This is a genomic window from Candidatus Limimorpha sp. (assembly GCF_056203535.1).
Genome location: NZ_JBADWU010000101.1, coordinates 1 through 57671, shown reverse-complemented (window position 1 = coordinate 57671; position 57671 = coordinate 1). Strand labels below are relative to the sequence as shown.

The following is a 57671-nucleotide window of genomic DNA, read 5'->3' as shown; positions in this document are numbered from 1 at the left end:
AGGTCAGGCTGTCGTTCGGGTAGCGCGTGTAGGAGCCTCGGCAAACAAAATCAGTCAAGCCCTTATCCAAACCCAAGTCGAAAGTGCCATGACCATGAATCACGCCACGATGGTTTATATTTAAATAGGTGTCGTAATTTGTTTCATCGGAAATGACAAAACGCACGCTGTCAGCATCATACCACAACATTCCGCTGGCCGGATCAACTTCATCCATATCCACACGGCGCGTATTTGGCGTTAAGAATGATGCGAAATAACCGCCGTCTATGGCCTGTTCGTAATACAAGCCGTTGCACATATCGGGATTATCCTTTCGGATGGTGTCCATCGCAATCGGAATCTGAATCGCATTCGGATTGATGCGTGTTGACGATGCAAACCAATATTTTTCAGGGAAAACGGGTTCCATTAAATCATCGCTTAAAGTCGGGATGATTAAACTACTGTCAGCCAACATCAAGGTGCCATCCATTTCCGATGAAGGATTATCGTTTGTACCAAAATCGAGCAATGCGAAATGACCATCAAAATAACCGAACTCCTCCCCTGCTTCCAAAGTCAAATCACCGTTAAAGGCAAACTGCGGACTCAACTGAAATTCCGAGGAATCAGCCAAATGCGCGAAGCCATGCGTCACGCCACCAACGGGAACGATGGAATCGAAATAGATTGGCGTGTGGCTGCCATCTAAAGCGGCATAATCCCAAGTGCCTTGTGCCTTGTAATTTCTTCTGCTCTTGATGTTTACGATTGCATCCTTATACAAATGGAAGCCGTTCAACGTGTCGGCAAGCAATTCGCCGCTAATCGGTTCCATTTGCGAATCGGAGTCGATGTCGATGTCGTGTTCGTAAGGGAAAACCGCCGCATCGGCCACACGGATAATCTTCACATCGTGGGCGTGAATCACATAGTTGGTCATGTCGTATTCTGCGCTCGTACTGTAAAATTCCAGTGAATCCTGCTCTGGAATCATGGATATGAATTTCGAGGCATTGTCGTGGACAGCGAGCAGTTCTTCGTGCGTATTGGCCTGACTGTAAGCATCATTGCCATCGACAGGATTGTAAACGTGCAGGTTGTTTGTGGTCATATCCCATTCAGCTTCCTTCAAGGTGCAGACGAACTGGTTCATCGGGAAGTCAAGGTTACTTGTATTGTCGAGATAATCATATTGCACTTTCTGGTTGTCGAAATTCACATCAGCGCGATAATTGGTTGCAGCAAATGCAACAGTCGTACTATCAGACGAATACAGGACGAAATTGGCCGAATCCGCCACAAAAGTACGCGCATCTAAAGCGAAGTCATCGGAATCAAATTCCGTCAGGCCGAAACGCATCTTGCCATCGGCTTTGTAGCCATCGGCATTCAAGGTTGTTTTGCCCGAGAAATACGTGTCGCCGTACATACAAATCGGATTATCAATGGTTTCCGTCGTCAGTTCTGGCTTAAACACATCCCATTTCATTTTCAAGGCATTGGCCGAAGCCACCGGGAATTTCGTGCCATCGGCAAGGGGCTGCATCTTGAATTGATTCGTGATGGCTGTTACGGAATCGAGATAGAACATGAAACGGTCGGAATTGAACGCAGCCGTCTGATAATCAAGATTTCCAACGCCATAAAAACCGCCTTCGGAAAGGTGGATATGCTGGTGGAAACGCCCCGAACCGTCATACATCGGATAGGAATCGTTATCATCCGTTCCAATGCGGTGGTCGAAGCCCAAGGAATAATCGTCCATCACCACAAGCGGTTCCTCGATGCGTTGGAAAATGCCGCCCGAAACGAGTTCGCCATTGAACGACACATGCTCCATGGTGAGGTCGGTAAGGCTGTCTATTTCAAAGGGATACAAGTAATAATAAAACTTGCCTTCCAAATCATCGACAGTCGCAAGACTATCTACATTGCCCGGATTGAACACACCGCTATTAATATGACGGTAGAATTTGTAAGCGTTGGATTCACTGAAAAACTTCGGGAAATCAGGCGTTTCGTAACGACTCGACTTGTTGTCGCCGTGGTCAATCAGAAGGTGGCCTTTCAGTTTTTCCAGCGTGCCGTTGACAGGAATGATTTCATTGTTGTCGCGGGCATAGAAACGCAAGGAATCGATTTTCGCCATTTCAATCGTAAATTCATCATAATTGAAAAGGCAGTCCTTGGTGAAGAACTCAAACATGCCAGCGATGATGCCGCCCGAAAAGCGGAAATCGCGGTCTTTTTTGAAAACGAGACGACCATTGTCTGGCACGATGACCACGCGCTTGCGGTCGCTCAACGAAATGGCAGAACCGTCAAGGCCTTCGATAGTGCTTGTTATGCCAAAGACAATCAGCTCATTAGTATTCAAATCAAGACGAATGTTCGGTTCACGGTTGTGAGTCACCGTATGGAACTTAATGACATCATAATCAATGTTTTCGCGATACGACTCAATGACATCATAGAAACGCTGCAAGACCACGGCGGTCTTGGTTTCTGGGTCATATTCCAAATAAGCCTCCGACTGCAAACGCAGCAAAAGCGAAACGACCTGTTCGACAGGGAAACTCAGATAGTTGCATAAATCACCGACATAGAAGAAGTTAGGATTATCAGGATTGCGGTATTCATTCAAGAATTTTTCGATACGAATCATTGGATTTGTGCCGTCCAAGCCACGAAGTTTGGCAAAATCGTCGAAACTGAAATAATTCACCGAAACCACATCGCCTTCGCTGACCGAACCAATGCCTTCCATTCGGCTGAATTCCACAATATTGTTATCCATAACCCAACTCATCGACTCCAGATAGAGGTCCAAATCATGGAAATTGTCGTGGAAAGGCGCATCGGGATAACCCTTTTGCGAGCGAAGCATGGTCATCTTGCGTTTCTGGTTTTCATACCTGAATTCCAGACCGTTATGATAGATGGAATCCACATCCATTTTGCCACTGACCGTGTCATTCAAATAGAAGCGCACGGCAGCCTTATCGGAAGCAAGAACCTCATCCGTCGACATCAGGAAACGTTGCGCCTGAACCGAAACCACCTTTTTCCTGTTCTTATAAAAAATGAAAGATGCCTTCTTTTCCAAGCCGCCAAACACATCCACCTGATTGCCCATCATGCCCAAGCCGCCGCTAAAATCGACGTCCTTCATAATATCCTTAATGTAATAATCAGAACGATAAGACTTTACACGCGGATACATTGTCCTTTCATTCGGTGCATTGACCAAAACCTTATCCTCAAACTGGCAAAGAATGGCATCCTGATAATACTGCTTGTCGTGGAAAACGACCGAATCGATGACATAATCGGAATGGGTCAGATTCAGCACGTAATGATCCGGCAAATCGGCGTAAACCATATCAGATGGAATGTCGAAACGCGACCAGTCGACACGGCCACCATTACCCGTAAAGGTCTTATCGTCAACGGAATAGTAGCCATTCGTATTGTGAATTACCGACTCATCCTTATTCGATTTCACGACCAAAGTGGAATTGGTAACCGTCAACTTGAAGTTTTCCTTGTCAGGGAAACTGAAATGCACATCGCGCACTTCCCATTTGCTGTTGCCTTTTTCAAGCAAAATCTTGTCGACAAAAGCCAAACGGCAAGCCTCAATGTACTTGTCGAAACCATTTGCTGATTTTTCATATCGTGTCTTTGTGTATGACAGCCAATTGTTTACATCGGTGTGCGGCATACCTGAAACCGGCAAATGATGCAGCACGTCTACAAAAGTGAAAATGTTGGAATAAGCCTTTTGACCACTGCGTTTGTGTAAAGTTTCGCAGATTTCGGCAACCGCCTTGGCATCGGTGGAACTGTAATATTCGTTCCACACATCCGCAAAGCCCGTCATCATGGCGGCGGCTTCATCACGGTCAGTCTTCGACGAAGATGAGCCAAGGTAGGCCGTCATTTCCTCAAGGAAAGCGGTTTTATCGGTCGAAAAAGTCTGTTGCGCAAAGCCCGAAAGACTTAAAGCCAACAGGAAAATAATCAGCAAATGTTTGTTTCTCATAATTATTTAACTGTCAATAAATTAAACTACAATATGAATCTGTATGCATGGTTATGAGTTAATGGTTATCAGTTTTCAGTTGTTTGTTATTTGTTATTTGTTAAGTAACTGTTCATAATTAAACTTCAATTTGGATTTCGAGGTCTCGAGGCTTCGGGATTTCGAGATGTCTCGTATTCCCGCGACCTCGATGCCTCGTTTTCAATATGTAAACTAATATTTCTCACCTATTTACAGTAATCCACCCGTCACCATTAACCCATCACCTTTTCTCAAACTCAGCAGCCACCCAGTTGTTGCGCGACACGTGACGGCAATAAGTCAAGCCAAGACGATTTGCCTCAGCTTTGATGCTTTCCAGGTCTTCTGTATAGAACCCGCTGAAGAAAATGTGGGCATCCAGTTTCATCGCATCGAAATAGAAGTGCATGTCGCGCAAAAGGATATTGCGGTTGATGTTGGCCAAAATCACGTCGAACTTGCCACTGATGGCGTGCGCATCGCCCAAAATGATTTCGATGTCATCGATGCCATTCAAGGCAATGTTGGTAAAGGCATTGTTGAAAGCCCACTCGTCATTGTCGATGGCAACGGTCTTTGCAGCACCCAGTTTTTTAGCAAGAATGGCCAGAACCGCCGTACCACTGCCCATGTCAAGCACCTCTTTATCAACGAAATCCGTTTCCAGCATCAAGGAAATGATTTGCGAAGTGGTTTCGTGATTGGCCGTGCCAAACGACATCTTTGGCTCAATGACAAGATCAAATTCAAAGTTCGGGTCAGTTTCATGGAAAGGAGCCCTCACGCGGCAACGCTCGTTGACCACCACCGGCTGATACGATGCCTCCCAGACCTCGTTCCAGTCCTTATCAGGCATTTCCTCGACATTCAAAAGCGAAATGTCGCTGAAAGCCTCAAGGCCAAGCAACTCATTGACAGCCTCGTCATCGCGGAAATCGCCCTGGCAATAGGCCTTCAAACCCGTGACGTCATCCATGAAGGAATCGAAGCCCAAATCGCCCAGCAGCGTCGTCAGCATATCGTGCTGGATGTCGGAACTCGGCTGCGTGAAAGTGTATTCGTATGTCTTCATTCCTTGCCGATTTGTGAAGCCTGAACACAAATTGAAACGAAATCATCGGCCTTGAGCGAAGCACCGCCAATGAGACCGCCATCGACATCAGGCTGCGAGAACAACTCCGTGGCATTCTTTGCGTTACAGCTTCCACCGTAAAGGATGCGGATGTCATCAGCTGCTGCCTGGTCATAGTGTTCCTTCACGAGGCCACGGATGAAAGCATGCATTTCCTGAGCCTGTTCAGGCGTGGCAGTCTTGCCCGTTCCGATAGCCCAAACCGGTTCGTAAGCAATGATTGTATCATAAATGGCGTCGCCATCCAAATGGAAGAGACCTTTTTCCAACTGTTCGCGCACCACGTCGAAATGGCGGCCAGCTTCACGTTCTTCCAAAACTTCGCCTACGCAAAAAATGGGCGACATATTGTTTTCAATCAGGCGGTTTACCTTTTCGGCAAGCATTTCATTGCTTTCGGCAAAATATTTCCTTCTCTCGCTGTGACCCACAATGCAATAGTCCACATCAATGGATTTCAGCATTTTAGCCGACACTTCGCCCGTATAGGCACCCTTTTCGTAAGCGCTGCAATTCTGAGCGCCGACATTAAACTGCTGTTCCTCATACTCCATATCGGTAAGCATTTCCAAATATGGGAAAGGCGGGCAAATGATGACCTCGCAATCCAATTCTTCCTGTTCTTCAAGGCGGTCCAAAATACCGTCGACCAATTCTTCAGCCTCACCAAAAGTGAGGTTCATTTTCCAGTTTCCTGCTACGATTTTACTACGCATAAGTATTTAATTTTTAATATTTTATTATAGATTCTATTATGATGCAAATTCTTTGCTTCGGGTTTCCATAACAGATGAAAACAAATCTAATTCTGATGATTTAGGTGGAAGCATTTTTGAAGCAATTGAGTTTGCCGTTTCAAAATTTGTCACATCGCTATTGACGGCATTAATACCATTAAACAATCGAATCAAAGAACGGCCAATGGCGTATGATAGATTAACAGGAACCGCATTACCAATTTGCTTGTACTGATCAGTCATACTGCCAGCAAATTGCCAATCATCAGGGAAGGTCTGTATTCTTGCATATTCCCGGACTGTCAAAGGACGAGTTTCCAAAGGATGACATCTTTCCGTTTGTTTTTGCGCCGGTGCGCAGGTCAAGGTCAATGATGGTTCATCCATTGACAGGCGCCTTGCCATTCCAGTTTTACCACCTTCCAAATAATAGCTTCCTCCCATATATTCTTTTGCCACGGATTCGGGCAAATTTCGCCAATCGCCACCTTCAGGTACCAAAGACAGCACACGACGCTTCTTTTCAGGATATTTTTGTCCATCAGAAACAGGCACATCAACAGGATATAAAATTCCTTTATAAAAAGCGTCACGCAAAGTCATAATACGTTTGTACGGACTTGGCCAACGGAAACATATCTGTTTGACTATATCGTTCCGTATAGCAATGATTATCAAACGTTCACGTTTCTGAGGAACCTGATACATAATGGCTTTCAACACCCGTGGTTCTATCAATGTATAGCCTAATTCGGCAATTGATTCCCTAATAACATTAAGTGTACGCCCATTTTCATGAGAAAGTAATCCTTTAACATTCTCTCCCATAAAGACTTTAGGCTGTATTTCGCGCACGGCTCTTGCTAATTCAAAAAACAATGTACCGCGTGCATCATTAAGACCGCCTTTTTTACCCGCATACGAAAAAGCCTGACACGGGAAACCTCCAGATAGGAAATCAACTTGACCTTTCAACGTAGAAAAATCAACAGCATGAATATCACTTTCCAACACATTCCATTTGGGACGGTTTCTGCGCAGTGTCTCACAAGCCTTTCCATCAATTTCATTCAGCAAAACATGTTTGAAACCAGCCTGCTCCATACCGATAGCCAACCCGCCAGCTCCAGCAAACAATTCTACCGATGTGAAATCACGTGCTGGTGTCACCTTCATTTCCTCATCCCAACAAGTATTCAGCATAAGTTGTATTTCCGGAATGTCTTTCAAGTCTTCCATAAAAAAACCACTACGGCCTTTTTCATTCACACGCCCAGGATAAGTGCCGTTTTTTCTCCACTTTTGCACCGTCGCCACTGAAGTGCCGAGTATATCCGCTAAATTATTATCCGTAATAAATGTTGCCATTACAAACCACCTTTTGCTTCAATTTCTCTTGCAATTTCTTCTATTTTATTTAATATCAACGTGCTGCCATCAATTGAATCTTCTTCAACAACTTCACCAAAAGCCTTTGCCAACCTATTGTAGAAAAGTTTATCGCCTGTTAAATGCTCCCAAAAATTCACTCCACAATAAACAGGATACGTCGTGTTTATAGTCTTATAAAACGATGTCAATTCTCCATCGCCATACAACACGCCAACTACGAGGTCATCAATCTGAATAGAAAGCTTATCAATTCGAGCCTTGGCAATAATATGTTTGAAATGGCTTAGAATAGTATCAACATCATCTTTATTTATTGTCTGAAGACCAGCCTTACACTGACAATATTTTTTTCTTCCATCAATTGCATCAAAGAACTCAATATCAATACCATCCATTCCCGAACCACATCCAGCAACAGCAGCAACCTCCGAAATGAACTTCTGTATGTTCTGTCCGAAGCTTGTATTTATACTTGTGCCCAAAACACGAGGGTAAACCAAAGCCTTAGCCAATGAAATGGGATTTGTGTTACCACACAAAAAAGCCGCAAGATAATTTATCGTAAAAGGATTAATCTTAAAACTGTCTAACTTCAATTTGTTTAGATTATTCAAATGATTCGGAATGATTTTCGTGCGAAAATAGTCTTTCCCGCTTTCAATAATTTCTAATTTAAGGTTTTCATTCATAATTGTCACTTTTTTTCATATTTACAATTTATTGTATCCTCACTCTCGGGTCAATGATTCCATAAATGATGTCGACAACGATATTCACGACAATCAGCATGGTGGCAATGAGCAGCACGGCACCCATGATGACGGGGAAATCGTATTTATCCAAAGCATCGACGACGACAACGCCAATGCCTTTCCAGTCGAAGACATACTCCACAAAAACGGCACCTGCCAAAAGCGAGGCAAACCAACCCGAAATGGCCGTCACGACAGGGTTCAGCGCATTGCGTAAGGCATGAACGCAGATGACGCGCCAAGGCTTCAGGCCTTTGGCCTTTGCCGTGCGCACATAATCCATCGACATGGCTTCCAGCAGCGAAGTGCGCGTCAACTCCGTGACGACAGCCAATGGACGCATGCCCAAAGTCAAGGCGGGCAAAATGAGGTTAGCAAGGGTCAGATACTCTCCCCGACCGTATTCATCGACGGTGTAAAGGCTGCCCGTCATGCTCAAACCCGTAACGTTTTCAAGCAGGAAGCCGAAAACCCAAGCCATCAGGATAGCGGCAAAAAACGATGGCAACGACATGCCTATCGTCGTGATGAAAAGCGTCAACTTGTTCCAGAACTGCGTATTGACGACTGCCGCCAAAATGCCGATTAACAGACCTAAAATCAAGGCGATGGAAATGGAGACCGCCGCCAAGAGCAAAGTGTTCGGGAAAGCCTCGCCCAAGACATCGGAAACAGGCCGCTTGCTTTGATACGACATACGCAAATACGGCGCTTTCAGCACAATAGCCGTTGTGCCAATGGTAGCAATGCGGGCATATTTCCCAATCTTATCCAGTTTTTGCGTGCCTTGCGACACATCGTAAAACGAAATCGGAACCAAGTCATTCAGATAATCAACATACTGTTTCCCAAGACTTTGATTCAGTCCCAATTCCTCACGAATGGCATCAACCGATTCCTTGTCGGCCCTTTGACCAAGCATCATTTGCGCAGGGTCGCCCGGCAAGATGTTGAACAGGAAAAACACCAAGGTCGCGACACCCCAAAGCACCGCGATTCCGTAAAGCAGTTTTCTTGTTATGTAAGCCGACATTGTTGTTTAATTGTTGGTTGTTTATTTGTTGAATTGTTTTCGCCCGTTGAGCTTGCCGAAACGAAATTTGTTTGTCGTTTATCTTTTTCTTTGTTGAATTGATTATTGACTTTTAGACTATTTGACGTTTTTTTTAGGCCGTCATTTCCGCGCAGGCGGAAATCTCATTATGGTAAACGGAATATTTGACTTTTATACTTTTTTGAACGACTTTAAACTTTTATTAAAATCCGCCTTGATAATAAGCTCTCGTAATATAATAGGAAGGCTCATAATAGGCGCTACTATTGTAATTATCAATGATTTCGCACAATGGGTCGTTGTAGACTCTCAACACGGCATCGGCGAGGTTTTCATCATCTTTCAATGTGGATCGTATCAAGCGCGAATAGACTTTTCCCATCTGCAAATCGGTTGGAATTTTCGTCACCAAATTTGCATCGACATCTGTCACATCAACATTTCCATTGGCAAGAGAATAATCCACAATCCATTGATTTGCAACGGCATCTGGATTTTCGGCATGTTGCACATTTGCAAGTGAAAGCCTTTCCTCAATCTCTCGTTTGCCCATAGTATTCACCACATATTTGTTCGGCTGCTTCAACAGGCGTGCAACACGTTCCACCATATAACAAACGAAATACAAGTCGTTGGCTGTTATTTCTTCATCAGGGAAAAACACGTTTTTCATACTTCGTAACTCAATTATTTAAATAGCAAACATCTTCTCCATTTTTTTCCCCGTTGGAAAATCAATGGCACTCCACTTGTTTTTCACAAGACCGTTATCCAACAACATCAATCCTGGATTGAAACGCACCAAAGTCTTGATTTCCAACTCATCGCCGTAATAGACTTCATAAATGAAATCGTATTTTTCCTGCCATTCGGCCATTGCTTCCGGTGTTTCGGCCACAGCCCAAACCACATAATAGCCGTGCTGGTCGGCAGCTTCGGTAATGGCCTTAATCTTCTCCCATTCCTCATCCGTGATGCCATTGATGTCGTGTGTCGTGAACATCAGCAGATTTTCGGTACTGAGCAACATATCCGTCATGTCGTTGCCTTCTTCATCGTTGGCCGTAAAGCCTAAATAATCGGCACCACCCTCAACACGCTGGTCGACAAACTCCCATTGACTCATCCAGACGGAATCGTTCCAAGGATAATCCGGCGAGAGGTATTCCTCAATGCGACCATCGGCTTTATTCCTGAATGTCAAGTAAATCTGCTGTTCAGGCGCATCTTCCTGTTTCATCTGTTTGCCGACTTTCCAATTCATAAAGTCGATGACTGGCAAATGACGGTAATTGTAAATTTCAAAGCCGAGGAACAACAAGGCGTAAACTGCGCCAATAACAAACTGTCCGCGCCAAGTCAAACGGTTTTTAAGCTGTTTGTTATTGAAAATCAACGGTAAAAGCACCGCATTGATGACCAGATTCTTATCGAAAGTTTGCCAGTTCGTCATCTTGATGGCCGTACCGAAACAGCCGCAATCGGGCACCAAATCGTACAAGGCATCGAAAAGCGTTGTCGTGGTGAAGAAAATCATCAGCAAGGTTGCGCCAAGCACAGCCAAACGCGGAAACACATTGGTAAACAAGCAGATGCCGACCAAAAACTCAGCCAAAATCAAGCAGCAAGCCAAAATCATGGCGATGTCGTTGAGCCAAGTGAGATTGTAAACCGCCAGATAATCAAGCATTTTGTATTTCGTTCCCAACGGGTCGACGCCTTTCACGAAACTGCTGAAAATGAACAGTCCGCCAACCAAGAGTCTACAAACCGTCAAAGCAGGTTTGCCGTAACCTTTGTGGAAAATGATGGGCAGCAGCAAATTCAGCAACAAAATGCCAAGGAAAACAGGCTGAAAAGCAGGAATATACACGATGCCGACAGCACATGCCAAGGCCAAAATGATGCTAAACCATGAAATTATGTTTTTTGCTTTCATCACTTCGTTTCTTTTTGTTCGGAGAGCAGAATCATGGCAAACACGGCATAATTGATCATGTCGTAATAGTTGGCGTCAAGTCCCTCTGAAACAATGGTTTTGCCGTTGTTATCCTCAATGGATTTCACCCTCAGGATCTTCATCAGAATCAGATCGGTGATGGAACTCACACGCATACTGCGCCATGCCTCATCATAGTCGTGGTTCTTGCGCGTCATCAGTTCGTAGGCTTCGTTCAAGACACGGTCGTAATGCTGCGTGGCTTCTTCTGACGAAAGGTCAGGCTGGTCGACCACGCCAAGCTGCAACTGAATCACGCCCATAGCCGCATAATTGATGATGCCGATGAATTCAGGTTCAATGCCTTCGTCAACTAGATGTTCAGCCGTTGTCTGCAAAGTTCTGATTCTGTTTGCCTTAATAAAAATCTGATCCGTTAATGATGGTGTTCTCATGATGCGCCATGCCGGACCGTAATCCTTCATTTTATCGATGAACAGGCTGCGGCATTGTGCCACAACCGCATGAAATTGAGCTTTCGTATCTTTCATATTCCAAAAAAGTATAATTTTGCAAAGATAATATTTTTATGCTGACACTCAGAACACAAAATAAAAATTTCAGCAGTCCCCGTCCCGTGATGATGGGCATACTGAACGTGACGCCCGATTCGTTTTCCGATGGCGGTCATTACAATCAGATTGACAGTGCTTTACAGCATTGCGAAGAAATGCTTTGCGATGGTGCGGAAATCATCGACATCGGTGGCTGCTCAACCCGTCCGAACAACGAAATCGCGACAGAAGCCGAAGAACTGCAAAGGGTTGTTCCCATTGTAAAAGCCATTCGCAAACGTTTCCCTGATGCCTTGCTTTCCATCGACACGTTCAGAAAATCCGTTGCCGAAAGCTGCCTTGGCGAAGGCGCCGACATCATCAACGACATTTCAGGCGGTTTGTTCGATGAAAAAATGCTGCCTTACATCGGTGAAAATCATGTACCTTACATCATGATGCATTGTGTCGGCACGCCCGAAACCATGCACCAATACGCTTTGGACGGCAACATTCACCAGACGGTTTACGATTTCTTTGCCGGACAATGCGGAAAACTTGATTCTTTCGGTCAGCAGCAAATCATTCTCGATCCAGGCATCGGTTTCGGCAAAAGCCTGAAAGCCAACTACGCCCTACTCCACGACTTAAACCGTTATCGTTTCAACAGCCTCCCTATCCTCATCGGAATTTCAAGGAAATCAATGATTTGGAAAGTGTTAGGAACGGATTACAAAAACGACCCCGAAGCCATCGAAAACGGCACAACGGTACTGAACACCATCGCCTTGATGAATGGCGCGGACATTATCAGGGTTCATGATGTGAAAAAAGCGGTAAATGCCGTGAATTTGGTTGATTTTACCAATCAACCATTATTCTAACGGCTTCACAAGACGCACACTATGTCCATAGTGCCATTCAGTAATATTATTTGCGATCACAGTTTCATATCCAAAATAGAACCCGTAAGAACTATATTGGCTACTACTGCCTTGATAACATGTTGAAGTCCAATAATCGCATGAGCCCATCACATGGTAAATCAAATTGCCATTGCGCATACCTGACGCGGGAAGGAACACCGCCCCCGCCGCTTCCATTTTCGACCATTGTTTCATAGTATAACAATTCTCCCATTGCGAAACTCCAGGTTTAAAAGAAATCCCGGAAGGAAACATCCAATCATCCGGCAAAAGAATCAAACCATTCGTACCATTCACTTGGCCTTGACCGAAAAGAATACCATAATTTGGACGCTCAAACAGAAGATAATTCCACTCATCTTTGGTTAATGTGCGCCAACCAAAATTCTCAACATTGCCTCCATTGCTGATGGCATTATAACCCCAATCAGCCTTACCTGTATAATCATACAAATTGCTATTATTTTGTCCGTAGGCGTTATAACTCATTGAATTTGTACTATTTTCCCATGGCTGATAACAAGCTGCGCCATGATTATAGCCAGAAGTGCCCCAACCGAAAAGGTCAATCCATGCTGAGCTTTCCTCAGCATAATCGGTAGTGTAGTGTTCGCTCGCGTTAGCATCACAAATGTCCCATTGGTTTTCAGCAAAGCGCCATGTGCCAGTGGAGGCTTGATATTGCAAATTACCTTTCGAGAACCAGACTTTGCCACCATTGCCGTTGATGGAGAAAAGCGCATTTACGCCTCCTTCGGGAACAATGCTTCCATACGATTGGGTGGTGAAACTCACCTCATTTCCATACGCAGTCCCATTACTATTCGTAGCATACGCGCGTGCATAATACTGGGTATTGGCTGCCAATCCCGGTATTTTAACGTTGTAGCTTCCCAAGCCATCATCCGAATCTTTTGCGAAATAAAAATCGCTATTAATAAAATCGTCACTTACGGTTGGATTGTGATTTATGCCCCAGCAAATTCCTCTAACATTTATAAAAGTTTTACCGTGTTCGGTCACAGTGCCACTACACATGGCAGAATGGATTCCTATCTCTGTCACTTCATCTGTCGAAACAACAGGATAAATTGAATTGTTTTTCTGTTCTTTTTTACAATTGCTGAAAAGTGCTAACATCAGCATTGTCACCATAATAGGAAGATGTTTTTTCATTGCAAATAAGTTTTATTCTGATGATTTCTATTATTTTACTTCACCACATTGATTTGATGCACTTCGCAACTTGTCTCTGTCTCAACGCGAATCAGGTACAAGCCAGCCTTCATTTGCGACAAATCGACTGATGTTTCATCGCCTTCGGCAGGAATTGTGCTGACGACCTGTCCCAAAGCGTTTATCACCATGATTTGCCTCATATCGGCGGCAACGACTTTCAGCAGACCATTGGTCGGATTTGGATAGACCTTTGCTTCGACAGCATTTTCGGCGACTGATGTCAGCGAAACCATCGTTGAAGCAGGTTCGGTTTCGCCTTGGTTGGCGTAAACAGCAGTCACCTGATAGAAGTAAGTACCTTGTTCAACGTTGTCAAGATATTCATACTGAGCCTGGTACTCAACGGCTGGAATATTGGCAATCAGCTGATAATCGCTATCCGTTGTGGAACGGTAAAGGTTGAAACTTTCAAGGTCATTCGGTTCAGCATTGTATGTGAAACGGACATCATCAATAGCCAAAGCATACTGATTAGTACAACCGAAATGGCGGAAAGCGACATAAACTTCCTGACCTGCGTATGCACTGAGGTCAACGGAGTACTCTTTCCAAGGTGTCTGATTCAACTTGTCGGGGGCAACGGTCCATTCCGCAACAGTTGTGAAATCGGCGGCACTGGTATTGCCTGCTGTAGAGACGGCAACGCCAAAATGTTCAGCATAACTCACAGCATCGGCAGCGCAAGCCATAAACGAAAGTTCCGTTCCGTCCAAAATCAAGATTTTGTTCGTAACAATGTAATTATCAGGTGTGTAAGGAATACCGCCGTATGTGCCATAGCAGTCTTTCGATTCCGAAACCAAGCAAATGTAACCGCTTGGACATTCCAAACCCTGAACATGCATCCAGCAATGATTGTCGCCATCGGCATCAATCAAAGTCCAGTCGACCATGGTTTCCAAATCCCAATAAAGGTCTTCCGGGACAACGGAAACCGGTGCTTCCGATTTCCACGAAAGGTTTACGCCCGTCGGAGTAAATTCTCCATTAAAGTCATACGGAGCCATGAATCTTGATTGTGCGTGAACGCAAGTGCCTGCCAAACCTAAAGCACAGGCAAAGAACAATGATAAAAATCCTTTTTTCATACTGATAGATTTAATTTATTAAATAATTGATTAATTGCTTGTTAAAATTTAGTTTACAATTTGAATTTAGGGTTATGAGTGATTTGGACATTTGGACGTTTGGACATTTGGACATTTAGACATTTAGACGTTTGGACATTTGGACGTTTGGACATTTAGACATTTAGACGTTTAGACGTTTTGAGTATTTGAACAATTTATGACTGACAACTGATAACTGACAACTGATAACTGACAACTGACAACTGATAACTGACAACTGACAACTGATAACCGATAACTGACAACTGATAACCGACAACTGATAACTGACAACTGATAACCGACAACTGATAACCGATAACCGATAACCCATCTATGTTGTAGTATAATTTTGAACCCTACTTATTAACGAATTTATTTCTGATTTGACAAAGCAAAACGTTCCGCCAAAACCTTGAATTTCCGACCTCTCTCCTCAAAATTCCTGTATTGATCGTAACTTGATGCCGCAGGCGAAAGCAGACACACATCACCCGATTCTGCGTGAGCGGAAAGATAAGCAAACGCCTCATCCATAGACGCATACGGAACAAGAGCAACCGCCACTCCCCTATCCTTCAAGGCCTGCATCAAACGTTCGCCGGCTTTGCCCGTGAACAGCAGATTTGGCACAATGCCTTGCGAAAGGAAATCAATCAAAGGCGTGTAATCGATGTCGCGGTCGAAACCGCCAAGCAGCAGGAAATCAACCTTTTTCAAAGTCTTGCAAGCCGCAATGGCCGCCTGCGGTATGGTTGAAATACTATCGTTGAAGAAAGTCACGCCGCCAAAAGTGCCGACACGCTCCAGACGATGTTCCAAAGGCTTGAACGTATATAAATAAGGAATCAGTTCCCGCTCATCGATGCCGAAAGCCGAACAAGCACACAAGGCCGCCTTCACATTCAGCAGGTTGTGTTCGCCCAAAATAGGCAAACGGCTTTCATCGACATCAAAATTCATGGTCGAGAACACCGCCTGATTGACAAACAACGGCAGCACATCGTCCAGCAAACTATCGTGAATAATGGCGAAATCATCTTCCTGCATGAAACGCAAAAGATTGAGTTTCGCGTTTTTATACCTTTCAAAAGTGCCGAAATGGTCAAGATGTTCCTCAAACACGTTCAGCAGCACACCGACTTTCGGTCCGTTGTGAACATACTCCAACTGATGCGCCGAGAGTTCGTAAACCACTATGGAATCGGGCTTTATACCCTCCATCACATCAAAGCATGGAATACCGATATTGCCCGTGAGAATGGCATCTTTTCCAGCCGATTTCAGCAGATGATAAATCAAGCTCGTCGTCGTGCTCTTGCCTTTCGTGCCGCTGATGCCTATGGTCTGGCGGTGAAATTCACCCAAAAACAAGTCTGTCTGAGATGTGATTTCAATGCCTTTCATGTCGAAATCCTTCAGTGAGATGCCCGGTGTTTTGATGACAATGTCGTAATCGTAAATGTTTTGCAGATAATCATCGCCGGAATGAAAGTGCAATCGTCTTGCTTCGCTCCCCTTCGACATGCTCAGGGAGCGTTCAGCAAGCTGCAGATTTTGAAATTCCGCAAAAGCGGCTGCATTTTTATCGGCGACACCCATTTTATTATGAGGAAGATATTTCTGCAAGAAACGCAAGGTCGACTTACCCTCGCGGCCAAAGCCAAGGATAAGGACACGCTTGCCTTGCAACCTGTTTAAAATACTGTCAAACATAGAGTTTTGATTTTAGGATTGCGGCAATTTTTTCAGGCAAAAAGTTTTCTTCATTATAGCGTTTCAGCATTTCCACCACGTTGGTCTCCGCCTTTGGCGAAATGGCAGCAATCGTGCCTTCGCGGTTTTGCATGGCATCGACGCAAGCCCTCACTTCTTCCACCGTGCCGACACATTCAAAAGGCTTCACCGCCGAAGTCCCATTAAGTTCTTCAAAGATTGGTCTTAAACTCATGTCAGCCATCAAGTCCTTGCCGAAAATTTCGGTCAGCTTTTCACGCGAAATGAACGGCGAGAGAATCAGCCATGTGAAGAGGCATTTCGGGCAATTGCCGCACCACGAATCGGTCTTGCTGCCAGCATTGCAACTGCGGAAGACCTTGTGATAGGCCTCGAACTGCGCAAAGAAATAAGCAATCTGCATCTCGCTCAGCGGACGCAGGAAACTGAAATACTGAATGTCAGCATTGATGTTTTCCGCCACATATTCACGGAAATCACGCTCAAACTCAACGGATTTGCTGTATTGGTGATTGATGTTCGTACCAGGCACCGTCGACTCATTGGCACTCGACTCATTGGAAAGGGCGATATAGCGGCTACCGCTGCCAAACCCGACCAGCAAAGTCACAAAAGCCAACATCGCCGAGAATGGCGTGTGACCGTTCAGATAGCCTTCCTTGTTAAGTTGCAGCATGACGGGGTCAAGCGTGCGATTGGCCACCATGAAAGCACCGTCGGCGTAGCCAGCAGTCTCGACACAACCCAAAGTCGCGCCACGCGGATTGACTATCAAAGGCGTGCAGGGCAGTTCGTTGCGAAGCAATTCCAAAGTGACGACAGAATCCTTGCCGCCGCCAACGGGAATGATTGCCTTTTCCTGCAAAGGCAAATTGACTTTGGCGAAAGGCTTGCCTTCGGGTGTTTCGATGATCATGAAATCAGCCTCGGAACAAGTAATGGTATTAAGGTAGAAAAACTCACCCAAACCATTGTAATACAGTTTCTTCCAAAAAGATTTTTGACTTTCCGTCAAGGAGAATGGCTTGACAATCACTTTTTTCGGGCAGGCGATTTTCCAATAACTGACAAGCTCTATCATGCCGATATGGAAAGCTAAAGTCTGCAACTGTTCCTCTGGAAACATGTCCCAATGATAGAAAGGACGTGCCGGAATGGTCAGCGTGGGCGTGAAATGATATTTCCCGTCAAGACTGAAGGAAAACGCCAGATGCAATGCGCCGTCTTTCAACTCAATCTCCTGACTTTCAAACGTAAAAGTGGAAAATTGCTGACGCAAGGCATCGAATTCATATTGGTTGTCTGAACGTTTCAAAACCGTTTTTTTATTAAAAATGAACTATTTTTCAAAATTTTATGTATTTTTGCCAAGTCAAAAGACTTAAATCCGTAAACAGATCTGCATGCAAATAAGTCGGGTTAACTGTTTTCGGATTTTTTTATTTCCATTAGTTCCACACTATATTGCACATATTTTTTTATCTCCTTTTTCCAAAACTTTTTCCCCCACGACAAGCTCTACAGTAAAATTCAAATACGACTTCTTCGGATGTTTGAATTCATAATACAATGGTACCACGTATGAAAAACCACTTTCCTGTTGCATTCCGTGTTTCGATGGCAAATGTATGATTTCATCAGCACTCGCATATTTTACTACATCAAGCACCTTCAAAATCGCATACGTAGATTGCCATTTTCTGACCGAGTTGTTGGACGCTTTTTTCCTGCTGATTTTTCGAGTAATCTCCACATTTGCCCCAATAAAATCATTGAAAACGCTAATATTTCCTCCATTTCTTTGCAGAAGAATATCGTAGGCATCCAGAATAATCTTTCGTCTTACCGAATAATCAATTTTATCATCAGTCGGTATTTCAAAATAGACTCTGGTACCTATCAGATTCGTCTTTATGATATCAGGAACATCCGTTTCCTTCATTTTTTACTCAACTCATTATTTTTGCAAAAATAGTAATCATTTCGCATTCGGCAAACACAAAATAAATGTTTTGCATGAGTTTGGCTGATTTCACCCATTTTTGCAGTGTCAATTTCCGAAAAGTCCTTAAAAACAACCAAGATATCCAAAACCTATAAAATTTCAATTTCATCTACAATATATATCCAATTTAACACTATTTTTGTGTCAAGTGAGAATTAAAAAATAACCTGTAACGATAATAGTTGTTTTTTCGCTTCGCAAAACGCAAAATCGAAGATTACCTCACTTCATGTCGGTGAAATCTTTTAGATTCGACGTAGTCAATATTCATTTCGACGTAGTCAATTATCGTAAATGAATCATAAATGAATAAAAGCTACAATTAGATGTATATCAGTTAATTCACACTGATTTTTGGATAATTTATGGAAATTTGCGTTTTTACAGGAAAGCAATGGTAAACGTTGAAATGTGTTACAACTTATTTTTTATCGTTACATAATGAAACAAAAAATGCGGCCTTTCAGCCGCATCCCCCTTGAAGTGAATCAAGTCCCATGAGCGAATAACGGGATTCGAACCCGCGACCCTCAGCTTGGGAAGCTGATGTTCTACCAACTGAACTACATTCGCATTGCGCTGCAAAAATACCACATTTTTACAAACGAAATTCAATTTTTCGCATTTTTTGATATTATTTTGCTTTTGACCGCAGACCGCTGGCTTTTGGCTTGGCTTCGCCGAGTGAACACATGGCGGCAGCCAAACTCGCTGCGAAGCCAAGCTGATGGCTAAAAGCTAAAGGCCAACAGGCCAATTCTTTTTCCATATCACAGTGTTTATAATTGCTTTTTTTCTAAATTTGCAGCATAAATTAAAACTCAAACACTATGGCAATCACAAAAAGAGAAGAAGAAATCATCAAATGCTGTTTCAAGCAAAAGACTTGGAGCGATATAAAGAGCCACGATTCATGGTCGGTTTTCAAAATCATGTCGGAATTTGTCGATGGCATGGACCGTCTGTCGAACATCGGTCCCTGTGTGGCCATTTTCGGTTCGGCACGCACAAAACCTGACGACCCTTATTACAAACTCACTACCGAAATTGCCATTGAGCTGACAAAATTGGGGTTCGGAATCATCACTGGCGGCGGTCCGGGTATCATGGAGGCTGCCAACAAGGGAGCTTGCGAATGCAATGCGACAAGCGTCGGACTCAACATCAGACTTCCTTTCGAAAAGCATGGCAATCAATACATTGACAAGGAGATTGACTTCAATTATTTCTTTGTACGCAAGACCTTATTCATGCGCTATGCACAAGGTTATATCGTCATGCCTGGCGGCTTAGGCACCTTGGACGAATTATTCGAAGCCCTGACTTTAATCCAAACTGACAAGATGGTCGATTTTCCAGTCGTACTTGTCGGAAAGGAATATTGGAGCGGCTTAATCCAATGGATGAGAGAAGTTTTGTTGACCCGACAAATGATCAAGGAAGAGGACTTTGACATTTTCCATCTTGTAGACACTAAGGAAGAGGCCGTAACCGTCATCAAGGAATTCTATGAGAAATTTGATGTAAAGCCAAACTTCTGATTGGTGAATGGTGATGGATGATTTTCCCACAACTCATAACCCACGAAAAACATGAGGCGTTACATTGAAATACCGATACGCATACTCGACATCGAAGGAGATGGCTTCCATATCATGATTCAAGGCCGAATCAATGGTAAGGAAGCCAACTTCCTCGTCGACACGGGGGCTTCGCGTTCCGTTTTCGACCCGAAAAACATCGCCAATTTCATTGACAATCCGCAATTTGAGAAAAAGGAAGGCATCACGGCAGGCGTGGGCGGCAACGAATTGGAAAGCGCCACTTTCGTCATCGAGGCACTGGATTTGGGCGACTTGGAAATCCGACATTACAACGCCGTGGCATTGGATTTGGAAAACATCTACGAATCATACGAAAAAGTCCATTTGCCGAAAATCGACGGCATCATTGGCGGCGACCTGTTAGTGAAACACAAGGCGGTCATCAATTACAGGCAAAAGAAAATCAGGCTTACTCCTTGATGAATCGGACAAATTTCATCTTGCCCGAATTGCAATTCATTTGCAAAAGATAGATCCCCGAAGCCAAAACATTTACATCAATCGTCGTTTCATCGGAAGCGGCATTTTTTTGTATCAGGCAGCGGCCTAAAACATCATAAACCCTGATTTGATTGATCTCTTTTCCAACAATCGTCAAAGCGGATTTCGCAGGATTCGGATAAACCAGCACTCCCTCCACCATTTCCTCAACGCTTTGATTCACTTCGATTTCCGCATTAAACAACTGCAAGCCTCCGGCATAATTCCCGACCATCATTTCCATTTTTCCGTCATCATTCAAATCGAACAATGCAGCAGCACAACGCAATCCGAAATGATTGTCAAAATCAGGTACAATCCGCTGCCATTCTTCGGAAATTTCCTCAAACGGCAAACCATCGCTGTTCAGCTTATACAAAAACATTTTTCCTTGTTCCGAGCCAACGGAAAGATAGGTTTCTGCTCCGTTTTTGAAAAACGACGGCACGCTGTAACCGAAATACGAAGCCGAATAATCGCGCACATCTACCCCACCCCATTCATCGGTGACAAAAGCAAAACTGACATTCCCGTTTTCGTTAAATCCCTGATACAAAGTCAGTTTTCCATTGGCATTGCCAACCACTAAATCCAAAGTGCCGTCAGCATCAACATCATAAAGGCAAGGCGCCGACCAAGTCTTTTCATAATGCAGGAAATCATTGTCAAGCAACTGAAAATCAGCATTGAAAAATAAAATATTACCTTCCGATGTGCCGACCAGCATTTCCGGTTTTCCGTCATTATTCAAATCGCCGAATGCCGGAACCAAACCGCTTGTTTTCATGGATTTCAAGTTGCCGAAATCATCATCAAAAAGCTGGAAAACAGGGTTATTCGTTGTTCCCACATTCTTAAAAAAAGCAATTTGCCCCAAGCGATGCGTTTGCAACGAACCATAAATATAATAGGTGGAATCGATGTTGCCTATCGTGCCGACCAGCATATCGGTCAAGCCATCGGCATCAACATCTGCAAAAACAGGATAAGAACCCGTGCCGAAATCCAACATTTCATCTTGCAGAAACGATTTTGTATACAACTGGAAATCAGGGGTTTCATTCGTTCCAAAATTCAAATAAAGCCACACGCTGTTTTGCCCTTCCGCCGACAAAGGATTAGGGTCGAAAGGCGAAACAATCATATCTTCCAAGCCATCATTATTGACATCAATGAAAAACGGCATCGGCATGGAAAACAGATTTACAGGCTGTTGCGATGGAAAGCGGTTGTTTTGCGAGGTCATCAATGCAGAATCCAAAGTACCGCCGTTTTGCAAATAAATTAGTCCCGGATAATCGACATCACCCAAGAGCATATCCAGAAGGCCGTCGCCATTCAAATCGCGCACTGCAACCGTCGCCCCACGATGACGGAAAGGTCCTTCAATTATCGTTTTTCCGAAGAGGCAAGTGTCTAAATACATTCTGTTATCTTCCTCACTTTCAGCCACTCTTCCCCAACAGTAATCGTTGCGTTCAAAAATCAACGAATCGCGGATGCCGTATTTTTCCACAGAAAGATTCTGGTGTTTTTCGATGAAAGTGCCTAAAACGCCAAAGGTGAGAATGTCCAAATCGCCATCGCCATCCACATCGACAATGGCTGGATAATCGGCGTATGTAGCCATAATGTTCACCTCGCCCGCACCTTGCAGAGAAGTCAGATAGGGCGATTTAACCAACTCAAAGGCCAACGAGTCGGTGGAGACATTCCTATAAACCTTAATACCTGCCCAACCTTTGGAATAGGTGAAAATATCGTTGCGACCATCGCCATCATAATCCGCCAAAATCATCCAGTCATCGATTTTTGGAAAAGCCTTAGCATACTGATTGTCAAATTCATAACAAATCTCACCAAGTCCACCACGATTTACAAAACACGACAAGCAATTGCCCTGACGGTCGAAAACCACCAAGTCGTTTTTGCCATCAAAATCAAGGTCGATGGAGCCGAACTGACAGGCATTCAAACCACCAGCCCAAGGAAACGACAAAGTCTTTTCGCCATCAACGCGCACCTGCTGCCCCAATGCCACCAAAGGCAAAAAGGCAAAAAGAAAGAACGCTATTTTGAAAAAGGATTTCATTCCTTACCTTCGTCCGTGTTTTCCTGTGCTTTTTCTGCTTCTTTTGCAGCCTTACGCGCTGCTCTTTTTGCCTCGCGTTTTTCTTTCTTCGACATTTTCGGCTCAACGGCTTCCTGCGTTTCATCAGCGGCCTTAATCATTTCTGGTTCAGGCGTTTCCTCCTTGACATACTTTGAATCGAGGCACAAGCGGAAACCACCGAATGAATTGCCCGAATCGGGCATACGTTTGCCGCGCCAAGTCACGCGACAGGCCGTCTTCGGCAACTGCCAGGCACCGCCTCGGATGCAATACATCTGCCCGTCACGGCCCAAGTTAGCATTGCGTTTGGCATCGTAAAAGCGATAGGGCGAATCGCACCATTCCCACACATTGCCCGACATATCGTAAATGCCTAATTCATTGGGGCTTCGTTTGCCGACTTTCTTTGTCTTGCGGGCATTTTCGGTAAACCAAGCCACGCGCTCAGCCTCCTTACTGCCACTAAAAATATAGTTACGCGAATTTTTACCGCCGCGTGCCGCATATTCCCATTCTGCTTCGGTCGGAAGGCGGAATTTCATGCCTGTCAAACTGTCCAAAATGACGAGAAACTCCTGAATGTCATAATACGACACATTTTCCACAGGGCGTTTCGGACATTTTTTCTTACTCGGATTGCTACCCATCACGGCCTTCCAAAGTTTTTGCGTCACCTCGGTCTGACCGATATAAAAATCTTCCTTAATCTTCACATTATGCACCGGCAATTCATCACTTTGCGAAAGCCTGTCGTAATTGAAATCGGCAGTATCAAGATGCTGCGCACCCATCCAGAAGTCACCTTTTTCGACCCTTACCATCTTGAACGACACGCCATTAACGCGATAGACCGATGGAGCCGGCAAAGTATCCTGCTGGGCAAAAAGTGCGCTTGAAAACATCAAAGCCACAAAAAACAAATAAAAACGTTTCATTCTCATTAAGTTTATTTATTCGACATTAAATCATTTTTCGGAATCCACCATTTGAGGCAGCGTGCCAAAAACAGCAAGACGAGCGATATGGCAAGGCAAACCAGCATCATCCACAGGCCTTGACCATTGGCAAACATCAAAGGCACCAAGGAAATCAGCACGATTTCGACGGGAGCGCAAGGCAGATAAGCGAGCGCATAATCATCGAGGGCTTTGGATGCCATTTTCGGGTCGACGATACGCAAAAGCGCAATGCCCATGGCCATGGTGCCCGTCCACCAGCCCCATGCAAATATCGATTTCTCGAACCAATCCTTTTTCATCAGGTGACGGCCAAAATAGAAAACCGTGAACACCGTAACGATAGTTCCGACCGCAAGCAGCACAAGAAGAGGAACTGCATATTTCACCACGACATCAAGTTTGATGGAAGCGATTCCGAAAGCGACAAGAAGGTCGGTGGCGAAACTGCTGATACTACTTGCCGTCTTACCATCGATATAGCGCGAAACCTTGGTTTTGTTGAATATCAGCTTCATCAGAAGGCCGACAATGAAAGCGCAACTGAAAACAGGAAGTTCCAATTTCGGATAACAAAGTTTCACGCCTTTGCTGACCAGATAACCGCCAAACGCCGCGACAATCACCAAGGCGAAATGGAAAGTCAGCGAATCGATGGAAATAGGAGATGTTGTGGCAATTCCCAAAGGTTCACGCTTTTCTTCGGGCATAAGCCCGTCGCGCAATTCATTGGGCAGGTCGCCGAAATCGGAAATATAGGAAGTCTGTTTGTTTTTAGCCGCAATTTTGATGAAAAGCAAGCCACCGATTATGGCCAGTATCACGCCGATGGTGGCCGTAGTCATGCCGAGGCTTCCCGCTTCGTCCCAGCCGAGGCCATTGAAAGCAGTGCCGATGGCCGCCGCCGTCCCGTGGCCGCCGTAGAAACCCGTGGGCAGCATCACGCCGAAAGCATCATTCAAATTCGGCCAAATGGCTTTCATCACTAACAAGCCGAAAAGGCCCATCACCGCCCACTGAAACAACATGCCGAACTGGGAATAGACCCACAAAGGCCCTACCCTGCCCGCCACTTCCTTGACCTTAAAAGCCGGTGAAGACAATGGAAGCGCACCAAAGACCACGGCAATCAGAATGGCCGGATAAACGCCGATGGAACCTGAAAACGGCAGCCAACCAAGACCATTCGGACCAAATGCAAGTCCCAACACACCGGCAATCATGCTCGGCGGAATGAAGAGTTTCTGAACGATTTTCACTTTTGCACGAATCAGTTTTCCAACGAGAAGAAGGCACATGATAAGCCCCAAATCAGTGAACAACACCCAAGGAGAAAAAATAGATGTATCAAACATAAGATTGAATTTTAATCTCTGCAAAAATAAAAAAGATTTCAATATATGTACTGATGCATCGATTTTCCGTCAGTAATTTGTCCAAATGCCCAAATGTCAAAGCGTCCAAATGTCTAAATGTCTAAGTATCCAAATGTCTAAATGTCCAAGTGTCCAAATGTCCAAATATCCAAATGTCCAAATATCCAACACGAAAGATTCATGTAAGATTTATGTCCTAACCCGATTTTCACTATCTTTGCGCCCAAATTGGCAAAAATGATTCAAGCACAAGGCATATACAAGTCTTTCGGCAAGCTGGAAGTCATCAAAGGCATTGACTTACAGATTGCTAAAAAAGAAATCGTGAGCATAGTGGGCGCTTCGGGGGCAGGCAAGTCTACCCTACTCCACATCATCGGGACGCTGGACAAAGCCGACTGCGGACAACTCATAATAGATGGAACCGAGGTCAGCAGACTCAACGACACCGCCTTGGCTGCCTTCCGCAACCAGAAAATCGGTTTCGTGTTCCAGTTCCATCACCTTCTGCCTGAGTTTACCGCCATCGAGAACATCTGCATTCCTGCCTTCATCGGCGGCACATCAAGGAAAGAAGCCGTGGCACGCGCCGAGAAACTGCTTGAATACCTGAACCTTACCGACAGAAAACACCACAAGCCATCGGAACTTTCGGGCGGCGAGCAGCAGCGCATTGCCGTGGCACGCGCCCTGATCAACAACCCCGCCGTGGTCCTTGCCGACGAGCCTTCGGGCAACCTCGACTCGAAATCGGCACAGGAACTGCACCAGCTGTTTTTCCGCTTGCGCGACGAGATGCAGCAGACTTTCGTCATCGTGACACACAATCCGCAATTGGCCGAAATGTCGGACCGAACCATCACAATTAAAGACGGAAAAACAAGTCAATGAGTATAATCAATTTACATAACGAATACGAGGCATCGGGAACGCGGGAACGCGAGACATCTCGTCATCTCGCAGTCTCGCAACCTCGCAACCTCGCAGTCTCGCGACCTCGCAACCTCGCAGTCTCGCAACCTCGTAACCTCGCAACCTCGCAACCTCGCAACCTTATGTCCAATTTTATTTTTTAACAATTTCTATAATAAAAAAGAAGAATCGCCGTTAACCGAAAGATATACCTATTTAGAAAATGAAGAAACACATCATATTCTCCATGCTTTTAGGCGCGTTTGTCGCCTGCTCCACTCCCCTTTTGGCCCAAACCACAGAGACTTACGAGTCGTTGATGAAGAAAGGCAATGACAAATTCAGCGCAAAAGACTACATCAGCGCCAAGACTTATTACGAGATGGCCCTCAAGCAGAAAGCCAACGACCCCACCGCCAAGCAGAAGCTGAACGAGGCCGTGAAGAAAATCCAGGAAGACGGTGAGCGTCAGGAGATTTTTTACGCCCATTTGGACGAAGGCGACATCCTCAACGGCCAGCAACGCTACGAAGAGGCTTTGGCTGAATACGAAAAGGCCTTGGCCGTATTCCCCAACGACAAATACGTCACCGCACAGGCCGAAGCCATCCGCGCCATTCTGCAAGAACGCAAAGACAAGCAGGATGCCTTCGATACCGCTATGAGTCAGGGCGAAAGCCTTCTGGCAGAAGAGAATTTCGATGCCGCCATCATGCAGTTTGAGACCGCCATCGGCATCTTCCCTAACGACAAGCTGCCCAAGGAAAAACTGGCCGAAGCCCGTCGGCAGAAACAGCTTTACACCGACAAGGTGAACCGTTTCGACAAGCTCGTCGCCGATGCCGACAACCTCGCCTTGCGCAAAAACTACGATGCCGCCATCAGCAAACTCGGCGAAGCACTGGAACTTTTCCCCAACGACACCCAAGCCTTGGCAAAACAACGCGAATGGCAGGGACTGAAAGCCCAGAAAGACCAATACGAGAGCATCATCGCTTCAGCAGAACAATATTACGAAAACAAAGCCTACAAGGAAGCTAAGGCACAGTTCCAGAGCGCATTGACCGTCGTCCCAGGCGATGCCTACGCCAACGACATGATCGCCCGCCTCAATCCTTTGATTGAAGAACAAGATGCCGAAGCCGCCCGTTTGGCTGCCGAAGAAGCCGAGAGAGCACGTCTTGCTGCCGAGGCCGAGGCTGCATGCATTGCCGCCGAAGAAGAAGCCGCTCGTCTGGCCGCTGAAGAGGCAGCCCGCATCGCTGCCGAAGAAGCCGAAAAAGCACGTCTGGCCGCCGAAGCCGAGGCTGCACGTATCGCCGCCGAACAGGAAGCCGCCCGTCTTGCTGCCGAGGCTGAAGCTGCTCGCATTGCCGCTGAAGAAGAGGCTGCGCGTCTGGCTGCTGAAGAAGCCGCTCGCATCGCTGCCGAGGAAGAAGCCGCACGTCAGGCCGCCCTCGCCGCCGCCGAAGCGGAACGCCAAGCCAACATCAGCGCCATCCTGACTGCTGCCAACGAATTGTTTGGCAATCAGGATTATGCCGCCGCAAAAATGAAATATCAGGAAGTCTTCGCCATCGATGAAGGCAACGCCACGGCAACGGCTAAGATCAAGGAAATCGACAACATCTTCGCACAGCAGGCCGCCGAACTGCAGCAGCATTACGACAATGCCATGGCTGCCGGCACACAGGCCGTGACTGCACAAGACTACGCTACGGCCATCGCCAAATTCGGTGAAGCCCTCACCTACAAGCCCAACGACGAAGCCGCCACGACACAGCTTGCCGCCGCACAGAAACTTGAAGACGACCGCATCGCTGCGCTGCGCGTACAATACAACGCTTTCATCAAGGATGGCGACGCCAACTTCAAAGCTAATGTCTTCGACAAGGCCATTGAAGCCTACACCAAGGCCGAGGAACTGAACCTCGAGACCTACCCTACCGAAATGATTGCCCGCATCAGCGAAATCATCGAGGCTAACAAACTCTATGAACTGAACAACGAATATATCACCCTAACGGCCGGCACACCAAAACGCTTCGATTTCAACAAGATTGAGATTGGCGTGCGCCGCAGCAACTACATTATAATAAAGGTGCGCAACCCACATCCCGAAAAGACCTTCCCGATGATTGTCTCCTTCGGCGGCGAAGGTGGCAAAAACGGCGGTTTCGTGCTGCCTATCCCCGACAACGAGGAAGAAAAGACCTTCATCTTCCGCATTGGCGCACAGTACAAGTGGTTCAGCGAGGACAACACCTGGATTGAAATCATCAGCGAGAACAACGATGTGGAAATCGGACTGGTGGAAGTTTCGAGAAGCAATTGATTGTTTTTTTGGTTTTCAGTTATCGGTTTACGGTTATCAGTTATCGGTTTTCGGTTTACGCTTGGTGAGCCGAAAACTGATGAATCAAAATGTAGCGAGAAAACAAAATTGCAAGTACTTTTGCAACATAAAAATAAAAACTAAAATGAAAAACATTATCACAATTGCATTTCTATTCCTTTCATTTGCGACTTGTCAGTCTTGCAATGAAAAAAGCACAAACTCTCCTGACTTTGACGCTATTTCAGAAACCATTGCCAATCATAAAGCCACGATTATCTTTGTCGGCACTTCATGGTGTGCCGCCACCCAAAATACCATTAAGGAACAAGTCATTCCATATCTTTCCAATCCAAAGGAAGACATCGGATTCGTATTTCTGTATTTCGGAACATTGAACGGGATTCCCGATGACCTGCTCAAAAACATCACACTGATAGAATTGGAATCTCTTGGTGGAATAATAGATAAAACGGTTGCCAACAGAAGCCTAAGTAAAGTACTAAACAATTACAACCGAGTAAATTATGTTCCGTACTCAATTTTTGTAGACCAGCAAGGAAACATCTTGAATTACGATGCAAACGAAAAGCGTTATTCAGGATTTTATGAAATCAAACAGTTGATTGAGGATTTTGAATAAAAACACAAATTCCCGCAAATGAATCATAATTTCTGAAAAAATTGCAATTTTGCCATTGCAAACCATTATTATTATGACAAAGACACTTAGACAACGAGAACCACTGACCGGACTGAATCCGATGCAATTGCATTTGTTGAGCATCTTGAATTTCAACACAACACCTTCATCGGAAGAGCGCTTAAAAAAGGCATTGCAACAGTTCTATCTTGCTGAATTTGAGCGCATGAAAGATGAACTTTGGGAAAATGGGACATTGACCGAAGAAAAAATCGAAGAACATGCCCATGATTTTAGCCGTTCGCAAGCATGAAAAATCAAAGCACAACCATAATCAAAAAACACAGCATGTTTTTCAGTTAAGATTTTCAGAAAGATTTTCAGTTGAGATTTTGAGGGCGTTGCCCGACCCGTATGAAAAGGGATCGTAGAAACATTTTCAGAGAGATTTTCAGTTAGGATTTTTGTTGGAGATTTTTTCAAAATCCTGCAAAAAATCCACACTGAAAATCCTACTAAAAATAAGCGAACGCATTTCGATATTTGGGGTCGCTTTGCTCAAAATCCTTACAAAAAATCCTACGGAAAATCCTTACTGATTCGGTTTGCATTTTGTGAATTAGGAAATAAAAAATGATATTTGTGCCACCACGCATATAACGACCTTGAAATTTAATCCGTATAAGATCAGCGTCATCAGCGAAATCTGCGGTTCTGAAAATCACATTCCGCCAAGGCGGCAGAAAGTAAATTCGGAGTAAATTTGAGTAAATTTCGAGATTCCCGCCTTCGCGGGAAATGCTCTGCATTCGACGAAGTCAATGACGCTTCGCGTCAGCCAATCCGTGTCAATTTATGCGCTTGCGCATCTAAAAATTCTGTGTAATCTGTTATATCTGTAATTGGTTAAAAATCAGTGTAATCAGCGAAATCTGCGGTTCTTAAAAAATCAATCCGTGTCAATCCGCTAAATCCGTGTTCGATTTAAAGTGGTTCGATAAAAATAAAATCCGTTCAAACTATCAAATCCGTAGTTGATAATTTCCTATCTTTGCGAAAATTTTTAGTCACAATGGAAAAAAGCGATTGTTGTTACAATTCCTATCTTAACATTCTCAAGGAAGAATTAGTGCCAGCCATGGGCTGCACCGAACCTATTTGTCTGGCTTACGCCGCCGCCAAGGCACGCAAAGTGTTGGGCAGCGAACCGAAAAGAGTTGAAATTCAAGCCAGTGGAAACATCATCAAAAACGTGAAGAGCGTCATCGTTCCGAACACGGGCGGTCTGAAAGGTCTGAAAGCCTCCGTTGCAGCAGGCATCGTGGCCGGCAATCCCGACAAGGCTCTGGAAGTCATTGCCAGCGTCACGCCGGAACAGAAAAAGGAGATCCAGCATTTCCTCGACACCATCCTGATGACCATAGTCCCGCTGAACCTGATTGCCCGCCTCGATGTCACCGTCACGCTTTACGATGGCGAACATTCCTCAAGCGTCAGAATTGCAGGCTTCCACACCAACATTGTGAAGATTGAAAAGGACAACGAAGTGCTTTTTGAAAGCGAAGACACCAGCACCAACGCCAACCTCACCGACCGCAGCTGCTTGAACATGGCCAAGATATTCGACTTCGCCAACACCGTCGACCTCAACGACTTGCGTCCGCTCATCGAGCCGCAAATCCGTTGCAACAAAGCCATCTCGCAAGAAGGCCTAAAGAACAACTGGGGCGCCAACATCGGCAGCACCTTGCTCAGCTACGGCAACGACGTCCGTCTGAGAGCCAGGGCATGGGCGGCAGCAGGCAGCGACGCCCGCATGAGCGGCTGCGAGATGCCAGTCATCATCAATTCGGGCAGCGGCAACCAAGGCATGACGGCTTGTCTGCCAGTGCTCGCCTACGCCGAAGAATACAAGGTTGACGAAGAACGCACCATCCGTGCCGTCGCCTTCTCCGACTTGGTCACCATTCATCAGAAGACCGGAATCGGCCGTCTGTCAGCCTATTGCGGTGCTGTCAGCGCAGGTTGCGCCGCAGGTTGCGGCATCGCCTACCTGATGGGTGCCGACCTTGAGACCATCGACCACACCTTGGAGAATGCCGTGGGCATGGCCGCCGGCATCGTTTGCGACGGCGCCAAGCCATCGTGCGCAGGCAAAATCGCCATGGCTGTCGATGCAGGCATCCTCGGCTACGAGATGAGCAAGACCCACAATCAGCTTCTCGGCGGCGACGGCATCGTCGGCAACGACGTGGAAGAGACCATCCAGCACATCGGACGTCTCGGCCGCAACGGCATGAAGGAAACCGATGCCGAGATACTTAGGATTATGGTGGAATAGAAAGAAACTCGGAACAAGCAAGTTACCCAAATACGATTTGTCTAAGAGGACAGGTGACCGAATAAACCGAAATAAAGAGTTCAGACTTGCCGCAAACAGGTTATGTATCCTGAAATCAAGGGATTTACGACAAGGAATTGCAGACTCATGATGCAGTTTATCGCGAAAATAATCAGGAACTTACATTTGTGAAACCGTCCGTTTCACAATTAAGGCAAAAGTACGAATCGCCGGAAATCGAGGAGAATTTGAACAGTATATAAAAAACATCATTGATAATCAATCAACTAACAAGCACAAAACTGACAGACAATTATAATTGACATAATAATAAAATAGCGTTTGCTGCTATTCTGAAATCATTCCAAAGCTTGGCCGCATAGGAAATGTCTATTAGAAGGTAACAGTGAACGTCCGCGTACAACGTGGACGTTCTTATCTGATAGACAGGGTCAGGCCAAGCACCCGGAATGTGGATAAGTTTCGTCCACGTTCCTTTTCGGGGTGCTTGGCTTGCAAGGTTTTAGGGAAAATGGCAGACGCACCTAAAACCACACATAATGCCAGAAAACCAGCAAATTAAATCGAAACAGCGGGTGGCTGACCATGGCGAAGTGTTCACCAATCCACGCGAAGTGAATGCGATGCTCGATTTGGTGAAAAACGAAACCGAGCGCATCGAAAGCCGTTTCCTGGAGCCTGCCTGCGGCGACGGGAACTTCCTCATCGAGATACTGCGGCGGAAACTTGCCATCGTCAACAACCGTTACAGCCGTACAAACGAATTTGAAAAATACCTGCTTCAAGCCGTCAGCAGTATCTACGGCATTGAACTACTGAGCGATAACGCCGAAAACTGTCGGCAACGCCTTCTTGACTTCACAATCAATGAAACCCGCCAAACGGCACCTTCACTGGCACAGAAAGACGATTTCGCCTTAAACCTTCGCTATCTCTTGCAGCACAACATAGTCCAAGGCGATGCCCTGACTTACAAGGCTTCCGATGGCAAACCAATCGTTTTCAGCGAATGGACTTTCATTGGGAACGAAGTGCAACGCCGTGATTACCAGTTTGATTTCCTCGTAAAAAAGGAACACCAGTATTCACTTTTTGACGAGAACGGCGATGCCCAGCAGTTTGACGAACCCATACGCGAATTTCCCTTAGTGCATTACACCAAAATCCACACCTATGAAGACTGAACGCGCCATTTCCGACATCCTGAACTGTCTGGCTAACCTCAGCAGCGACGAGGTGTTCACCTCGCCCGAACTCGCCAACAAGATGCTTGACCTTTTGCCACAGGAACTTTTCAGCAATCCGCAAACCCGATTTTTAGACCCTTGCTGCAAAAGCGGCGTTTTCCTCCGCGAAATTGCCAAAAGGCTGCTGAAAGGTTTGGAAACGCAAATCCCTGATTTGCAGGAACGAATCGACCACATTATGAAAAACCAGTTGTTCGGCATTGCCCTCACGCGGCTTACATCCGACATGAGCCGTCGCACCTTATACTGTGCGAAAAACGCGGCAGGAAAATATTCCGTGACCAATTGCTTCGAAAACGAGCAAGGCAACGTGCGTTACATGCGATGCGAACACATTTGGGAAAACGGGAAATGCAAGCAATGCGGAGCCAACCGTGCGCAATACGACCGTATCGAAACCATTGAAAACTATGCTTATCCATTCATTCACAAAAACTTAAACGAAATTTTCAAGAATATGCAATTCGATGTCATTATTGGAAACCCACCGTATCAGATGAGCGATTCCGGAGCTTTTGCAAGAGCATCTCCAATTTACCATCATTTTGTACTTCAATCAATAAAACTGCAACCCCGCTATCTTGTAATGATTATTCCTTCAAGATGGTTTGCAGGAGGCAAAGGTCTTGATGTTTTTAGAAGAGATATGCTAAATGATGATAGGATAACAGAACTGCATGATTTTGAGAAAGGTTCAGATTGTTTCCCTGATACAAGAATTGCTGGTGGTGTTTGCTATTTCCGTTGGGAAAGGGATAAACATGATGATTGTGATGTCTATTGTCATAGTGGAAACAAAATTACTTCTCATTTAAAACGGCCATTACTTGAAAAAGATGCAGACACCTTCATAAGAATCAACGAAGCAATTCCTATCCTTCGAAAAGTACAAAAATTTCATGAAAAGTCGTTTTCAGTCATTGTCTCTGGATTAAAACCATTTGGATTACGAACAGATTTCTTTAACGATCCGTCAAAATACAATTTGCCTCCTATTTTTGAGAATCCAATTACTAAGGGAATAACAATAATTGGTACTTATAAATATAAAACCGAAAATAGATATGTGCCTGCGAATTACCCATTTCCAACTAATGCTGAAAAAATTGGCAAGTACAAGGTTTATGTATCAAATGTTTTAGATAATGGATTTGATTGGCACAGAGAAAGACTAAAGCCTTTCCTTGGCTTGCCAAATACAGTATGCACTGAAACTTTTTTATGTGCAGGTTACTATGAAACAAAAGAGGAAGCCGAAAACGTCATTTCATATATGAATACTAAGTTCTTCCATCTGTTAATGTTTTTGAAAAAAGTCAGTCACCATGTTGTATCAAAAGTTTATCAATTCGTTCCTCTCCAAGACTTTTCCCATCCGTGGACAGACGAGATGCTTTACGAGAAATACGGCTTGACAGAAGACGAAATCAACTTCATAGAATCGATGATAAAACCGATGGAATGATGGAAAATGGATTTTTAGTTACATGCAAGAGAGACGCATTGAAAAGGGCCATTTGGGAAGTGGGACCTAGTAAGAAAAATTGTCCTTTGTTTTTCCAAATCAAAAACCGCCGCTTGTTGCTGGTTTTCAATGGAAAAAGTGTGGAAGTCACATGCGAATTACAACAAGGAGGAAACGATTGTTTCCTTGGGGTGCCCTATCAAACGGCATTGAAGGTTAGCAGAACTATCATTGCAGAAATCATAACTATCGAATTTGACGGAACAGACTTAAAGATAGACAATACAATTATTAATTTCGATAAAGGAAAGAAAAGGAAACGTCAGATATGACGTAATGAAAATAAAAATTGTTCTTTGAAATACTGAAGAGTTATTTTCTTTGAGAATTAAGGATTTCCACCATTTCGGCGGGAGAGATTACCCTTGGCTCTTTCGGGAAATGTTTGAGATTTCCCGTGACGAGGAAGGAATCGTCGCGGCTGAGGGTTATTTCGTAGAAGATGCGGTCTTTTTCGTCGGGCATAGGCTGCCCGAATGTCAAACGCTCGGAAGAAATGCCTTTGCTTGTGACAAAAGCAATCAGATTGTCGATTTCTTCTTCGCTGATATTGAATCGTTTGCGGGAAAGCACTTCCCTGTATTCGCAAATAATGTCGTCGTCGTACAAAATGACAAATTCACTCAGAAATAGTCCGTCAACTATTCTTGCTGTTGGAGAGTTGGGATTATGTGTCAAAGCTGCTGCGACGAAGACATTGGTGTCTATTACAGCGTAAATCATAGTGCATTCCGTTTGTCGTGTTCTTCACGAGCAAGCCTGATTTCTTCGTTAATCTCGTCCAAGGTCAATTCAGGAGAAGTGTCTGCTTCGGCGCGTTGACGGATGGCGGCCCACGATGCGAGTGCTTTTTTTGTGACATCGTCGTTGTGCGGCTTCCCGATTTTGAATGGTATTTCGCCCGTGTTGATGACAGCCTTGATAAATACATTGATGGCTGCATTTACACTTAAACCAAACTCGTCGCAAAGTCTTGCAAATTCCTTTTTCGTCGCTTCGTCAAGACGGATTGTCATTGCTGTTTGTGCCATATTCCGATTGCAATTTGATGTTATTTAATGGCATTTTGCCGTTATTCCGATTGCAAAAGTAATTCTTTTTCTGGAAAAACGACTCTTCAAAACCCAAAAAAATTGAATTAAAAAAGAAAAAAATGAAAACCCAACAAGAGATTTTACCTGAATACAAGCGTTTTACGCCGCAGATTTACGCCTATAGCGACACTCAATATCCTGGTCTGCTCAAAATTGGCGACACTACGCGTGAAGATGTCAACGTGCGCATCGAGGAACAGCATCCCATCATAACGCCAAACAAAACCTACCGTTTGGAATGGTCGGACAAAGCATTCTACGATGATGGCAGCGGCGATTATTTCCGCGACCATGCCGTTCACGAAATGCTCCGCAAAAACGGCTTCGAAAACCCAGCCGGCGAATGGTTCCGCTGCACGTTGCAAGAGGTAAAAGCTGCATACATGGCTGTGAAACACCGCACTACTATGGAGCTAAGGCGCACACTCGATTTCAAGATGCGCGATGAACAGTCGGCTGCCGTGGAAATGACATACGAATATTTCATGAAAGAAGCCGGGAAAAGCGATAAGCCTTCACATTTCCTTTGGAACGCAAAAATGAGATTCGGTAAGACTTTCACGGCTTATCAGTTGGCCAAAAAGATGCAGGCAAAGCGCGTTTTGGTGCTCACTTTCAAGCCCGCCGTCGAAGGTTCGTGGCGTGACGATCTATTGCAACATGTTGATTTTGAAGGTTGGCAGTTCTTCAGTTCCCATGATGGCGGCTCGCCCGATGATTTGGATCTGGCAAAACCCATTGTCTGTTTTGGTTCGTTTCAGGATTATTTGGGCCGAAACAGCAATGGCGGCATCAAAAGCAAAAACGAGTGGGTTCACGCCATTCAGTGGGATTTAATTGTTTTGGACGAATATCACTTCGGAGCTTGGAACGATAACGCCAAAAACCTGTTGGACATCGGCGACAGCCAGTCGAAACAAGACATCAAGGAAATGAACGAATTGCTGCAAGAAGACGGATACGACACGGAAAGCGGAACGCTTTTCGATGAAGAACTGATGCCCATTACTGGGAACCATTACCTTTATCTAAGCGGCACCCCATTCCGCGCCATTGCCACAGGCGAGTTTTTGGAAGACCAGATTTTCAACTGGACTTACCAGGACGAGCAAAACGCAAAAGACACCTGGCAAGGTCCCGACAACCCATACGAAGAACTGCCGACAATGGTTCTCATGACTTACCAGATGCCCGACGATTTGGGCAACCTCATCGAGCAATACGACATGAATGAATTCGACCTGAACGAGTTTTTCCGTGCCGAAGGAAAAGGAAACACTGCACGCTTTGTCCACGAAAATGCCGTACAAAAATGGTTGGACATCATTCGCGGCAAAGCATCTATCTTCAACGACAGCAATTCGCCTCTAAATCAGAAGCCTCCCCTACGACGACAGCCGCCTTTTGGATTTGTGCAATCACACATTATGGTTCATGTATAGTGTCGCATCGTGCGATGCCATGGAAAATCTGCTGAAACGCCCGGCAAACAATTTCTATCAGAACTACAACATTGTAAACTGTAGCGGTATTCAGGCTGGTGTTGGTCTCGACGCTTTAACTCCTGTAAGGAAAGCAATGGGCGACAATCCCGTACTGACAAAGACCATCATCTTGACTTGCGGCAAACTAACAACAGGCGTGACCATCAAGCCATTATCAGGAATATTGATGCTCAGAAACTGCGCTTCGCCTGAAACTTATTTCCAATCAGCTTTCAGGGTGCAATCGCCTTGGACAATAAAAGATGCCCAGCAAAAAACACAAATCATACAGAAAAGCACATGTTATGTGTTTGACTTTGCGCCAAATAGAGCCTTGCGGCAAATCGTAAGTTATGCCAATAAACTCAGTACCGACACGCGCAAAAACGCCACGCAAAAAGTTGATGAGTTTATCAGTTTTTTGCCCATCCTGCAATTCGACGGCAGTAGCATGCAAATCGTCAATGCTACGGAAATACTTGATTTTGTTGACAATGGAACAAGTGCAACACTTTTGGCACGACGATGGAACAGTGCAACTTTAGTGAATGTTGACAACTTAACCTTAAACTGCGTATTGAACAATCAAGAAGCGTTCAATGCAATAATGAAAATCGAAGGTTTCAGGGCATTAGGCGGCGATATCATAGAGACCATCGTCAACAAAGCGGAGAAAATCAAGAATTTGAAAAAGAAAGGCGACAAGCTGACTGCCCATGAGAAAAAGCAACTGTCGGATGAAGAAAAGGAATACAAAAGTAAGCGAAAACTCATACAGGAAAAACTGATGAAATTCGCCACCCGAATCCCAATATTCATGTACCTGACCGATTATCGCGAAGAAGCCCTGACTGACATCATTCGCAAGTTAGAACCAGAACTGTTTCTGCGCGTTACTGCTCTAACAATTCCAGACTTTGAGCTTTTAGTCAATGTCGGAGTATTCAACAGCATACAGATGAACGATGCCATCTTGAAATTCAGGCGATACGAAGACAGTTCCTTGGAATACACTGGCATGAACCGACACGAAAACGACAGTTATATTGGCACATTCAGCAGCAGAATTAGAAAAGAAAAAGACCGAACCATAATTGCAAAATAAAGGCAAAAATGGCTTTCATTTCTATAGATTTCGAAATTCGATTCTATCAAAAAACAATCTTGTTCGGATTTACGCCCAAATCAGCAAGCCACCGCAAATGATTAAACCCGTGACAAACAGGTCGATAATGCAGAAGCCCATGATGTCTTTGGCATCGAGTTTAGCGATGGCTAAAGCAGGCAAAGCCCAGAATGGTTGAATCAGGTTGGTCCAGGCATCGCCCCATGAGATGGCCATACCCGTCAGACCTGGGTCGACGCCCAAAGTGGCGGCAGCGGTAAACATAATCGGAGCTTGGATTGCCCAGTGACCGCCACCCGAAGGAACAAACATGTTCAAAATGGCAGCGCAAAGGAAAGTAAACAATGGGTAAGTCTTTGGCGTTGAGATGGCTACGCATCCATTACTGATGACTTCGCCAAGGCAAATGCCCGATGCGCCAACACCAGTAATAATGCCCATGATACCAGCATAGAATGGGAATTGCAGAATGATGCCTGCGGCACCCGATACGGATTTTCCGAAAGCACGCACGTATGCCAATGGCGTTCCATGCAAAACAATACCCAAAAACAGGAACAGCATAATGACGGCTCCCAAATCGAAAGCACCATCCCTAAAGAACAGATGTATAATAAGATAGGCAAATCCAAGTAAAGCAATAATCCAACTCAAGACGCGGCTGTTCTCCATTTTTTCGGCAGGTGTAGTAGCCTTTTCAACCGTTTTCGTATCTTCTTCGTACAGCAAAGAAGGTTCAATGCACACGACATTGTCCCCTTTTGGATGCATTAAAGCGTTGACAATCACGATGGCAACGATCACCACGACCACCATGATTAAATTATGCGGGTCAAGAATGGTTTGGGTGATTGGCAAAGGATCGATGAGAGCGCCATTGGTAACCTTCTCCAAGTTGCTTTCCTTTGAGGCCAAAGTAAGCGGAATGGAGCCGGAAAGACCAGCGTGCCAAACCACGAAGCCGCTGTAAGCCGAAGCAATCAAAAGACGGTAGTCGACACCTTTCAATTTCTTGGCAATTTCTTTGGCAAAAATGACGCCAACGATAAGGCCGAAGCCCCAGTTCAACCAGCAAGCAATGGCAGAAATACCTGTAACCAAGGCAATTGCACCAGCAGGAGTTTTCGGTTTTGCTGCCAATGCGCTGATGCCGCGTTTAATGGCTGGCGCAGCCGCCAAAGCTGAACCGCTGACCAAAACCAAAGCCATTTGCATGGCAAAAGTCAGCAAGGACCAAACGCCATTGCCCCAGTGTTCGACGACCTCAACTGGTGTTTGATGACAGACCGGAATGGCAATGACAATTGCCACAAGGGTCAAGATGACCGCAAAAATGAAAGGCTCGGGCAGCCATTTCTGGACTAATTTCACACAAGCCCTAATAATACGCTGAAACATAATGTATTAAATTAAAAAAAAACGTTTATTCGATCACGAGTTTCTGAGTCTCCACGCAACCGCCCAACATCTTAACCGTATAAATGCCGGCTGGCAACTTGCTCACATCAATTGTGCGTTGACCTTCAACGGTGAAATACATCACTTCCTGACCTTGCATATTGACAATCAGCACACTGATAGCACCTTTTTCATAGTCCGTGTTGATGGTCAACTGGTTTTTGGCAGGATTTGGATACAATTTTGCCGTAAATGATGGTTCGGTTTCAATCGGATTCACACTCAAAATCATTTCTTCATCATTACTATAGGTAATCACTTTGCCGGCCACACGCAAAACAGGATTATCGGGTGCGCTGCAATCGGTGCAGGTCACACCATCGATGCAGTCTGGATGGTTCGGGTGGCAATAATCGAGATAAGTCGGATCAAACTGATAGAACAATTCCGCGCTGCTATTCGACACATAATCAGTCAAATCGAAATCCCAGACCAAACCGATGGAGCCTGGGCACCAGCCACTACGGTTATAAGTCCAAGTGCCATTTTGTGGCGAACACCCTGCCGGATTCGGATTGCAGGTTCTCCAAAGATGTTGGTCGTATTTGTTTTCGCCATTGATTAAAATATGATGTGTCGCCTCGTAAAATTCAGCCGCATTGCCCGTGTTGTACGTTCCGTTTTGACCACTGCTCCAGTTGTGTCCCGTGGTCGTGATTTTCAGTTTAGCGGCCTGAACCTTGTCGCCAAATGCGTAATCCACAACAGGAACCGGTTGCTGGTTGGCATAATCGCCGAAACTGAAAATGCCCGACCAAATTTCCTTGACATCGGCATAAAGATACTCAGGCGTGCCTTTCGTATAAGTGAATGTCAGATTCGGATTGTAACCCGAACCGCTCCAAGTCTCGAAATAAAGTTCAAATTCAACCAAACCTTGAAGCACTGATGTATAGTCAGTTATGTCCAAATCATCTTCGCACTGCTTGCCAAAAGGCGTGATGTAACGGAACAATTCCATCCATTCGCCACGGTAATTCCTGACCCTAACGCCGCCGACTCTGTCGTATGCATCGCAGTTGCCATTCACACAATTGTGATCGTAGTGTGCCATAATGTTGTTGAAGACTCCGACATGTGATGGCAGCGCATATTCGCCGCGAACAGTCTGAGCTGATGGCGTGCAAACCAAATCACCGTGCAAAGTCGGGATGTCCATCGTACTTTCAATCTGATTTGTCACTTCAAATGAATTGTTAAATAACGTAGTCTTACCACCTGATTGTGTTATGGTTACAGTCATATTGTAAGAGCCGAAAGCACTTGGTGTCCAAACATTATATAAGTAGCCGTTTTCAGGATTATCAGGATAATCGGTATGCAACGCAATTTCTTGACCGTCGATGCTGCAAGTCACATTGGTGAACTTCACGACTTCAGGATGCTCAATGTAAGCTGAAACGACAAGCATCACAGGATGAAGCGTTTCCATATAAACCTTTGTGCCTTCATACGGGCGGCGAATCGTCACTTCCGGTTCATATTGGTCGGGGTCAACGACTTCAAAAGTCTTGAAGACATCGGGAGCTGGCAACCACAAATCATCGCCCGGCTGGTATGCTTTCACCTTTACGATGCCTGTTTCACCTGTCAATGTAAGGACATTATCTTGCAAAGTTGCCGGACCTTCAATCAATTCAAAACTCACTGGAAGACCTGAAGTAGAACTTGCAGTGAGAGTGATTGGGTCGTTATAAACCAATTGGTTAGGAATATCCTCCATTTCTATCAGCTGGACATTACCTTCGGCCTGTTGACGCACAACAAGATTATCGAATCCGCCATGCGAACCCGAGCAATAGAAGAAAATGCCATCCCATTTCTGATAGTCATCAATGCCGCCCGAACCTGGATTCAAATGCATGTTTACATTCGTACACGATGCCTGCTGAATCCACTCACCTTGACATCCTGGTTTCACGAAAACGGTAACGGAACCTTGTCCGTTATATGCTGAAAAATCAAACGACATTTTGTAACGGTTGAAAGTGTTATTCTCGGTATAATCGAACGCAACATACGAACCGTCAGGAAGATACACTCTCGATTTGTCTGTACCATCAGCGACACGCGCATAAAGGAAAACACCGCCATCAACAGGATTATCAGCCCAAGGCAAAATGTTTCCATCGCCGTCAGCATCATAGCCAACGCCAAAGAACGTACCCCAATAACTTGGGTGCATATCGAGTTCAATGTCGATGATGCCGCCATTCTGGAAATTGAAATCGAAATCGGGCGTGGCTTTTCGCGTTGCCATGTGACCAATGCCCGAACCGCTGTGGACATACCAAATGCCAATGGATTCGTCAGGCGTCATCAAGGCATCCGAAACATAATCGACATCAAAGTCGGGCGAACCTGCCGTGTACATGTGCGAGGTCTGCCAGCCGTGCTGACCGTTCATATTGCTCGTCCCCATTTCAAAATCATTGAAATCGCAGACATATTCAACTTGCGCCGACATTGTAAAAACAAATGTCAAAAGGCTTAAAAGTAATGCTAATTTCTTCATATTATGTTATTTATTAGTTTTCTTTTTCATTCTCACGAAACAAGTTTCAAAGGCATTCATTGTTTCTTCGGCTTCGAAACCAAGCGTTGCATAATAGTCTTTCACTTTCGGATGCGTGGCATCCACGATAAGCGTAAAACAAGAATGTCCTTTTGCAATTCCCTGTTGTTCAATATCTTTCAGGAGCATCTTCCCTATTTCCTTGCCGCGTTCCGACGGAATTACAGCCAAAGAATCAATGTAAAATTCACCTGGTTGTGTTTCCATGTCCGAACCATTCAAATCTATGCCATTTCTTTCCTTGATGATTCGGAAAGTCTTTTCGCGCATGGCGGCATAATCCTTACCATCGTAAGCCACCAAACCGCCAACAGGTTTTCCATCATGTTCCGCAATGCGCGTGTTTCGATAGCAGTAAAGCGTGTCTTCCATAGCGCAAATGGATTTGGTGCTTTGCAGTATGGCTTCGATTTCAGGCGTTTGCGCTCCAAAATCAAAACGCCCAATGGCCGACAGAACCACTTTTGCTATAAAAGCGGCATCATCAATGGTTGCATCACGAAATATAAACTCTTTATAATCAACCATTTCAACAATCACTTTTTCTTCTCAATGGATTTCCTGAACCATTTCACGGCTTCGGGATAACTTTGTTCCACGCCAAGGCCTTTCATATAGCAGGAACCCAAATTGTACGACCTGATTTCGCCGTGTTGTTTGGCAGCCTTTTTCAACCATTTGGCGGCATGTTCAAAGTCGTTGCTCTCTTCGTAGCAAACGCCCAAATTGTATTGCGCATCGGCATCGCCATCAGTGGCAGCCTGCTTATACCGCGCTATGGATTCGTTTAATTCGTTGATTGTCATAATAGTATAGATTTAGTTCAATCCTTCAAGTTTTCCGTTTTTCAATTCCATATCCAAAATGGAATACACATATCCAGGACTTTGATAATACAAACCCGTATTTGGATTGGACATTTTTTCGTATGTTTCAGATAAATACAACACATTCATGGCTGTTTCCATTTCCATGTTTTCTTCTTCCATGAGCATGACAATCAATTCTTTTGTCATGTCGAGTTTCATCATTTCAAATGCTTTCTGTGATACATTCATAACCTAATAAGATTTTGTATTGCTTTCTCAGTGCAAAACGCATATTGAAACGTGATGCCTTTTAAAAATTTCAGTCTTTCCAAAAACAAATCGAAATCAATATAACCACCTTTCAAAAGCACAACTTGCTCTCCTACACTATCATTGGCAATTGGGCCGTAAACAATATCGAAATCATGTTCAAAAACAGGATTGGATTTTTTGCGGTTTGCAAAGATAAAATCCGCCCATTCCTTTGAATATGAATTGAATGTCTTAATTTTCATTTCTTTGGAAATCATTAGTTTTTCATCAAAAATAAATCTTGTCACAATCGGCTCACCACCAAACACTTCGACCTTATGTGCCGCCATTTCCAATGTCTGAGATTCATCGGCTGATAAATAAAAAGCTTTTCCAAAATCCTTATAAGGTCTTGATTTTGCAAGGTCGATTTTGTCGATATTTACATTTGAACCATGGTATAGAATCATGCCAATCGTCCTCCATTTTTTTTACAATATTCCGTAACCTCATCCATCATGTCATCAAAATCGAGTGTGTGCATGGCACCGTAACATTTGTCTAACAGATGTATTCCTTTGTAAAAATTCAAATAGCGAAAAGCCTGCGACTCGGTAAGTCCATGCCTCTTTCCGAACATCATCACAAATAGTGTGATATAACTGATTTTGTTTTTCGTTGTTTCGGACATGATTAGTTATCTTTATTATTTTCAATTACTTCCCAATGACCAAATTTTCTTCCCCCGACACGTTTCAGCAACCCGACACGTTGCAACTTGACAAGAATGAATTTCACGCCATCTTCAGTTACACTTCCGATTTCATCAGCAATTTCCTTTCTTGTAGCTAATGCATGTGTTTTCAAATATTCAAGGATTTTCTTTTGGACATCAGTCAACTTCTTTTGGGTAGTGTTTTCTGCCTTTTGGGTAGTGTTTTCCGCCTTTTGGGTAGTGCGCCAAATACAGGCGGTGAATTGATTTCCGTCTTTATTGTCAACAAAATCAACATGACAATTTTCTGCCATAACCCTTGGAATTCCTGACCCCAAACCTCGATATGGCATAGTTTTCACGCCAAAACCAGCAAGCGTCTTATTGCGAATAAAAGAATTCCCAAACTTAACATCGTCAATCGTCTGATTGCTAGGCAAACAGCCAGGATTGATGATTTCAATCCTATCATCGAAGACAAGAATGCGAATGGCTGCGGGTTTCAGCAAGTCCAAATGGACAAGCGCATTTTGAAGCAATTCCTCCAATACCACTTCCGGCACTTCCAATTCACCAATCGAATTGAAAGACTGTCCTTCTTGAGAACGTTTAAGGCACGATTTCAGCCACATCATGGCCTGATCGAACATTTCAGGAATCGTTCCTTCAATGTCGCGGCTGTCGTGATAACTAGTTCCAGCAATCGAACTACCAAAAAACCACACTGCTTTTATAGCAAATGAAGGACACCATTGTTGCGGATTACGCCCAAAAAACATCATGCCTGCCGTAGTTAATTGTCCGTTTTCGTCAGTAACGTGAATGTTTTTCAAAACACGGTCGGCTGGCACATCAAAAGCATTGATGTCTTTATGGTAAACCGAATCAAAAAAGCGGTCAAGGGCAAGTGTATCAATATCGCGAATACTGCTTCCTTGAATTGGTTGAAGGTCAGGCTGGTAAATCCCCAATGTCTGAAAAAGCGACAGGATTTCCGAATTTTCAGTGATGCGTCTTTTATCGGCACCTTGTTTTACCCAAATCGTTCCGTCAATGGTTTTATAGGGCTTGTTTTTACCTTCTTTTACAGTACAAACGATGATATGTTTTTCTTCAATACGCACGACTTCCGTTTCAATGAAAATGGTCGGCTTCACCATATCGTTGGCTGTAGTTCCCAATTCTCGCGAAGTTTCCTGCAAAGCACTATAGCCAAGACCCATAATCTCTCCAGTCTTATCATCCACGCCAATCAAAATGCTACCGCCACGGGAATTAGCCATAGCAACCATTTCCTCTGCCATTTTCCTTGCCGTTGTAAACTCACGCTTAAACTGAACGGTGGTCGTTTCTCCGCAAAGACATATTTCCTTCAATTCTTCAGCATTCATAATGATAGATTATATATCAGTCAATATTCTCCACTGTGGAGAATTTTCAGTTTTCAACATATTATTAAACCTAAGCACTTCCATACTTATCTGTAGTTTTCTAGCGAGAACAATGAATTAAAGTCTATGCTTTTTTAATAAAACATCTGGAGCTAATTCTTGGACTCGAATAAAAAGTTTGATTTTTTCTTCTTCTGTCATAGATATTTTATCATCGTTTTTGCACCACCACTTGTAAAACTCTACTGGTTTATCTTTATAAGGAACGATTGCCTGAACGAGACCTGTATATCCTTTAAATTCGATTTTCATTTTCAAACCTCTTGAATCTCGGAAGTATTCCTTATTCTGTTTTATTTTAGAAATCAAAACTTCGAAAACCTTACTTGAAACCTTCAAATTGTTTTTTACACGAACCTCATTCAAAAGGATTGGATTAATAGACAGCCATTTACTAATAGTACAAGTTCTCAACCCATCTGGCGTGTCAATAGTCAGCAAGCTATCTTCATTGTAAAATACTTCTGGATTAGCGAAAAAGATATTCGGATTTTCATCATCATGGATTTCTTCAAATTCATTTTCTGGTAAAGGAGGGATATTTTTTATAAAATCAGCAATACAGACTTTGTTTGATTCGCTGTTCCCAATATAGTTCTTCATTAAATCATCATTATCTGACCCAAGGAAAAAATCTTCAATAAAATCCCATCGCTCTGAATTTGAGAATTGTCTACAAAAGAAATAATCAAATATTTCTTTGCTAATATCGAATTTATCCAATGTCTTTTTAAGAAGATTATTCTTGTATGTATTTCTAAAAGCATCTTTTTCAATACGATCAGGATCATTGATACGAATAAAGACAACTGGATTTTCTCCTCCACTTATTTCATAACTACCTAGTTCCAATAATTCAATAAAATAACCTAGTCTGATAAATTCTATAGAAGAATTGTTTTTGACTGCAATAAACTTACTTTTTATTTGTCCAGAAGTGTCGTCAAATAGGTTTGACAAATGCTTTAACAAATAAATAAAAGTCTCCAGATACCTCGTGTTGATAATTGAATAATTCTCTCTTCCCCATGTATTTCTCATTTGTAAAAAGGTATTGTAACCGTCATTTCCAACATTCTTTGAATACGTTGACAACACAAATTTAGCAAGTTTTTCTGACTTACGCTTATTCTTGATAATATTATATAATTTGTCGAAAAATTCATCTTGAGTAAAATACCCCCCACTTAATTCACAAAATAGTTCTTTCAATGATTCAAAAAAATCAGCCAAGGTTTTATATGTTTCTTGAAAAGTCTTCGACAAAGAATATGTTATTTTTAGTTGAGGTGAAATAGAAACTCCTATTGATTCAAAAAGCTTTCCATTATAAAAATCCCGTTTAATAACAGGGAAACTCTTTTGATAAAAATTAGCCTCCCACAATTTTGCCAAATCTAAATCAATAATCACATTCCCATTTCCTTGATTATGGTATTTAGTATGCATATTGGGATAATAACTATTTAGCTTCGAGAAGTCTTCTTCGGAAAGCCTAGCATAAACCACAGAAAATAATTTTTTCGGTCTAGCAATTAGCACATTGAATTGATGTTTGGCCAAATAATCCTTTTCCAACATCATAAAACCAGTCAAGACTTTTTGGTCGATTTCATTAGTCCCGAAAATATATGAGAAATCATCTACCGATACAAGCATATTTCTTTTTCGACCATTCTTCACATAAAGAGAATGAAGCTTCTTCAACATTTCATGAAGCTGCCATTGACGAATCGCTGACATTCCATGTAAAGTTTTGCTATATTTTTGATCTTGTGGAGAATAATCCAAGACAGCATATCCCTGAATTTCCTTTTTTCGAGCAACTCTACCAATCTCTTGAATATAATCAGGAAGCATTCCCGAAGGAGCATGATGGTACACAACTTGTATATCAGATATATCCACACCCATACCAAATGCCTTGGTGCATATCATAATTTTTTTCTCACCTGATTTGAACTGTCTATACGAGTACTCTTTCATATCAAAATCCATACTTCCAAAATAGGCAGCCACTGATGCACGAAGATCCGATGGTAAAATATTTGATAATTGAATAATATGTTTTGTATATGGAAAGTAAACAATTGTTTTTACATTGCTATCACTTGCTACTTTAATAAAATCAATTGTTTGCTGCATTTTCCTTTTTTCATACCCTTGTTTGAATGATTCGTAGTTACTTATTACAAATTGTATGTCATTTCTCTTTACCTGACCAATAAAAATATGAGGATTCTGCATATATAAACTATCAATGCTATCAAACACCATATCATTTCCACCTCCATAGACAGCTGTTGCAGTTACTGCGACCATTGGAAATTTATTATCCCTAAATTTCCGCATTTTTCTAATATAATTCCCTAAAAACCAATAATCAACACGAAAATCCCTACCCCAAGTTGTAATCAAATGTGCTTCATCAATAACTAATAAACCTAGTATTCTATTACCAATAAAGAACGATAAATCATAAGAAAGTAAAAGTTCTGGTGACAAATAAAGAATATCAATCCCTCCATTTTGAATTTCACCAATAATTTTGTCTCGATCCAAAATGCTTAATTCACTATTAATATATGCGACTTTTTCAAAATGTCTTTCATTCTTGATTGCTTTTACTTGATCTTTCATTAAAGCTATCAACGGAGATACAATAATGGTTACATCTCCTTTGCCAGAAATATAAAATGCAGGCAATTGAAAAAGCAATGATTTACCAGCTCCCGTAGGAGCTGTTAAAAATAAATCTCTTGAATCAGATTTTCTCTTTGATTTTTTGTATTCGTCAATAATGATATCAACTAACTGCCCTTGAGATATTTCTACAATTTCTTTATCAACATCAGGATTTTTATAAACACTTAGATTTCTAAATGTAGCATTTTTTCCCCAATATTTATGAAGTAAATCTGCCGTTTCTTTTATAACCGTATAATTTTCAGAGATAGGTTCTTCATTAAACAAACAAATACCGCCCCCAAATTGATTCAACAAATAGTTCAGTTTTTCTAATTGTTTGTTGTCATTCTTTAAGGGGTGCTTTGAAAAGGATTTTACTGTTACTTTAGAATCAAGTCGATTATTCGAGAAGCATTCATTGATAAAAACATCAAGAGCATATTTGTCTGAGTTAACATCAATGATGCCATCAGTACAATCATCTGTTGTTTTTGTACATATTAGTTTTTCAGTAAAAATATCTTCAATTATATAGTCTTCTGATGGTGCAATTATTGAGAAATAATATTTGTCATCTAATTGAATTTGCTCTGCTTCAAACAATGGAAGTTTATCAGGACGCTTCCCATCATCACTTTTTTCAATATAAGCTTCATTATCTAATAAAAATAGTCGTCGTAAATTATCATTAATAAAAACAATTTTATCTTTGAAATACGAATCATTTAAATTGTTGACTATATACTTATATTGGGGATATGAAATGATATGGTAATCTTTTTGATCATCAGACAACTCCAAAAAAATACTTCGGAACCATTTTTTATCAAATACTGATTCATCGCATAGTAGATTGAAAGTGTCGAAATCATCTATCTGCGATTTAAATCTTTCAGTATCAATAATATCGTTAAGTCCGACTATTACAAATATAACATTGCTTTTCTCTGTCAAACAACGATAAATTATTGATTCAACTTTCTGAGAAACATAATCTTTAAAACTGTTTTTTCCCATATCAGATATTACCTAATATACTCTATTTATTTATTCGCCTTCAGAAACTTATTTAATTCCCCCGAATTTGAGGGTTTTAGATTATTCCCGCCCCCAGAGACGCGATAAATCGCGTCTCTACGGAACGGAACATAAATTCAATTATTTTTCGACTTCTTTCTTCAGTCTTTCTGTCAACATTGGGACAATCTTGTGCAGGTCGCCAACGATGCCGAGGTCGGCAACGCTGAAGATAGGTGCAAACTTATCCTTGTTGATAGCGATGATGAAGTCAGATTCTTCCATACCTGCAAGGTGCTGGATGGCGCCGCTGATACCGCAAGCCATGTAGAGGTTTGGACGGACAGTCTTACCTGTCTGACCCACCTGACGCTCGTGAGGCATCACGCCGTTATCGACCATGGCACGGCTTGAAGAAACTTGACCGCCGAGAACATTGGCCAAATCCTGCAATTTGTCGAAACCCTCCTTGTTGTGAACGCCACGGCCACCGGAAACCAAAATCTTGGCTTCTGAAATATCAACCGTTGCCTTTTCTTCCTTAATGGTTTCAAGGACTCTCACTTTGAACTTGGAAGTATCGAACTTAGGTTCAAAAACAGTGACAACACCCTGACGGCCAGCTTCGCGGACGCGCTTCTGCATCACGCCTGGACGCACGGTTGACATCTGCGGACGGGTATTCGGGCAAAGAATGGTAGCCATCAGGTTACCACCAAAAGCAGGACGTGTTGAACGGAACTGCTTTTCGCCAGTTTCTTCAACTGTAGCGATTTCCAGTTTCGTGCAATCGGCTGTCAGACCAGTCTTCAGACGTGAAGCCAAACGTGGAGCCAAGTCACGGCCAATAGTGGTAGCGCCATAAAGGACGATGCCAGGCTTGCGTTCGGTAATCATCTGATAGACAACCTGTGAATACTGTTCTGTAAGATAATCGAAAAGCTCTACATTATCAGCAACAAGCACTTCGTCAGCACCCATTTCGATAAGGTTCTTAGCTTCACTCTTGATATTGTAACCGACCAACATGGCGACGACCTTTTCACCGAGTGCATCGGCCAAGTCGCGAGCCTTACCTAAAAGTTCGTAAGCTACGGGTTGAATAACACCACCACGCTGTTCTGCGAACACATAAACGTTTTTATAATCTTTGATATCCATGGCTAAACTTTTAGATTAAATGCTTTTCTTTCAACTTGTTAACAATAAGTTCAACGGCTTCTTCTTCGCTCACTTCGTGGACTTCACCAGGAGCCTTCATAGCCTTCGGGAAGGATTGGAACACCTTTGTAGGCGAACCTTTCAAGCCGAGTCTTTCTTCATCGACATCGAGTTTGTCGGCACCCCACACTTCGACTTCCTTGTTATAGGCTTCAACGATGCCGCTGACAGTCATATAACGAGGCTCGAATGCTGATGCGAGGACGGTGAGGACGCATTTGCCTTCAACTTCAAGGACTTGAATGCTGTCTTCGTTCTCTTTCTTCACGATGAGGTTATCGCCTTTGCGTTCAGCGTCCATGACGTATGAAACCTGTGGAAGACCGAGGTGTTCAGCCATTTCAGGACCGACTTGTGCGGTATCACCATCGATAGCCTGACGGCCGGCAATGATGAGGTCGTAGTCCATAGTCTTGATGGCACCTGCCAAAGCGTATGAGGTGGCAAGGGTATCAGCACCGGCGAATTTTCTATCGCTCAGCAAGATAGCTCTGTCAACGCCCATAGCGAAAGCTTCGCGCAAAATCACGTCGGCTTGCGGAGGACCCATTGAAATAACGGTAACGTTAGCGCCGTATTTGTCTTTGAAACGGAGAGCCAGTTCGAGGCCGCCCTTGTCGTCAGGGTTCATGATGCTCGGAACGCCTTCACGGATAAGGGTGTTCTTTACTGGATCGATTTTGATTTCGGTAGTATCCGGAACCTGTTTGATACAAACTATAATATTCATACTCTTCCCTCCTATTATTTAAACAATTGACCAGCGATAACCATTCTCTGGACTTCTGAAGTGCCTTCGTAGATTTCCGTAATCTTGGCGTCGCGCATCATGCGTTCAACCGGATATTCACGGGTGTAGCCGTAACCGCCGTGGAACTGGACAGCCTTTGTGGTGACTTCCATTGCAGTTTCAGCAGCAAACAGCTTAGCCATGGCAGCATCAGCTGAATAAGGCAGTTTCATATCCTTCTTCCAAGCAGCACTGCGGACCAACAGACGGGCAGCCTCGACCTTAGTCTTGAGGTCAGCCATCTGGAACTGTGTGTTCTGGAATTGAGAAATTGACTTACCGAATTGCTTACGTTCCTTGGTGTACTTAACTGTTTCGTCCATAGCACCTTGAGCGATACCCAAAGCCTGTGAAGCGATACCAATACGGCCACCATCCAAAGTCTTCATGGCAATGCCAAAGCCCTTGCCAAGCTGACCGAGAAGGTTTTCCTTCGGAACTTCGCAGTTTTCGAAAATCAATTCGCAAGTGGCTGAACCACGGATACCCATCTTCAGTTCCTTCTTACCGATTGAGAAGCCTGGCATACCTTTTTCAACGATGAAAGCGGAAATGCCCTTGTTGCCCTTCGATTTGTCAGTCATTGCCATCACGATGAACACATTTGCGTATGAAGCATTGGTGATGAAAATCTTCGAACCGTTGAGAATCCATTTGTCGCCAGCGTCAACAGCCGTTGTCTGCTGCATGGCGGCATCAGTACCGGCATTAGGCTCGGTCAGACCGAAAGCGCCAATCCATTCGCCAGAAGCGAGTTTCGGCAAATATTTCTGTTTCTGTTCTTCGGTGCCGTTTTCCAGAATTGGAGCCATACACAATGAAGTATGGGCTGAAACGATGACACCTGTTGTTGCGCAAACGCGCGACAGTTCTTCAACTGCCATGATGTACATTTGTACTGTACCGCCTGCACCGCCGTATTCTTTCGGAATCGGAATGCCCATGATGCCCAACTTGCCCATCTTTTCGACGGTTTCCATTGGGAAGCGTTCCTGTTCGTCAACTTCAGCGGCCAAAGGCTTAACTTCATTCTCAGCAAATGAGCGGATCATCTGCAAGAAGAGTTGTTCTGTCTTTGAATAACTAAAATCCATTTTTCTGTTTTTGAGCTTCTGGCTTTTGGCTTCTGGCAGATGGCAACTTTAAATTAAGGTAGAAATCTATCTACTTGGATTAAGCAGCCAACAGCCAGAGGCCTATAGCCAAAGGCAAATTAATACTTATAAAATCCTTCACCAGTTTTACGTCCGAGCAAACCAGCGCGGACCATCTTTCTCAACAATGGATGAGGACGATACTTAGGATCGCCAAATTCGTTGTAGAGGACTTCCATGATAGCGAGGTTGACATCGTTACCGATAAGGTCGGCCAATGCGAGCGGGCCCATTGGATGGTTGGCACCCAGCATCATGCACTTGTCGATGTCTTCAGCGCTTGCGATACCGTCAGCGAGGATGCCGACAGCTTCGTTAATCATAGGAATCAAAATGCGGTTGACCACGAAACCAGGAGCTTCATTGACTTCGACAGGAGTCTTGCCGATTGAAGTTGAAAGGTCGATGATGGTCCTGCACACTTCAGCTGAAGTGAGTTGTCCCTTGATGACTTCAACCAGAGCCATGCGGTCGGCTGGGTTGAAGAAGTGCATGCCGATGAACTGAGATGGACGGCTTGTGCAAGCTGCAATCTCAGTGATTGACAGTGATGAAGAGTTGGTAGCGAAGATGGTTTCAGGCTTGCAGATCTTGTCGAGTTCTGTGAACACATCCTTCTTCAGCTGCATTTCTTCAACAGCAGCCTCAATGACGAGGTCGGCATCAGCGAATGTAGCGTAATCAGTTGTCGTGCTGATGTTTGCCATGATGGCATCCATAGCATCCTGAGCAATCTTGCCCTTTTCGACGAGCTTTGCATAGCCCTTCGAAATGGAAGCCATAGCCTTATCGAGGCTGGCTTGTGTACGGCTCTTCATGACGACAGGCATCTTGGCTGCGAAAGCCTTCACGATACCTTTTGCCATGGTTCCAGTACCAATAACACAAATTTTCATGACTTTAAGATTTAATGATTTAAAATTTAAATATTTAAGATTTATACAATTTTTAAGTTTATTGACTTTACACAATCATTTTCGGTTCACGATTTGCTGTTCCAATTGTTTCAGTTCCTCATCGTCCATTTGGTCGGCAAGTTGTGCATCGGCGTGTTTGCGGCGTTGATCAAACTCCTCATAAACAGCCTCCACACGAGTTTCCATTTCCTTGTTGGTAACACTTCCAGTATTGCGAAGCACATCCTTGTTTTGGAACTGCAACAGATGGTCAACATTCTGTCGCCAGTAGTTGATTGTCAAGTCATAGCGTTCCTTTACACGGATTTCAGCCGATTCAAGGAAAAGCGTCGTAAGGCAGTTAAGCATATCTATCTCATCAGCGCAAAGATAGTTTTTGGCGATGTAGATGTCTTGCTTGCGCACCACCGAGCCTTTCCAAGAAGTAAGAGCCATGTTAGGTAGTGAAGCATCGGCGCGGCTGACAACGATTTCAGCAGCCGTTTGGTGAGTGACAGCGTAAAGCAGTTTGTTCTGCGTTTCGGCAAAAAACATCTGAGTGGCTTTGTCGGTGGAATCGTAGTCGCTGCTAAGGGCAAACAAATCGCGCAGTTTCTGGTAGAATCGTTTCTCCGAAGCACGAATGTCACGAACGCGTTCAAGCAACTCGTCGAAGTAGTCGGGGCGGCCATCAGGGTTCTTGAGTCGATCGTCGTCAAGCACGAAGCCTTTCACGATGAACTCCTTCAAGTGCTGGTTGGCCCAAATGCGGAATTGTGTACCGCGTTTCCCTTTTACTCGGAAACCAACCGCCAAAACCATGTCCAAGGCGTAAAAAGTGACATCATATTGTTTGCCATCGGCGGCAGTTATAAAGAAATTCTTTACAACTGAATCTAACGATAACTCGTTTTCTTCCAGAATGTTGGCTATATGTTGACCCACATTCTGTTTTGAGGTGGCAAAAAGTTCTGCCATCTGCTTCTGGTTCATCCAGACATTGCCGTCGCGAGCCATCATCGTCACACTCACCTTGCCATCAAGGGTGTTATAGATGATGAGGTTCTGCTGGTTGGGTACAATATCACTCATAATGCCTTGTTCTTGCTAAAAATCCGCTTCCAAAACTTCAGAAATCAACTAACAGTTTGGGTGAACCAAGCTGTTAGCTGATAACTGATTGTTATTTACTTTCCTTTAAACACGACTTTTCTCTTTTCGAGGAATGCCGCCATGCCGTCCTTTTGGTCTTGTGTAGCGAAGCACTTTCCGAAATTACGGCTTTCGAGTTCCATAGCGTCTTCGGTCACGAGGTCATAGCTTTCATTGATGCACTGCTTGGCATACTTGATAGCCAATGGTGCGTTTTCAGTCATCTTCTGAGCCATTTCGATTGCCTTTGGCATCAATTCCTCAGGTTCGTAAACGGCATTGACCAAACCGATGCGCAATGCTTCGTCGGCACGGATGGCTTTGCCCGTGAAAATCATTTCCTTAGCATAGCCTTGACCGACCAATTTGGCGAGACGGTAGGTGCCGGAGAAACCAGGCGTAATGCCCAATCCCACTTCCGGCTGACCGAACTTCGCCTTGTTGGAAGCGATGCGGATGTCGCAAGCCATGGCCAATTCGCAGCCACCGCCCAAAGCGAATCCGTTGACAGCTGCAATGACAGGAATGTCGAGTGTCTCAATGCGGCGGAAGACCTTGGCACCCAAAGCACCAAACTTGTAGCCTTCTTCTTCATTGAGGTTGGCCATTTCAGCGATGTCGGCGCCTGCCACGAAAGCCTTTTCGCCGTCACCAGTGATGATGAGCACCCTTGTCGTATCGTCAAGGTTTTCAACGAAATCACCGATTTCACGCAAAATCGTGGAATTGAGAGCATTCAAAGATTTGGGAGCAGACACCTTCATGATGCTGATTCCGTCAATTCTCTCAATCTTCAAAAATTCGTATTCCATGACCCAGTGATTAAATGTCCATTGGTTTCAGGTTAGGAGAAATGATGAGCTTGGCATCAGTAGCAGCCTGAACCTGTTCGACGGTGAATTCCGGATGAATCTCTGTCAAGACAATGCCTTCCGGAGTGATTTGCATGACACCCATTTCAGTGATAATCATATCGACCTGACCAGCAGCTGTCAGAGGCAAATTACATTCTTTCAGGATTTTAGGAGCACCTTTCTGGGTGTGTTCCATGGTGAGGATAACACGGCGGGCACCGACCACGAGATCCATAGCGCCACCCATGCCAGGAGCCATCTTGCCAGGAATAATCCAGTTGGCCAGATTACCCTTTTCGTCCACTTGCAGAGCACCGAGGAACGACACGTTGACGTGACCGCCACGGATGATGCCGAATGAAGTAGCTGAGTCGAATGAACTTGCACCAGGATTCAAGGTGATGAAACCGCCACCAGCGTTAATCAGGTTCTTATCTTCCTGACCTTCAGCAGGTGTAGGGCCCATGCCCATTGCGCCGTTTTCGGTCTGGAGGACCACTTCAACGCCTTCTGGAAGATAATTAGGAATCATTGTAGGAATGCCAATACCCAGATTGACAACATCGCCGTCATGCAGTTCCTTAGCTGCTCTCTTGGCGATAACCTCTCTCATTTCGTTTTTATCCATAATATGAAATGTTTAATTGTTTATTGTTGATTTGTTTAATTGTTAGATAATTTCGTTTTTCCAAAGTTTATCAAAGAAAGTCATCACCGGATAAACCTCCACATCGTTTACAAGACGCGGCTGTTCCTCAAGTGAAACGATAATCAGACGGGCATCAGGAAAATCTTCCTTAAATGCTTTCAAGCCTTTCGTATGCCTCGACACGACTTCCTTGCACGACTTGATTTCGATGGCCACCTTCCCTTCTCCAAGAATCATATCCACTTCGTAACCGCGTGTTGTGCGCCAATACGAAATCTCGTTAAGATTCTCTGTATAAGAAAGATAAGCCATGACTTCCTGAAACACAAGATGTTCAAAAGCCTTGCCGAAATCATCGCTGCCCGGAAGCATATAAGTCCGTTTTTGCAGGTAATTTGCAATACCGACATCGAAAAGATAGAACTTCTTCGATTGAATTGCCGTCCGTTTTTTCGTCTTGGTGAAAGGCGGAATCATATAGCCGATATAAGTTTCTTCCAGAATGGAAAAATACTCTTTGATTGTCGGCGCACTGACACCGCAATCAGAGGCTATATTATTGTAATTCAGGATTTCACCACTGCAAATAGCCGCAATTTCCAAGAACCTGTTAAAGACCGAAAGATTCCGCACCAAAGCCTCAGCCGAAATCTCCTCTCTCAGATAATCCCCAACGTACGATTTCAACCTGCGTGTTGGGTCTTTCACTTCGTAATGTCGCGGCAAGAGACCGTAATTACAAGCCTTAATCACATCAAAATCAGGAATTTCTTTGCTTACGAAAGGATATAGTCTCATCCCGATAGCACGGCCTCCAAGCATATTGGCACCACCTCGTTTCAGTTTTCTTGCACTTGAACCGCTCAAAATGAAACGTCTTCCCTCGTTCACCATGAGCCAATGGACTTCATCAAGCAGATTTGGCACTTTCTGCACCTCGTCAATAATGATGATTTTGTCCACAGGCACAAGGCCGACATCGGTTCTAATCAGTTCCGGAGCCCGACGATAACGCTCGTATACTTCAGATTTCAGTAAATCAATATACACGGCATCGGGGAAACGGCTTTGCAAAAGCGTACTTTTACCCGTTTGTCGTGCTCCAAAAAGGAAAATGCTATCTTCCTCAATGACATTGAAATCTAAAACCCTATTATACATTACTTTACTATTTAATAAACTTGTCATTTCATAAAGTACAACTTTATATTTTGCGTCGTTTTATAAAGTTCAACTTTCGATTTTGCGTCATTTTATAAAGTTCAACTTTGCAAAAATACGAATTTTATAAAGTTACACTTCAAAAAAATCATTTATTTCACGCCTCTTTTCACCATTTCCTGAACGATGAAAGAAGCCACATCGTCGGCGTAGGTGTTCATGCCGAAACCAGCATCGAAACCGAGTTCCTTGGCCAGTTCGTGCGTGACGCGGGCACCACCGCAGCAGCAAATCATCTTGTCGCGCAGACCTTCGGCTTCCATCAGTTCGATGAAATTGGTCATGTTCTTGATGTGAACATCCTTCTGGGTCACAGTCTGTGAAATGATCAATGCGTCAGCGTGAAGTTCAATGCCCTTGGCAATGAATTCTTCGTTAGGAACTTGTGAACCAAGGTTGTAGGCCTCAATCATTTCGTAGCGTTCCAGTCCGTAGTGACCGGCATAACCTTTCATGTTCATAATGGCATCGATACCCACAGTGTGAGCATCGGTTCCGGTTGATGCGCCCACAACGACAATCTTACGACCGATGTTTTCCTTGATGAACTTATCGGTTTCGTACATATCCATCGTGTTCGATTCAACTTTCGGAACATAAATGGTTGAGTAATCGACTGTGTGTGTGCAGCTTCCGTAGCAGTTGAAGAAAGTGAAGCCAGGAGTCAGTTCCTTGTAGTAAACCACGCTCGGATTTTCCAATCCCATTTTCTTCAGCATTTGTTTGGCAGCTTCGACAGCTTCAGCGCCACATGGAACAGGCAGCGTGAAACTCAGTTGCACCTTACCATCGTTCATGGTGTCGCCGTAAGGCTTGATTTTCGTTAAGTCTAAGGTTTTGTCGAAATCCTTAGCTTCCATTGAATATAATCCTTCGCTCATATTA

Annotated in this window: 51 protein-coding genes and 1 tRNA gene (1 of these 52 running past the window's edge); 13 read left to right on the top strand and 39 right to left on the bottom strand. The window is 44.1% G+C overall.

Going from position 1 to position 57671, the window contains the following annotated elements; genetic code table 11:
- From AC06MN_RS11850 to AC06MN_RS11810, 9 genes are all read right to left on the bottom strand, one after another.
- On the bottom strand, positions 1-4030 hold the 5' portion of the coding sequence (locus AC06MN_RS11850) for a hypothetical protein (RefSeq protein ID WP_475672592.1). It extends 605 nt beyond the left edge of the window; the window shows 4030 of its 4635 coding nt (coding positions 1-4030); it begins with the start codon at positions 4028-4030; its stop codon lies off the left edge, out of view.
- A gap of 262 nt (positions 4031-4292) precedes the next feature.
- Complete coding sequence (gene prmA, locus AC06MN_RS11845) at positions 4293-5123, bottom strand: 50S ribosomal protein L11 methyltransferase (RefSeq protein WP_475672591.1); 831 nt, start codon at positions 5121-5123, stop codon at positions 4293-4295.
- Positions 5120-5899, bottom strand: a complete 780-nt coding sequence (gene tpiA / locus AC06MN_RS11840; RefSeq protein WP_475672590.1) for a triose-phosphate isomerase — start codon at positions 5897-5899, stop codon at positions 5120-5122. The genes prmA and tpiA overlap by 4 nt, the downstream gene beginning before the upstream one ends.
- A gap of 36 nt (positions 5900-5935) precedes the next feature.
- The gene (locus tag AC06MN_RS11835; RefSeq protein ID WP_475672589.1) at positions 5936-7288 is read right to left on the bottom strand and encodes a DNA cytosine methyltransferase; all 1353 of its coding nucleotides are present in this window, start codon (positions 7286-7288) and stop codon (positions 5936-5938) included.
- Positions 7288-8001 (bottom strand): PmeII family type II restriction endonuclease, encoded by a 714-nt coding sequence (locus AC06MN_RS11830; protein WP_475672588.1) that lies wholly within the window; start codon positions 7999-8001, stop codon positions 7288-7290. The genes AC06MN_RS11835 and AC06MN_RS11830 overlap by 1 nt, the downstream gene beginning before the upstream one ends.
- Before the next feature lie 28 nt (positions 8002-8029).
- On the bottom strand, positions 8030-9097 hold the full coding sequence (locus AC06MN_RS11825) for an ABC transporter permease (protein ID WP_475672587.1): 1068 nt from the start codon (positions 9095-9097) through the stop codon (positions 8030-8032).
- A 223-nt stretch (positions 9098-9320) separates the two neighbouring features.
- Positions 9321-9791, bottom strand: coding sequence for a hypothetical protein (locus tag AC06MN_RS11820; RefSeq protein WP_475672586.1), 471 nt, complete (start codon positions 9789-9791; stop codon positions 9321-9323).
- A gap of 18 nt (positions 9792-9809) precedes the next feature.
- Entirely contained in the window at positions 9810-11057 is a 1248-nt protein-coding gene (locus tag AC06MN_RS11815; protein ID WP_475672585.1) for a BT_3928 family protein, read from the bottom strand.
- Positions 11057-11608: a DUF1599 domain-containing protein gene (locus tag AC06MN_RS11810; RefSeq protein WP_475672584.1), complete on the bottom strand. Its 552-nt coding sequence runs from the start codon at positions 11606-11608 to the stop codon at positions 11057-11059. Before AC06MN_RS11810 ends, AC06MN_RS11815 begins: the two co-directional genes overlap by 1 nt.
- Before the next feature lie 38 nt (positions 11609-11646).
- On the opposite strand from AC06MN_RS11810, the gene folP reads away from it, so the two are divergent.
- A complete protein-coding gene (folP, locus tag AC06MN_RS11805; RefSeq protein ID WP_475672583.1) occupies positions 11647-12495 on the top strand; it encodes a dihydropteroate synthase in 849 nt (282 codons plus the stop codon).
- Here folP and AC06MN_RS11800 read toward each other — a convergent pair.
- From AC06MN_RS11800 to AC06MN_RS11770, 7 genes are all read right to left on the bottom strand, one after another.
- Positions 12487-13713, bottom strand: a complete 1227-nt coding sequence (locus AC06MN_RS11800; protein ID WP_475672582.1) for a hypothetical protein — start codon at positions 13711-13713, stop codon at positions 12487-12489. The genes folP and AC06MN_RS11800 overlap by 9 nt on opposite strands.
- 35 nt (positions 13714-13748) lie before the next feature.
- Entirely contained in the window at positions 13749-14864 is a 1116-nt protein-coding gene (locus AC06MN_RS11795) for a choice-of-anchor J domain-containing protein (protein ID WP_475672581.1), read from the bottom strand.
- Positions 14865-15260: 396 nt separating this feature from the next.
- Positions 15261-16601, bottom strand: coding sequence for a UDP-N-acetylmuramoyl-L-alanine--D-glutamate ligase (gene murD, locus AC06MN_RS11790; RefSeq protein WP_475672580.1), 1341 nt, complete (start codon positions 16599-16601; stop codon positions 15261-15263).
- Positions 16594-17937, bottom strand: a complete 1344-nt coding sequence (locus AC06MN_RS11785; RefSeq protein ID WP_475672579.1) for a MurL-like N-terminal domain-containing — start codon at positions 17935-17937, stop codon at positions 16594-16596. Before AC06MN_RS11785 ends, murD begins: the two co-directional genes overlap by 8 nt.
- A gap of 144 nt (positions 17938-18081) precedes the next feature.
- Positions 18082-18564 (bottom strand): hypothetical protein, encoded by a 483-nt coding sequence (locus AC06MN_RS11780; RefSeq protein WP_475672578.1) that lies wholly within the window; start codon positions 18562-18564, stop codon positions 18082-18084.
- A gap of 563 nt (positions 18565-19127) precedes the next feature.
- Positions 19128-19200 (bottom strand) — tRNA-Gly (locus AC06MN_RS11775).
- Positions 19201-19261: 61 nt separating this feature from the next.
- A complete protein-coding gene (locus tag AC06MN_RS11770; protein ID WP_475672577.1) occupies positions 19262-19396 on the bottom strand; it encodes a hypothetical protein in 135 nt (44 codons plus the stop codon).
- Between the two features lie 61 nt (positions 19397-19457).
- Here AC06MN_RS11770 and AC06MN_RS11765 point away from each other — a divergent pair, with 61 nt between their 5' ends.
- Entirely contained in the window at positions 19458-20168 is a 711-nt protein-coding gene (locus tag AC06MN_RS11765) for an LOG family protein (protein WP_475672576.1), read from the top strand.
- Between the two features lie 51 nt (positions 20169-20219).
- Positions 20220-20651 (top strand): retropepsin-like aspartic protease, encoded by a 432-nt coding sequence (locus AC06MN_RS11760; RefSeq protein ID WP_475672575.1) that lies wholly within the window; start codon positions 20220-20222, stop codon positions 20649-20651.
- Here the strand turns inward: AC06MN_RS11760 and AC06MN_RS11755 are convergent.
- The 3 genes from AC06MN_RS11755 to AC06MN_RS11745 are packed head-to-tail and all read right to left on the bottom strand — an operon-like array spanning position 20641 to position 25135.
- Entirely contained in the window at positions 20641-22803 is a 2163-nt protein-coding gene (locus AC06MN_RS11755; protein WP_475672574.1) for a T9SS type A sorting domain-containing protein, read from the bottom strand. The genes AC06MN_RS11760 and AC06MN_RS11755 overlap by 11 nt on opposite strands.
- Entirely contained in the window at positions 22800-23759 is a 960-nt protein-coding gene (locus AC06MN_RS11750; RefSeq protein WP_475672573.1) for a formylglycine-generating enzyme family protein, read from the bottom strand. Before AC06MN_RS11750 ends, AC06MN_RS11755 begins: the two co-directional genes overlap by 4 nt.
- Positions 23760-23770: 11 nt before the next feature.
- Positions 23771-25135, bottom strand: a complete 1365-nt coding sequence (locus AC06MN_RS11745) for a sodium/glutamate symporter (RefSeq protein WP_475672572.1) — start codon at positions 25133-25135, stop codon at positions 23771-23773.
- A 258-nt stretch (positions 25136-25393) separates the two neighbouring features.
- Here AC06MN_RS11745 and AC06MN_RS11740 point away from each other — a divergent pair, with 258 nt between their 5' ends.
- From AC06MN_RS11740 to AC06MN_RS11705, 8 genes are all read left to right on the top strand, one after another.
- Positions 25394-26047: an ABC transporter ATP-binding protein gene (locus AC06MN_RS11740; protein ID WP_475672571.1), complete on the top strand. Its 654-nt coding sequence runs from the start codon at positions 25394-25396 to the stop codon at positions 26045-26047.
- A gap of 244 nt (positions 26048-26291) precedes the next feature.
- The gene (locus tag AC06MN_RS11735; RefSeq protein WP_475672570.1) at positions 26292-28403 is read left to right on the top strand and encodes a hypothetical protein; all 2112 of its coding nucleotides are present in this window, start codon (positions 26292-26294) and stop codon (positions 28401-28403) included.
- A gap of 145 nt (positions 28404-28548) precedes the next feature.
- Entirely contained in the window at positions 28549-29046 is a 498-nt protein-coding gene (locus AC06MN_RS11730) for a hypothetical protein (RefSeq protein WP_475672569.1), read from the top strand.
- A 73-nt stretch (positions 29047-29119) separates the two neighbouring features.
- Positions 29120-29359 (top strand): hypothetical protein, encoded by a 240-nt coding sequence (locus AC06MN_RS11725; RefSeq protein ID WP_475672568.1) that lies wholly within the window; start codon positions 29120-29122, stop codon positions 29357-29359.
- A 759-nt stretch (positions 29360-30118) separates the two neighbouring features.
- Positions 30119-31387 carry an L-cysteine desulfidase family protein gene (locus AC06MN_RS11720; protein WP_475672567.1) on the top strand — a complete coding sequence of 423 codons (1269 nt, stop codon included), beginning with the start codon at positions 30119-30121 and terminating at the stop codon, positions 31385-31387.
- A 560-nt stretch (positions 31388-31947) separates the two neighbouring features.
- Positions 31948-32592 (top strand): SAM-dependent DNA methyltransferase, encoded by a 645-nt coding sequence (locus tag AC06MN_RS11715; protein ID WP_475672566.1) that lies wholly within the window; start codon positions 31948-31950, stop codon positions 32590-32592.
- Positions 32593-32674: 82 nt separating this feature from the next.
- A complete protein-coding gene (locus tag AC06MN_RS11710) occupies positions 32675-34120 on the top strand; it encodes an Eco57I restriction-modification methylase domain-containing protein (protein WP_475672565.1) in 1446 nt (481 codons plus the stop codon).
- The gene (locus AC06MN_RS11705; RefSeq protein ID WP_475672564.1) at positions 34117-34452 is read left to right on the top strand and encodes a hypothetical protein; all 336 of its coding nucleotides are present in this window, start codon (positions 34117-34119) and stop codon (positions 34450-34452) included. The genes AC06MN_RS11710 and AC06MN_RS11705 overlap by 4 nt, the downstream gene beginning before the upstream one ends.
- Before the next feature lie 40 nt (positions 34453-34492).
- Here AC06MN_RS11705 and AC06MN_RS11700 read toward each other — a convergent pair whose 3' ends face one another.
- Positions 34493-34903, bottom strand: coding sequence for a putative toxin-antitoxin system toxin component, PIN family (locus AC06MN_RS11700; RefSeq protein WP_475672563.1), 411 nt, complete (start codon positions 34901-34903; stop codon positions 34493-34495).
- Entirely contained in the window at positions 34900-35211 is a 312-nt protein-coding gene (locus AC06MN_RS11695) for a type II toxin-antitoxin system RelB/DinJ family antitoxin (protein WP_475672562.1), read from the bottom strand. The genes AC06MN_RS11700 and AC06MN_RS11695 overlap by 4 nt, the downstream gene beginning before the upstream one ends.
- A 122-nt stretch (positions 35212-35333) precedes the next feature.
- On the opposite strand from AC06MN_RS11695, the gene AC06MN_RS11690 reads away from it, so the two are divergent.
- Both AC06MN_RS11690 and AC06MN_RS11685 read left to right on the top strand, forming a co-directional pair.
- Positions 35334-36716, top strand: coding sequence for a GIY-YIG nuclease family protein (locus AC06MN_RS11690; RefSeq protein WP_475672561.1), 1383 nt, complete (start codon positions 35334-35336; stop codon positions 36714-36716).
- A complete protein-coding gene (locus AC06MN_RS11685; protein ID WP_475672560.1) occupies positions 36709-37863 on the top strand; it encodes a hypothetical protein in 1155 nt (384 codons plus the stop codon). Before AC06MN_RS11690 ends, AC06MN_RS11685 begins: the two co-directional genes overlap by 8 nt.
- A 69-nt stretch (positions 37864-37932) precedes the next feature.
- Here the strand turns inward: AC06MN_RS11685 and AC06MN_RS11680 are convergent, their stop codons facing one another.
- From AC06MN_RS11680 to kamE, 18 genes are all read right to left on the bottom strand, one after another.
- Positions 37933-39282, bottom strand: a complete 1350-nt coding sequence (locus AC06MN_RS11680) for a short-chain fatty acid transporter (RefSeq protein WP_475672559.1) — start codon at positions 39280-39282, stop codon at positions 37933-37935.
- 25 nt (positions 39283-39307) lie between these two features.
- Entirely contained in the window at positions 39308-41857 is a 2550-nt protein-coding gene (locus AC06MN_RS11675; protein WP_475672558.1) for a T9SS type A sorting domain-containing protein, read from the bottom strand.
- A gap of 6 nt (positions 41858-41863) precedes the next feature.
- Complete coding sequence (locus AC06MN_RS11670; protein ID WP_475672557.1) at positions 41864-42445, bottom strand: GNAT family N-acetyltransferase; 582 nt, start codon at positions 42443-42445, stop codon at positions 41864-41866.
- Positions 42446-42453: 8 nt separating this feature from the next.
- Positions 42454-42723: a tetratricopeptide repeat protein gene (locus AC06MN_RS11665; RefSeq protein WP_475672556.1), complete on the bottom strand. Its 270-nt coding sequence runs from the start codon at positions 42721-42723 to the stop codon at positions 42454-42456.
- Between the two features lie 12 nt (positions 42724-42735).
- The gene (locus AC06MN_RS11660) at positions 42736-42975 is read right to left on the bottom strand and encodes a hypothetical protein (RefSeq protein ID WP_475672555.1); all 240 of its coding nucleotides are present in this window, start codon (positions 42973-42975) and stop codon (positions 42736-42738) included.
- Entirely contained in the window at positions 42972-43448 is a 477-nt protein-coding gene (locus tag AC06MN_RS11655; protein ID WP_475672554.1) for a DUF3990 domain-containing protein, read from the bottom strand. Before AC06MN_RS11655 ends, AC06MN_RS11660 begins: the two co-directional genes overlap by 4 nt.
- Positions 43445-43669, bottom strand: coding sequence for a DUF3791 domain-containing protein (locus tag AC06MN_RS11650; protein ID WP_475672553.1), 225 nt, complete (start codon positions 43667-43669; stop codon positions 43445-43447). Before AC06MN_RS11650 ends, AC06MN_RS11655 begins: the two co-directional genes overlap by 4 nt.
- A 2-nt stretch (positions 43670-43671) precedes the next feature.
- Positions 43672-45084 (bottom strand): RNA-binding domain-containing protein, encoded by a 1413-nt coding sequence (locus AC06MN_RS11645; RefSeq protein WP_475672552.1) that lies wholly within the window; start codon positions 45082-45084, stop codon positions 43672-43674.
- Between the two features lie 117 nt (positions 45085-45201).
- Positions 45202-48849 (bottom strand): helicase-related protein, encoded by a 3648-nt coding sequence (locus AC06MN_RS11640; RefSeq protein WP_475672551.1) that lies wholly within the window; start codon positions 48847-48849, stop codon positions 45202-45204.
- A gap of 141 nt (positions 48850-48990) precedes the next feature.
- On the bottom strand, positions 48991-50010 hold the full coding sequence (locus tag AC06MN_RS11635; RefSeq protein ID WP_475672550.1) for an electron transfer flavoprotein subunit alpha/FixB family protein: 1020 nt from the start codon (positions 50008-50010) through the stop codon (positions 48991-48993).
- A 10-nt stretch (positions 50011-50020) separates the two neighbouring features.
- Positions 50021-50800 (bottom strand): electron transfer flavoprotein subunit beta/FixA family protein, encoded by a 780-nt coding sequence (locus AC06MN_RS11630; protein WP_475672549.1) that lies wholly within the window; start codon positions 50798-50800, stop codon positions 50021-50023.
- Between the two features lie 14 nt (positions 50801-50814).
- Positions 50815-51954, bottom strand: coding sequence for an acyl-CoA dehydrogenase (locus tag AC06MN_RS11625; RefSeq protein WP_475672548.1), 1140 nt, complete (start codon positions 51952-51954; stop codon positions 50815-50817).
- 119 nt (positions 51955-52073) lie between these two features.
- Positions 52074-52910, bottom strand: coding sequence for a 3-hydroxybutyryl-CoA dehydrogenase (locus tag AC06MN_RS11620; RefSeq protein ID WP_475672547.1), 837 nt, complete (start codon positions 52908-52910; stop codon positions 52074-52076).
- Between the two features lie 75 nt (positions 52911-52985).
- Entirely contained in the window at positions 52986-54002 is a 1017-nt protein-coding gene (locus tag AC06MN_RS11615; protein WP_475672546.1) for a virulence RhuM family protein, read from the bottom strand.
- A 95-nt stretch (positions 54003-54097) separates the two neighbouring features.
- Positions 54098-54874, bottom strand: coding sequence for an enoyl-CoA hydratase-related protein (locus AC06MN_RS11610; RefSeq protein WP_475672545.1), 777 nt, complete (start codon positions 54872-54874; stop codon positions 54098-54100).
- Positions 54875-54884: 10 nt separating this feature from the next.
- Positions 54885-55544, bottom strand: a complete 660-nt coding sequence (locus tag AC06MN_RS11605; protein WP_475672544.1) for a 3-oxoacid CoA-transferase subunit B — start codon at positions 55542-55544, stop codon at positions 54885-54887.
- Positions 55545-55586: 42 nt separating this feature from the next.
- Complete coding sequence (locus AC06MN_RS11600; protein WP_475672543.1) at positions 55587-56726, bottom strand: ATP-binding protein; 1140 nt, start codon at positions 56724-56726, stop codon at positions 55587-55589.
- A gap of 152 nt (positions 56727-56878) precedes the next feature.
- The gene (gene kamE / locus AC06MN_RS11595; RefSeq protein WP_475672604.1) at positions 56879-57667 is read right to left on the bottom strand and encodes a lysine 5,6-aminomutase subunit beta; all 789 of its coding nucleotides are present in this window, start codon (positions 57665-57667) and stop codon (positions 56879-56881) included.
- Positions 57668-57671 lie beyond the last annotated feature (4 nt).

What these genes read in the sequence shown, in the direction of transcription:
- AC06MN_RS11695 (WP_475672562.1), bottom strand. Translation starts at nt 35,211, where the DNA reads ATGGCACAAACAGCAATGACAATCCGTCTTGACGAAGCGACGAAAAAG.
- AC06MN_RS11690 (WP_475672561.1), top strand. Translation starts at nt 35,334, where the DNA reads ATGAAAACCCAACAAGAGATTTTACCTGAATACAAGCGTTTTACGCCG.
- AC06MN_RS11670 (WP_475672557.1), bottom strand. Translation starts at nt 42,445, where the DNA reads ATGGTTGATTATAAAGAGTTTATATTTCGTGATGCAACCATTGATGAT.
- AC06MN_RS11680 (WP_475672559.1), bottom strand. Translation starts at nt 39,282, where the DNA reads ATGTTTCAGCGTATTATTAGGGCTTGTGTGAAATTAGTCCAGAAATGG.
- AC06MN_RS11600 (WP_475672543.1), bottom strand. Translation starts at nt 56,726, where the DNA reads ATGTATAATAGGGTTTTAGATTTCAATGTCATTGAGGAAGATAGCATT.
- AC06MN_RS11795 (WP_475672581.1), bottom strand. Translation starts at nt 14,864, where the DNA reads ATGAAAAAAGGATTTTTATCATTGTTCTTTGCCTGTGCTTTAGGTTTG.
- AC06MN_RS11720 (WP_475672567.1), top strand. Translation starts at nt 30,119, where the DNA reads ATGGAAAAAAGCGATTGTTGTTACAATTCCTATCTTAACATTCTCAAG.
- AC06MN_RS11740 (WP_475672571.1), top strand. Translation starts at nt 25,394, where the DNA reads ATGATTCAAGCACAAGGCATATACAAGTCTTTCGGCAAGCTGGAAGTC.
- AC06MN_RS11745 (WP_475672572.1), bottom strand. Translation starts at nt 25,135, where the DNA reads ATGTTTGATACATCTATTTTTTCTCCTTGGGTGTTGTTCACTGATTTG.
- AC06MN_RS11645 (WP_475672552.1), bottom strand. Translation starts at nt 45,084, where the DNA reads ATGAATGCTGAAGAATTGAAGGAAATATGTCTTTGCGGAGAAACGACC.
- AC06MN_RS11735 (WP_475672570.1), top strand. Translation starts at nt 26,292, where the DNA reads ATGAAGAAACACATCATATTCTCCATGCTTTTAGGCGCGTTTGTCGCC.
- prmA (WP_475672591.1), bottom strand. Translation starts at nt 5,123, where the DNA reads ATGAAGACATACGAATACACTTTCACGCAGCCGAGTTCCGACATCCAG.
- AC06MN_RS11625 (WP_475672548.1), bottom strand. Translation starts at nt 51,954, where the DNA reads ATGGATTTTAGTTATTCAAAGACAGAACAACTCTTCTTGCAGATGATC.
- AC06MN_RS11605 (WP_475672544.1), bottom strand. Translation starts at nt 55,544, where the DNA reads ATGGATAAAAACGAAATGAGAGAGGTTATCGCCAAGAGAGCAGCTAAG.
- AC06MN_RS11655 (WP_475672554.1), bottom strand. Translation starts at nt 43,448, where the DNA reads ATGATTCTATACCATGGTTCAAATGTAAATATCGACAAAATCGACCTT.
- AC06MN_RS11830 (WP_475672588.1), bottom strand. Translation starts at nt 8,001, where the DNA reads ATGAATGAAAACCTTAAATTAGAAATTATTGAAAGCGGGAAAGACTAT.
- AC06MN_RS11760 (WP_475672575.1), top strand. Translation starts at nt 20,220, where the DNA reads ATGAGGCGTTACATTGAAATACCGATACGCATACTCGACATCGAAGGA.
- AC06MN_RS11710 (WP_475672565.1), top strand. Translation starts at nt 32,675, where the DNA reads ATGCTTGACCTTTTGCCACAGGAACTTTTCAGCAATCCGCAAACCCGA.
- murD (WP_475672580.1), bottom strand. Translation starts at nt 16,601, where the DNA reads ATGTTTGACAGTATTTTAAACAGGTTGCAAGGCAAGCGTGTCCTTATC.
- AC06MN_RS11815 (WP_475672585.1), bottom strand. Translation starts at nt 11,057, where the DNA reads ATGAAAGCAAAAAACATAATTTCATGGTTTAGCATCATTTTGGCCTTG.
- AC06MN_RS11725 (WP_475672568.1), top strand. Translation starts at nt 29,120, where the DNA reads ATGACAAAGACACTTAGACAACGAGAACCACTGACCGGACTGAATCCG.
- AC06MN_RS11715 (WP_475672566.1), top strand. Translation starts at nt 31,948, where the DNA reads ATGCCAGAAAACCAGCAAATTAAATCGAAACAGCGGGTGGCTGACCAT.
- AC06MN_RS11730 (WP_475672569.1), top strand. Translation starts at nt 28,549, where the DNA reads ATGAAAAACATTATCACAATTGCATTTCTATTCCTTTCATTTGCGACT.
- AC06MN_RS11770 (WP_475672577.1), bottom strand. Translation starts at nt 19,396, where the DNA reads ATGGAAAAAGAATTGGCCTGTTGGCCTTTAGCTTTTAGCCATCAGCTT.
- AC06MN_RS11640 (WP_475672551.1), bottom strand. Translation starts at nt 48,849, where the DNA reads ATGGGAAAAAACAGTTTTAAAGATTATGTTTCTCAGAAAGTTGAATCA.
- AC06MN_RS11650 (WP_475672553.1), bottom strand. Translation starts at nt 43,669, where the DNA reads ATGTCCGAAACAACGAAAAACAAAATCAGTTATATCACACTATTTGTG.
- AC06MN_RS11675 (WP_475672558.1), bottom strand. Translation starts at nt 41,857, where the DNA reads ATGAAGAAATTAGCATTACTTTTAAGCCTTTTGACATTTGTTTTTACA.
- AC06MN_RS11700 (WP_475672563.1), bottom strand. Translation starts at nt 34,903, where the DNA reads ATGATTTACGCTGTAATAGACACCAATGTCTTCGTCGCAGCAGCTTTG.
- AC06MN_RS11630 (WP_475672549.1), bottom strand. Translation starts at nt 50,800, where the DNA reads ATGAATATTATAGTTTGTATCAAACAGGTTCCGGATACTACCGAAATC.
- AC06MN_RS11610 (WP_475672545.1), bottom strand. Translation starts at nt 54,874, where the DNA reads ATGGAATACGAATTTTTGAAGATTGAGAGAATTGACGGAATCAGCATC.
- AC06MN_RS11810 (WP_475672584.1), bottom strand. Translation starts at nt 11,608, where the DNA reads ATGAAAGATACGAAAGCTCAATTTCATGCGGTTGTGGCACAATGCCGC.
- AC06MN_RS11705 (WP_475672564.1), top strand. Translation starts at nt 34,117, where the DNA reads ATGATGGAAAATGGATTTTTAGTTACATGCAAGAGAGACGCATTGAAA.
- folP (WP_475672583.1), top strand. Translation starts at nt 11,647, where the DNA reads ATGCTGACACTCAGAACACAAAATAAAAATTTCAGCAGTCCCCGTCCC.
- AC06MN_RS11665 (WP_475672556.1), bottom strand. Translation starts at nt 42,723, where the DNA reads ATGACAATCAACGAATTAAACGAATCCATAGCGCGGTATAAGCAGGCT.
- kamE (WP_475672604.1), bottom strand. Translation starts at nt 57,667, where the DNA reads ATGAGCGAAGGATTATATTCAATGGAAGCTAAGGATTTCGACAAAACC.
- AC06MN_RS11635 (WP_475672550.1), bottom strand. Translation starts at nt 50,010, where the DNA reads ATGGATATCAAAGATTATAAAAACGTTTATGTGTTCGCAGAACAGCGT.
- AC06MN_RS11765 (WP_475672576.1), top strand. Translation starts at nt 19,458, where the DNA reads ATGGCAATCACAAAAAGAGAAGAAGAAATCATCAAATGCTGTTTCAAG.
- AC06MN_RS11615 (WP_475672546.1), bottom strand. Translation starts at nt 54,002, where the DNA reads ATGAGTGATATTGTACCCAACCAGCAGAACCTCATCATCTATAACACC.
- AC06MN_RS11660 (WP_475672555.1), bottom strand. Translation starts at nt 42,975, where the DNA reads ATGAATGTATCACAGAAAGCATTTGAAATGATGAAACTCGACATGACA.
- AC06MN_RS11800 (WP_475672582.1), bottom strand. Translation starts at nt 13,713, where the DNA reads ATGAAAAAACATCTTCCTATTATGGTGACAATGCTGATGTTAGCACTT.
- AC06MN_RS11780 (WP_475672578.1), bottom strand. Translation starts at nt 18,564, where the DNA reads ATGAAGGAAACGGATGTTCCTGATATCATAAAGACGAATCTGATAGGT.
- AC06MN_RS11820 (WP_475672586.1), bottom strand. Translation starts at nt 9,791, where the DNA reads ATGAAAAACGTGTTTTTCCCTGATGAAGAAATAACAGCCAACGACTTG.
- AC06MN_RS11620 (WP_475672547.1), bottom strand. Translation starts at nt 52,910, where the DNA reads ATGAAAATTTGTGTTATTGGTACTGGAACCATGGCAAAAGGTATCGTG.
- AC06MN_RS11755 (WP_475672574.1), bottom strand. Translation starts at nt 22,803, where the DNA reads ATGAAATCCTTTTTCAAAATAGCGTTCTTTCTTTTTGCCTTTTTGCCT.
- AC06MN_RS11835 (WP_475672589.1), bottom strand. Translation starts at nt 7,288, where the DNA reads ATGGCAACATTTATTACGGATAATAATTTAGCGGATATACTCGGCACT.
- tpiA (WP_475672590.1), bottom strand. Translation starts at nt 5,899, where the DNA reads ATGCGTAGTAAAATCGTAGCAGGAAACTGGAAAATGAACCTCACTTTT.
- AC06MN_RS11825 (WP_475672587.1), bottom strand. Translation starts at nt 9,097, where the DNA reads ATGTCGGCTTACATAACAAGAAAACTGCTTTACGGAATCGCGGTGCTT.
- AC06MN_RS11685 (WP_475672560.1), top strand. Translation starts at nt 36,709, where the DNA reads ATGTATAGTGTCGCATCGTGCGATGCCATGGAAAATCTGCTGAAACGC.
- AC06MN_RS11750 (WP_475672573.1), bottom strand. Translation starts at nt 23,759, where the DNA reads ATGAAACGTTTTTATTTGTTTTTTGTGGCTTTGATGTTTTCAAGCGCA.